This window comes from Dactylosporangium sp. NPDC050588, assembly GCF_040654975.1.
Taxonomy (GTDB): Bacteria; Actinomycetota; Actinomycetes; order Mycobacteriales; family Micromonosporaceae; genus Dactylosporangium; species Dactylosporangium maewongense.
The window spans coordinates 1-46,297 of the sequence record NZ_JBFAJA010000101.1; the positions used below are offsets into that span (position 1 = coordinate 1).

A 46,297-nucleotide genomic window follows, 5' to 3' on the forward strand; every position below is an offset into this window, starting at 1 on the left:
GCCCCTGCCCCGGCGGCGGCGTCGTGTCCAACTGCAGCGGCATCGCCCAGAACAACTGGCAGTTCACCCAGATCACCGCCACGTTCACCGGGTAAGCACACCGCTTCAAGTGAGAGGGCTGGTCCTACAGGGCCAGCCCTCTTCTGTCGGCTTTCCAGGTCATGTCGCTCCACCAGCGTCCGACTTCGGGCGGGGCAGCGAATCGCGGCCGGCACTCCTAGTCTGGCTCCGTGAAGAAGACGGCCGATGATGTTCTTCCCGGCCGACGAACAGGCCGTCGGCCGCATCGACCTCGGCCCCTTCACCCTGGCGCTCAACCGTGCCGACACCATCACCTCCTGGGACGTCGAAGCCTATTCGACGCGGCCGACCCCGTCGCTCGGCCCGAGCCTCTCACCATGGCCGTCCCCTTCTCTGCTGCGCGCCTGAAACTCCACGGGTGATCGCGCAACCGGGCACCCAGACCTGCCCTTCAACGGTCGGACAACAGCTGGGGCAATCCACAGCCGATCGTGCAGCACGTACTGCGGCTCACCGGCGCGCTGCACGTGCTACGGATCGAGCCTGTCGAGGGCGACGCCGGCCAACGGCCGAACACCGGCGGGCAGCCGATACCCTGCTGAGCCGCCTGCCGGTGCCGCCCCCACTGATCAGACCCGGTCGTACAGCAGGCAGAGCGCGCCGCTCGAGGACGGCGTCGAGCCAGCGGGAGAACTCGCGGTCCTTGGGGTCGGCCTCCGGGTTGCCGGCCACCGCCGGCCAGAAGCCGCCGAACCCCTCGTAGTTGACGCGGCCCAGCAGCGCCGTCGTGGCCGGTCCGGTCACGCGCAGCATGTGGGAGCGGGACTCGTCGGTGACGGCGTGCGGCACGATCCAGCCCATGTCGTACGGGCCGCCGCGGCCGGCGATCCGGCCGTCCAGCGAGAGCGTGATGTTGCCGACGACGGTGCGCGAAGTGGTGGTCACGATGCCTCCATCCGGGGCGCCGGCCGATCCGGCGCTGCGCCCAGACTGCCGGTCGCGGCGCCGCGCGCGGCAGAACGGAATGTGGGCAGTCGACGATGACAATTCTCATCGCCGGTAGTGGAGTTTCGTTCCTACCGACGCGCCCGTGCGCACGGCACGCTCGTGCCCGTGACAGCCGTGCTGACCGGCCCGCGCCTGCGGCCGACCGGGTTCCGTGGGCCCCTGAGCAATCGAGTGGGGGACCTGTCGTGGCCGTTCTGTCGCCCTCCGGCGCGATTCCGCGGTACGTCACCTTCTCGCCCATCGTGGCGACGATCGTCCTCGTCGTCGTGCAGTGGGCGTTCACGCTGACCACCCCCGTCGACCTGCTGGTGCCCGTGCTGCTGCTCGCCGGCTTCCTGCCGCTGCACCTGCACCACCTCTGGGCGGCGGCCCACGCCCGGCGGCCGCGGGCGGGCGGATGGACCCTCGCCGCGATGGCGCTCATCCACGCCACCGGCCTCGCCGTGGCCGGCGCCGAGTGGCAGCTCACCGGGGCGCAGCTGCTGGCGTCGGTCCTCATCGTGCTGCGGCCGCCGTGGTCCGCCCTCGCCGCCGCCGCGATCGTGGTCACGGTGGTGTCGTTGCACGTCGCGTTCGTGCCGGACGGCACGCCGGGCTGGTTCTCGGTGGCCCTCATCGACCGCGCGGGCGCGGCGCTCGTGCCCGCGTGGCTCGCCGGGGCGCTGCACCAGCTGCAGGCGGCGCGCGAGGAGGTCGCCGCGCAGGCGGTGCTGGCCGAACGGCTCCGCATCGACGACGAGCTGGCCGGCACCGTCGGCGCGCAGCTGCGGTCCATCGCGGCCGGCGCGGCCGTGCTGCGCGACGCGGCGCCCGGCGCGGCGGAGCCCGACCTCCGCGTCGCCGCGGCCCGGGGCGTACAGCCGGCCGGCTGGCCGGTCACGCTGGCCGCCCAGGCACTCGTTGCCGAGGTGCCCCGGCTCTGGTTGCACGAGGCCTGGAGCGCCCCGATGATGACCGTCGGGGCCGCCGCGATGTCGCTGCTGCCCGGCCGGCGCAGCCGGGCCGCGGGGTTCGTGGTGCCCTACACGATCTGCCTCGCCAATCAGGTCGTGCTCGTCAGGAACCTGCCCACCGGCGACAAGATCTTCGGCCTCGGCTACATGGCGGCCACCGCGGCGGTGTTCATCCTCGCCATGTACGGCACGGTGCAGCTGGTCCGGCTGCTGCGCGAGCTGCACGAGACCCGGACGGAGCTGGCCCAGTCGGCCGTGGAGCGGGAGCGGGTCCGTGTCTCGCGTGACCTGCACGACCTGCTCGGGCAGAGCCTGTCGGCGATCTCGTTGAAGGGCGATCTGGCCGTACGCCTGCTGCCCCTCGACGCGGCCGCCGCGCACGCCGAGATCGCCGGCATCGCGCAGGCGGCCCGCTCGGCGCCGCACGACATGTACGCGATCACCCGCCACGAGCATGCGGTGACGCTGGGCGACGAGGTCACGGCGGCGGCCGCGCTGCTCGCGGCGGCCGGCGTCGACACGGAGGTCGTCGGGGCCGCGACCCCGCACCCGGTGCTGGCGTGGGCCGTGCGCGAGGGCACCACCAACCTGCCGCGGCACAGCGACGCGTCCCGCTGAAGGCCCACGTGCACGGCTTCATCGTCAAGGACGCGCCCGCGGAGGCGCTGGCCGCCGGGGTGCGGCGGGTGCACGCGGGCGAACGGGTGATCGACCCCGATCTGATCGCGGCCGCGCTGGAGACCGACACGTCGCCGCTCACCCCGCGGGAGGCGGACGTGCTGCGGGAGTCGGAGAGCGGCCTGCCGACCGACCAGATCGCCCGGCGCCTCTCGCTGTCCGGTGCCACCGTGCGCAACTACCTGTCGAACGCCATCAGCAAGGTGGGCGCCCACAACCGCATCGACGCCGCCCGCATCGCCCGCAACGCCGGCTGGCTCTGAGCGCCTCTGGCGGGCTTCGGAGCGCCGTCGTGACCCACCGCGGGCCGCCGACCGGCTGGCCCGCGGACCGTCTGGCGCCCTTCCCGTTCGTTCACGACGGGGTCGCCGGCGCGATCAGTCAGGCCAGGGCCGCCGGTGACGGCACCGCCGGCGTCTCGCCCGGACGACGTGCCGGCGCGGCTGTGAGTTGTCTGTGATCTGCCGGCAGCGGGTTTGTCGCCGGTCCGGCGGTGGTATCGGCAGCCTTGGTCCAAATGAGGAGGGGCCATGAAACTCCATCGAATCGGACTCGCACTCAGCACTGCTGTGCTCGCCGGAGTGGGCGCGGTGGGCGTGCCGGCAGTGGCGGGGGCCCAGCCCAGCCCGTCGGCTCCGGCCTGCGGTCCGGAGACCATGGCGCCGGGCATGGGCTCGACGGCCTGCGCGCACGGCTACCGGCACGGGGGCATGCTCAGGAACGTCGAGCACGGCGAGGGTGTCATCCAGACCAAGCAGGGACAGGTGAACGTGGCCATGCAGAACGGCACGCTCACCGCCGTCTCGGCGTCGTCGGTCACCGTCAAGTCGGCCGACGGATGGACCAGGACGTGGACCATGGGCGACAACCTGCGGGTCGTCGAGCATCGGCACACCCTGCAGCCCGGCGCCCTGACCACGGGCACGAAGATCACCATCGCCGGCACGACCAGCGGCACCGGCACCAGCGAGACCTACACCGCCCGGATCATCCGGCTGCACGAGCACACCGGCATGCGGCCGTCGCCGGGCGCGACACCATCGCCGACCGGCATGTAGCGCCGGCGTGAGGCCACCTTCCCGGGTGGCCCGGGCGAAGTAGGTGGAGGCCGATGGACGATCGGGCCTTCGCCGGCATCCTGTCCCGCCGGCAGGAACTGGCGGAGTTGGGCGTGTTCCTGCTGCTGCTCGTGCCGCCGCTGGTGCTGTCGTACTTCGCGGCCGGGCAGACCGCCGTGCCGTTCACTCTGCTGGCCAGTGCGACGATCGCGCGCGACGCGGGTCTCGTCGCGTTGGTCCTGCTGCTGCTCGCCCGTGCCCGGCAACCGGTCGCGGTCATCGGCTGGACCGGCCGCACCGCCTGGCGGGAGGTCGCCTGGGGGGTCGCCCTGACGGTGCCGGTCCTGGTCGGGGCGCAGGTGCTGGACGCCGTCCTGCGGGGCGCGGGCCTGTCCGGGCCGCGGCCGTCCAGCGCGAGCCTGCAGCCCGCACCCGGGGTCGGACAGCTGCTCCTCGCCGTGGCGCTGGTCGCGGTGGTCGCCGTCGCCGAGGAGACGGTCTTCCGCGGGTATCTGATCCTGCGGATCGCCGGTGTCCTCCGCAGCCGTGCGTGGGCGGTGCTGCTGTCCTCGGTGCTCTTCTCCGTCGGGCACGGGTATGAAGGCAGCGCGGGAGTCCTGACCGTGGGTGCGACCGGTCTCGCCTTCGCCGCCGTCTACGTCTGGCGGCACAGTCTGGTGGCGCCGATGGTGATGCACTTCCTGCTGGACTTCCTCGCGATCGTGGTGGCACCCCTGCTGCTCCGCTGAGGCGGCGCGACGATGAGCCGGTGAACGCTTCGTATGCTGGGATGGTGGGGTGTCACCCGGATCTCGCGGTGGAAACCCGGGGCCTGACCCGGCGGTTCGGGGAGCTGCTCGCGGTCGATCATCTGGATCTGTCGGTCCCGCAGGGCATGGTGTTCGGCCTGCTGGGACGCAACGGCGCCGGCAAGACCACGACGATCAAGATGTTGACCACGCTGCTGGCCCCGACCGAGGGCACGGCCAGGATCGCCGGCTTCGACATCGGCACGCAGCCGGCGCGGGTTCGCCGCCTGGTGGGCTACGTGCCGCAGCTGCTCTCCGCGGACGGTGCCCTGACCGCGTTGGAGAACCTGCTGGTCTTCGCCCGCCTGTACCACATCCCCCGGGCGCAGCGGCGGACGCGCATCGATGCGGCGCTGGTGTCGGTGGGGTTGCAGGACGCGGCGCACAAGCTGGTCCGCGACTTCTCCGGCGGGATGATCCGCAGGCTCGAGATCGTCCAGTCGATGCTGCACCGTCCAGCGGTGCTGTTCCTGGACGAACCCACGATCGGGCTCGACCCGGTCGCCCGTCACGGCATCTGGGAGCAATTGCGCAACCTGATCGCGCAGGAAGGCACGACCCTGTTCCTCACCACACACGACATGGAGGAGGCAGACGAACTGTGCGGCCAGGTGGCGATCATGCACCGCGGCACGGTGGTCGTCCACGGGACCCCTGAGGAACTGAAGGCCCGGCTGGGCCCGAACGCGAACCTGGATGACGTCTTCGTCGCGTACAGCGCGGCGACCGAGGAGACGGAGGAAGGAGCGCTCCGCGATGTCCAACGGACCCGGCGCACCGCACGGCGCCTCGGCTGAACGCCAGTTCTCGTACCCGGTACAGGCGGCGCTGCGGCGCCTGGCCGTGCCGCTGCTGTTCGCTCAGGACACCGCCACGATCGTCGACGTCGAGATCCGCAAGCTGCGCCACGACCCGGTCGAGCTGCTGACCCGAGCGGTCCAGCCGGTGCTGTGGCTGCTCGTGTTCGGCAAGGTGATCGCCCACGCCCGGGCGATCCCGACCGGGGACCTGCCGTACCTCGACTTCCTGGCACCGGGGATCCTGGCCCAGAGCACCCTGTTCGTCGCGATCTTCTACGGCATCGCCGTGATCTGGGAACGCGACCTCGGGGTGCTGAACAAGTTCCTGGTCAGCCCCGCCTCCCGGGCATCACTCGTGCTCGGCAAGGCGCTCTCGGCCGGGGTACGCGCCCTCGCCCAGGCCGCCATCGTCTACCTGATCGCGGCCGCGCTGGGCGTGAACCTGGCGTTCGCCCCGGCGCCGCTGGCCGGCGTCGTCGTCGCGCTGGTCCTGGGCGCGGCCGTGTTCGCCACCTTCTCGCTGATCATCGCCTGCCTGGTCAAGACCCGCGAACGGTTCATGGGCATCGGGCAGATCCTCACCATGCCGCTGTTCTTCGCCTCCAACGCCATCTACCCCATCGCCATCATGCCCACCGCGCTGCAGTGGCTGGCCAAGGCCAACCCGCTCACGTACCAGACGGACATCCTGCGCACCCTCATGCTGCAAGGCGGCACCAGCGCCTTCGGGCTGCCGCTGGACTTCGCCGTGCTGACCGGGACGCTCCTGGTCCTCGTCGCGGTGGCGGCACACCTCTACCCCCGGGTCGTGCTCTGACAATGCCGGCTCCTCGCCGCGGTCCTTCCCGAGGTGCCGGTCTGTAAGGTGTGGCGAATGGGGTGGGAGGCGCTCGGGCAGTGGGGTGATGACGTCGCCCGCATCGAGCGGCTCGCCGGCGGCGTCGCCAACGATGTGTGGAGCGTGCGGGTCGACGGACAGCTCGCGGTCGGCCGGCTCGGCCGCCGCAGCGACGCCGACCTCGCGTGGGAGACCGGGCTGCTCCAGCACCTCGACCGTGAAGGTCTGACCGTGCCGGTGCCGATCCCGACCACGGACGGCCGGTTGTTCGCCGATGGTCTGGTCGTGATGACCTACCTGGAGGGCGGACCGCCCGAGACGCAGGCCGACTGGCGTCGCGTGGCCGAAGCGCTCCGTGAGCTGCACCGGTTGACGCGGGGCTGGCCGCAGCGTCCCGGTTGGCGGTCGTCGACCGACCTCCTGCACGCCGAGACCGGGACGAAGGTCGACCTCGGCGCGATGCCCCCGGAGGGCGTGGCCCGGTGCCGGGCGGCGTGGGCGCGGCTCGCCGGACGTCAGACCTGCGTCGTGCACGGCGACCCCAACCCCCGCAACGTCCGCATGACCGCGGATCAGGTCGCGCTGATCGACTGGGACGAGGCGCACGTCGACGTGCCCGACCTCGACCTCGCGCTGCCCGACAACGCCGCCGGCCTCGACGACGATGCGTACGACATCGCCACCCAAGCGTCGGCCGCATGGGAGGCCGCCGTCTGCTGGGACGACGACTACTCGGTCAAGCGGCTCGCCGAAGTCCGAGCGGTCTGACGACGCGACGATCAGGCCTCGACCGTGGCGGGCAACCTGACACCACACCCCGGCAGCGGCAACCCGGCCCCGGTCACGGGGACCTGAGCAGCTCCTGCAGTTGCGGGAGCCGGCCGAACAGGTCGGGAAGGCCGCGCACGCCGTCGCGGGCGGACTCGTGCGACAGCGCGAGCTCGGGGCCGGTGCCCGCCTCGACACCGGCGAGGCAGCGCAGGATGTTCCACCTGATGTGCCCCAGCCAGCCGCCGATCATGAACACGAACCAGCTCGGACCCCACGGCGGCAGCACTCCGCCTCCTGCGACGTAGCCGTCGAGGACCGAGCGGAAGACGGCGGGCTGGATGTCGTCGAAGCCGGGTCCCTTCGCGATGCTCAGCGCGGTGGAGCCGAGCTCGCTGGACAGGTCGAGCATCCCCGAGAGCTCCCAGTCGAGCACCACCGGCCGGCCCTCGTGCGAGAGCAGGTTCCACGGTTGGATGTCCCGGTGGGTCAACACGACGGGGCCCGGTCGCTCGCAGGTGTCGACGAAATGGGCGATCGCGAGGAACGTCTCGACCTGGGAGGCGAGTTCGCCGGCCCAGGGCTGCCGGGTCGCCGTCGCCCGCTCGGCGAGCTCGGGCCAGTCCCGTGCCGTCGGCTCCTCGGTCGAGACACCGGTCCACGCGACGTCGAGCGCGTGGATGCGGGCGAGGGTCTCACCGACCTCGAACGCGTACGCCGCCGGCACTGGCGCTTCGGGCACCTTCTCGCCCTCCGCCCACCGGTGGACGAGCGTGTCGTGACTCGCCGAGACCGGCTCCGGCATCGGGACGCCGGCGGCGAAGGCCGCCCGCTCGAACCTGAACACGTCCTCGACGCGGTATGCCGTGCGGCGGTCGACGAGGTTCAGCTCCTTCACCGCGAACGACCCCTGGTCGGTGTCGAGCCGGTACATCCGGTTGGCGTACCCGCCGTGGACACGGATCATCGGACCGATCGGCGCGCCGAGATGTGAAAGATCCACCCCAAGCACTCCAGGACTGGCAATTCGTCGATGCACCCGCTTTACCGACGGGGCATCAGTGGGAGGTGACCGTGCGGCGCACCCCGGGGGGCGTGGGCTGCGCCGCATGGCCACGTGCTGATTCGCCGAGGGGGGTTGGCGAACCGGTGCAAGCACAATCGAGCTGACTGTACAGCGGCCCTGGATGGTTGACCAGACGGTCGCGCCACCTGGGCGAGCGACCGGCGCCGCACGCCGGGTGGACGGGGGTGATTCAGGGGGTGACCCGCGGCGCCAGGACCGCCACTGGGGCGAACGTCCGGTGCGTGCCCGCCCTACCATCGAATGGTTGCCTCCGCTCGACGGGTTCCGTCCGATCCGTTACACGGGACCGTTGGAGAAGGGGACCGATGATGCAGGCACGCTTGGCGGCGTGGCTGGTACGGCTGGGTCCGCCGCCCCTCGCCGCAGGGATCGCGGTCGGCGTCGGGTTCATCGTCGTGGAGACGCTGCTGGTCTACCCGCTCCGGCACCTCGCCGCCGTGGAGGCCGTGGCCATCGTCTACCTGCCCGGTGTGCTCGTCGTCTCCACCGTGTGGGGCTTGTGGCTGGGTGTGGCGACGTCGATTGTCAGCACACTCGCGTTCGACTTCTTCTACACCCCGCCGTTCTGGCGCTTCGAGACGGAGGACTGGCGGGACTGGCTCGGGCTCTCCGTGTACCTCATGGTGGCCGGGGTCGCCAGCTCGGTGGCGCAGCTGGCCCGCTCGGGGGCGATCGAGACCATCCAGCGGCGCCGGGAGAGCGACGCGGTCGCCGAGCTGACCCGGCTCATCCTCGGCGCCGACGACGTGCGAGCGGTCCTGTCGGAGGCCGCCGCCCGGATCGCGGAGGCCATGCGCCTGCCGTACGCCGCGATCGAGCTCGACGCCGTCCCACCGCACGACGGCCGGGTACAGCTGCCGCTGCAACCGGGCGCGCTCGTCGTGTCCGCGGATCTGCCGGACCGGGTCATGGGGCGCCTGCGCGACGGTGTGGTGCCCGGGCTGGCGACGGTGTTACGGGCCGGCAGGTCGCTGCAGGCGAGCCGGGCGGCGCTGCAGGCACTGCTCACGCAACAGGCGGCGCTGCGGCGGGTGGCGGAGCTCGTGGCCCACGGCGTCGCTCCCGCCAAGCTGGTCGCCGCGGTCGCCGCCGAGGCGGCTGAACTGTTCAACGCGGACGCCGTCCGGGTGCTGCGCCGGGAAGGCACCAGCGAGGTGAGCGTCGTCGCCGAGTGGAGCAGAAGGCCGGGAGTCCAGCTGCTGCTGGGCCAGCGGCTCGACGCCGCCGGCGGCGTCGCGGACCTGGTGCTGCGCGACGCCCGTCCGGCTCGCCTGGATTCCTACCAGGACACCAGCGGCCTGGTCGTCGACATCGCCCGCGCCGAGGGCTTCCGCGCCTCCGTCGGTGCGCCGATCATCGTCGACGGCCAGGTGTGGGGTGTCCTCGTCGGCCACTGGGGCCAGGGCCCACCGCCGTGCGGCACCGAGCACGAGCTCGCCCAGTTCACCGATCTCGTCGCGACCGCGATCGCCAACACCGAGAGCCGCACGGAGCTCACCGCGTCACGGGTCCGGCTCGTCTTCGCCGCGGACGAGGCCCGCCGCGGCATCGAACGCCAGCTCCACGACCACGTGCAGCAGCGGCTCATCTCGCTCGGGCTCGAGTTGCGCATCTCCGAGGCACTGATCCCAGAGGAGCTCGGCGAGCTGCGGTCCCGGCTGTCCGACACCACCGCGGGGCTGAACGGCGCCTTCGAGGCCCTCCAGCAGATCGTCCGCGGCATCCACCCGTCGCTGCTCTCCCAGGGCGGGCTCGTCCCCGCGGTCAAGGCGCTCGCTCGCCGCTGCCCCGTCCCGGTGACGGTCCGCGGCGGGCCGCACCGTCGCCTGCCCGACTTCGTCGAGGTCGCCGCCTACCACGTGGTCTCCGAGGCGCTCGCCGACTCGGCCGAGCACGCCGGCACCTCGGCGATCGAGGTCGAGCTCGACATCACCGAGGATTCGGCGACGGACGCGACCGTGCAGGGCGAGGTCCTCAGCGTGACCATCCGCGACGACGGTGCCGGCAGCCCCGACCCGGGTCCGGGCCTGGCCGACGTGCGCGACCGCGTCGAGGCACTCGGCGGCACGCTGACGCTGACCAGCCCCGCCAGCCGCGGCACGACCGTCAACGCGCGGCTGCCGATGGGCGGCCACGACCGTCAGGATTCGGAGGCCGACTGGTCGTTCGGTGGCACCTGAAGCGACCGGCACCCCGGCACGACCGGCGCGTCACCGATCGGGGTCGCCGTCCGCGCCCGTGAGGGGAATTTCGACGCTGAGACGGGTGCCGGCGCCGCGCGGGCTGTACAGCGTGATGCGGCCGCCGAGCGCCTCGGCGCGGTCTTTGAGGCCGAGCAGGCCGGTGCCGTGGGTGAAGTCGGCGCCGCCGATGCCGTTGTCCTGGACGCTGACACGCAGGGCGGGGTCGGTGGTGACGGTGATGGCGATGCTCGAGGCATGGGCGTGTTTCGCCGCGTTGGTGAGTGATTCGGCGACGATGTAGTAGGCGCTGACCTCGATGGGTTCCGGGAGCCGTCCCACCGTCTGGAGGTTGAGCTCGACGGGGATCGGTGAACGGCGGGCGAGTGACCGCAGCGCCGGACGGAGCCCACCGGCGGTGAGGATCGACGGATGGATGCCGTGCGCGGTCTCGCGGAGCTCGTCGGCGGCGGTCGTGGCCGTGGCGACGGCTTGTTCGAGTTGCTGGGCGACCGTGTCGAGGTCGGGTGGGAGCGTCGCCTGGGTCGCGCGCAGCTGCAGGGCGAGCGCGACGAGGCGTTGCTGGGCGCCGTCGTGCAGGTCGCGTTCGATGCGCCGGCGCGTCTGGTCGGCGGTGGCGACGATGCGGGCGCGGGACGTGGTGAGCTCGGTGCGGCTCTCGGCGTTGGCGATCGCGGTGGCCACGAGCTCGGTGAAGTCTGCCAGGCGGCGTTCGGTGTCCTGGGGCAGCCGGTGGCTCTGGGAACCGACGCCGATGGCGCCCCAGAGCGCGCCCTCGACCGCGATCGGGCTGGCGACCGCGCAGCGGCACGGGATGGGAAGGTCCGCCCAGTTGGGCCGGCCCGCGTCACGGCGGGCCGCCTGGCCGGTGGCCTGCACCGATGCCAGCACCGAGTCGGCTTCGAGCTTGGCACGTGAAGCTGATGGCGGGTCTTCGTGCGGGAAGCCGCCCATGGCGGTCGCCTCGCCGTCCGGCTCGAACCGGACGATCGCCGTGCTGTCGGCGCCGAAGAGGGCCGCGACCTCCTCGGCCACCGCGGTGAAGACGGGGCCGGGGCCGACGCCGTGGGCGACGAGGGTGGCGACGCGTCGCAGGGCGGCCTGCTCGTTGGCGATGCGGCGGTGCTCGGCGTAGAGGTGGGCGTTGTCGAGGGACACGGCGAGTTGACCGGCGATGAGCTCGACGGCGTCGAGCCGTTCGGTGGTGAACGCGCCGCGGATGAGGCGGTTCTCCAGCAGGAGCACGGCGCGCAGCGTGCCGCGGCCGACGATCGGCACGGCGAGCAGGGAGCAGCAGGTGACGTCGGTGAAGTAGGGGTCGCGGGAGAAGCGGTCGTCGCGGGTGGCGTCGTCGACGACGAGCGGGGCAGGTATCCGTTGGGCGTATCGCAGGACGGACAGTGGTGCGAGCTGTTCGTGGCCCGTCCCGGTGACGGGGGTGACGCGGCCGGGCGCGGGCAGGAGCCACTCGCCTTGGTCGTCACTGCTCATGAGGAGACTGACGCCGGTGGCGCCGGCGATCGCGCTGAGGACCTTGACCAGGCGGGTGTGGAGTCCGTCGATACTGGTCTCGGAGCTGAGTGCCTGGGAAGCGGAGAGGATACCGAGCAGGTCGATCGTTCCGGTCGTGACAGTGGCGCGGCGGCGGGACAGGTCGGCCGCCGGACCGACGCTCGGGTCGGGTTGGAACCGCAGCTTCGGGTAGGCCCAGTCCAGTTGCGTGACCTTCGCGGTGGCGCCCCAGTCGAGGTAGTCCTTGCGGGCCTCGACGAGCAGGCCGTAGCCGGCGCGTTCGACGCCGTGGTCGAGGAGAAACCGGGCCGCGCGTTCGGAGATCAGGGCACGGTGCCATGGGCGCTCCTGCTCGATGACGTGGCGCAGCGCGGCGTCGAAGGCGAGGACGGCGGCGCGGAAGTCACCGACGGCCCAGGCCCGCTCGGCCTCGAGCAGCCGCAGCAGGTGCTGGAAGTTGACCGGCACGTCCCTGGCGCGGGCGGCCATCCAGCGCGCCTCCTCGTCCAGCTCCCGCAGCGGGCCGTCCCGCTCTCCCTCGGCGGCGCGGACCTGCTCGGCGAGCGCCAGCCCGTGCAGCAGGTGGACCAGGGCCGCGATGTAGACACCGGGGGACGCCGGCAGCAGCGGTGTCGCCGCCGTGGCGTGCCGGGTCAGGGCGGCCGGATCACCGAAGACGGCGGCGGCGAGCGCGCGGGTCGCATGCGCGTGGAGCTCGGCCAGCGGGTTGTCGGCGTACCTGTCCGCCGGGAGTGCCCAGCCGGCCCTGCTGGACCGGTCGCCGCGCAGCACGCCGGCGAACCACCGGTAGCTGTCGAGCGTCTCGCGGATGTGCGCGCCGCCGGTCTGCTGCGCGAAGGCCAGCCCGGCGTCCACCTCGGCCAGGCAGGTGTCCAGCGGCGCGCAGTCCAGCAGGGCCCCGCTGATCACGAAGTACGTGTGCAGGGCGTTGGCCAGCTCGCCCCCGGCGATCAACCCCTTCCGGGCCCGCCGGGCCTCCTCGACGGTGCGTTCGACCGGCTCGGACCAGCAGCCCACCAGGGAGGACAGGAAACGCACCTGGGAGGTCTCGGGCTCGTAGCCGCGCGCCTCACCCAGTGCCAGGACCCGCCGCATCACCCGCCACCCGGCGGCGTAGTCGCTGAAGGTCGCCATGGCGGTGAAGGCGGTGTGGCTGGCCGGGCCGAGCAGCGGACGGGCGGGGCCATGCTCGATCCAGATCCGCAGCGACTCCAGGCTCAACCAGTCAAACGTGGCCTGGTCGGCGGCGAAGTAGACCGCCCCCAGGATCGCGCTGATCACCCGGGCCACGGCGAGCAGCGTCGGGTCGGTGAGGTCCGGGCGGGCCAGTTCGTCGGCGTCTTCGGTGTGCTCCAGCCACCGGTACAGCAGGGTGATCTGGCGGTCGACCTCCTCGGCGAGCCGATCCGCGGCCGGGACGGCGAGGCCGAGCTCACGCAGCGACTCCAGGCCGAGCGCGACCGCCTCCTGATTGCGGTTACGGTGCATCAGGCTGCGCGCCTGCACCACCGTCGCGTCCACCCGGCCCAGGGCGGTGGGACACAGCCCTTCGATCGTGCGGTACTCCTCGTCCGCCTCCTCCAGGCGGCCCACGCTGTACAGGGCGCGGTGGCGTGCGGTGCTGACCTCGACGAGCGTGGTGACGTCGCCGGGATCGACGAGCGGCACCGCGGCCGCCAGCAGCGCGTTGACCAGGACGTAGTCGCCGATCAGGGCCGCCTGGCCGGCGGCTCGCCGCAGCAGGCCCACCACCCGCCGGCGCTCCGCGGCATCCTCGACGGCGTCGATCACCGGCAGGTACTGCTCGGCCGCCGCCGCGAACAACTCCGGCACGCACGCCAGCCGCCGCGCCAGGTCCAGCTGCAACCCGGCCCGACGCCCGGGCGCCAGCCCGCGCAGGACCCCGTCGCGGATCCGGTCGTGACGAAACCGCACGCCCTGATGCGCACCGGGCTCCACCACCAGAAGACCCTCGGCGAGCGCCGGCGCCAGCCGCCGTTCCAGCACGCCCGCCGGTACGCCGGTGGCGGCCTGCAACAGGCTCAGGTCGCCCCGCCCGCCGAGGCACGCCATCGCCTCCACCACCCGCCGCGTCCGCCCGGGGACCGCCGCGACACCCGCCGGCGGCGACCCGGCAACCTCCGAGCGGACCAGCCGGGCCCGCACGGCCGCCGGATCCCACCGCCACCCGGCAGCGGTCGCGGTCAGCGCACCGTCGCGCCGCAGCGAGTTGAGCAGCTCCACCGTCTCGTACGGATTGCCGGACACGAACGGGTCGATCAGCCGCACCAGCCTGGCCGCCTCGGCCCGCGGCACGTGGAGCATGTCCGCGACGATGGCGACCGTGCCGGGGACAGGCAGGTCGACCAGCCGCAGGTGCCGCACCCCCGCCTGGTCCCGCCACCGCGCCAGCGGCGCCGCCAGCGGATGGGCCGCGTCCACCTCGCCGTCGCGATAGGCGGCGACCAGCAACAGGCCCTCGACCGGCTCCTCGCTCAGCATGAGGTCGACCATGCCCAGCGGCGTGCGCCCCGCCCACTGCAGGTCGTCGGCGAACACCACCATCGGCCGCTTCCGCGAGGCGACCGCCCGCAACGCCTCCACCGACGTGCGCTGCACCCGGGCCTGCGCGGTCAGCGGATCGCCCGGATCGGGCGGCACCCCCAGCAGCGCCGCGAACTCCGGCACCACCGCGGCCAGCTGGCCGGCGTTCGACCCCACCGCACGCAGGATCCGCTCGCGGACCTCGGCCAGCTCCTCCTCCGGCTCGGCCAGCAACAGCTGACCCAGTCCGCGAAACGCCTGATGCAAGGCGTCGAACTCCAGGTCGCGCCGGTACTGGTCGAACTTGCCCGTCACGAACCAGCCGTCGCCGCCGGTCACCACCGGGCGCAGCGCATCGACGAGCGCCGTCTTGCCGACCCCCGGCGCACCGCTGACCAGCACCCCCCGGCACCGGCCGGCCAGCGCCTCCTCGAACGCCACCGTCAGCGTCGCCACCTCCGCGTCGCGTCCCACCAGCCGCGACGGTGGCATCAGCCGCAGCGGCACGTCATGCTCGCCGACCCGCAGCCCCGCCGCAGCCGGGCCGGCGTCGCGCAGCCGCTCCAGGTCGTACACCAGGCCGTCGGCCGTCTGATACCGGTTGCCCGGCTCCTTCTCCAGCAGGTGCATGACGATCTCGGACAACGGCGCCGGCAGCGCCGGGTTCACCTGAGCCGGCGGCACCGGCACCCGCGCGAGATGATCGTGTGTCAGGCGCAGCGGGTCGCCGGAGCCGAACGGCGGCTCACCCGTCGCCAGCTCGTACAGCGTGGCACCCAACGCATACAGGTCGGCCCGCTGGTCCACCGGCCAGCCCGTGCGTCCGGTCTGCTCCGGCGCCAGGTACGCCAGCGTCCCCACGATCTCGCTGTGGTGGGTGAACTCCGGGCGGATCTGCGCCAGCGACGACGCCAGGGCGAAGTCGACCAGGCACGGCGCACCGTCCCGGCAGACCAGGATGTTCGCCGGCGTGATGTCGCGGTGCAGCACACCCCGGCGGTGCATCCCCGCCACCGCGCGGGCCAGCCCCGTCGCCAGCGGGATCAGCTCCGCGACCGCCAGGGGCTTCGCCGGCGCACCCAGACTCGTGCCGCCGACGTCGGCCAGGCTGACCGCGCCCGGGCACCGCGGCACCTCGGCCAGCTGCGCGACGCCCCAGACACCGCGCAGGCGCTCGAGGATCGCCACCTCGTGCTGCACCCGCCGCGCCGCATCCGGCCCCAGCGGCTCCTTGCGGATGACGACGCGCCCATCGACCGACACCCGGCTGACCCGCGTGCGCTCACTCTCGTGGAGTACACGGTCAGGTGGAACCCCGCCCGGCGGCACTTCGCCTGCCCCCATCCGGACACCTCCACGGACGGTCGAATCCCCACCTCTACCGTACTGACGCCCCTTTCCAGGTATGGGCGCCCCCCAAACCACGTTCGGCCCCCAGGGTCGACCGCACGTCGCGGTGATCGCCGACACGCCGCGCGGCGTACCCCAGGGGGTATCCTGAACGGCACAGCGCGGTGAGGAGCAGGCATGCAGATCGACCAGGACGCCCTCGGCGACGTCATCAAGCGGCTGCGGCGCGCCGAGGGCCAGATCCGCGGCGTGATCGCGATGATCGAGGACGGCCGGGACTGCGCGGAGGTGGTCACCCAGCTCGCGGCCGTGTCCCGGGCGCTCGACCGGGCCGGCTTCAAGATCATCGCCACCGGGCTGCGGCAATGTGTCACCGCGGAGGCGGACGACCGGGAGCCGGCGATCGACGTCGCCCAGCTGGAGAAGCTGTTCCTGTCCCTGGCCTGACGACTCCCTGGCCTGACGACTCCCTGGCCTGACGACTCCCTGGCCTGACGACGCGACCTCAGCCGGCGGCCGGGTGGAGCAGGGTCTGGGTCACCACGAACGCGGCGATGACGAAGACGACGTAGGCGAACCAGCGGCGCAGCCGGTCGGCGGGCAGCCGGGTGGCGACGCGGGCGGCGGCCAGCGAGCCGATGATCGCCGCGGCGGTGAAACCAGCCGCGATCCTGTAGTCGACGGTGGTGTCGCCGGCGTGCGCGACGAAGCCGGCCACCGAGTTGATCACGATGATGACCAGGGACGTGCCGACCGCTGCGGTCATCGGCAGGCCGAGCAGCAGGACGAGGGCGGGGATGATGAGGAACCCGCCGCCGACGCCGAACAGGCCGGTGAGGAACCCGACGGCGACGCCGGCACCGACGGACTTGGGCAGGCAGCCGCGCCAGTTCACCCCGCCGCTGGGCAGGGCGCAGTCCCCGCCCTCGCCGCCCGGCCGGCGCAGCATCCGTGTCCCGGCGGCGACCATCATGACCGCGAACCCGATCAGCACGATCCGAGGGTCGAGCAGCCGGTTGACCGCGGCGCCCGCGAACGCCGACACCGCGCCGGCGGCGCCGAACACGGCGGCGATGCGCCAGCGCACCTGTCCGGCACGCAGCCGGGGCAGCACGGCGGCGGCCGAGGAGAGGCCGACCACGAGCAGGGAGGTCGGCACCGCCGCGCGCAGCGGCAGTCCGACGCCGTAGACGAGGGCCGGCACGGCCAGGATCGAGCCGCCGCCGCCGAGCAGGCCGAGCAGGACGCCGATCACGGCGCCCAGGCCGAGTGCCGCGATCATCGTGGGCCCCTCTGCGGGATCGGCAGGTCGCCGGCGGCGCCGCGCGGGGTGTGCCCGCCGCTGTCGCCGGCACGGCCGGCCGCTTTCCTCGTGGCGGTCACGGCCGGTCGGCGGCCAACGACCTGATGACGCTGTCCAGGTCGGTGCGGGGGCCTCGGTTGTAGGGCAGCTTGGCCAGCAGCATCCCCATCACGCAGGTGCCCGACAGCGCGGCGACGGTCAGCCCGGCGCCGACGAGACCGGCGATCCACTTCACCGGCGCCGCCACCACGCTGAGCAGGACCGCGACGAGCACGATCGAGCCGGCGACCAGCCGGACCTGGCGTTCGAGGTCCCAGCGGGCCCGGCCGCGGCGAACCGGCCCGCCGGCGGCCTGCCAGGCGGTCATCCCGCCGTCGAGCACGCGCAGGTTGGGCAGCCCGGCCGCGGCGAGGGCCTGTTCGGCCTGGCCGGCCCGCTGTCCGGAACGGCAGACCAGGACGACCTGTTCGTCGAGGTGGGCGAGCAGTTCGTCGCGGTGCTCGCGGAGCAGGTCGAGAGGGACGTTGTAGGAGCCGGGGATGTGGGCGGTCTCGAACTCGCCCGGGGTGCGCACGTCGATGAGGCGGGGCGGGCCGCCGGATTCCACGAGGTGGCGCAGGTCGTCGACGGGCAGGGTGGAGGTGTTGGCCACGATCAGCTGTCTTCCTTGTCGGTGGTGACGGTGGGCAGGCCTGCCGCAGTGGCCTGCGCGTAGGCGTCGTCGATGTGCACGACGCGGCGGCCGGCGCGGACGAGCAGGCTGGTCGCTGCCGCCGCCCGGTAGCCGGAGCCGCAGTGCACCCAGATCACCCCGTCAGGCACGGCGTCGAGGCGGTGCGGCAGGTCGGGCAGCGGGATGTGCGCCGCGCCGTCGATGTGGCCGGCCCGCCACTCGTTGCTCATACGCACGTCGAGCACGACGTCGGGGGCGGGCAGTCCGTGCGGGGGACGGCCGTCGCGGGCGGCGGCCAGGTCGGCGAAGGTGGCGGTGGTCAGCTCGCCCAACCGCGCGGCGTCGCCGCCGGCCAGCTGCCGCGGGGTGCCGGTGGCCGCGGCGGCGGGGCGGTCGATGCCGATCCGGGCCAGTTCCCGCTGTGCGGCGGCGACCTGCTCCGGTGACTCCCCGAGCAGGGTGATCGGGGCGCCCCACGGGGCCAGCCAGCCCAGCCAGGTGGACATCGGTCCGTCCAGGCCGAAGCTCAGCGTGCCGGTCAGGTGCTGGCGGGCGAACGCCTTGCGCGAGCGCAGGTCCACCACCCACTCCCCCGCGGCGATCCGGGCACGCAGCTCGTCGGCGCCGGCGGGCCGGACGGGGGTCAGGTCGATCGCGTCGGCGCCGTCGGCGTTGCGGGCACCCATGTGGGCGTAGTACGCGGGGTAGGCGTCCAGCCCGGCAAGGGTCGTGGAGACGAAGTCGTCGGCCTCCAGCCGCAGCACCGGGTTGGCGGACCGCTCCCTGCCGATGGTGGACTCCGACGCGTCGGACTGGGTGGCCGAGCAGAAGCTGCCGAACCCGTGCGTAGGCCACACCTGCGCACCGTCGGGCAGCAGGTCGGCCAGCCGGCGGGCGGAGGCGTGCTGATGCCGGGCCAGGGTGTGGGCGTGCTCCTTGCCGAGCAGGTCGGTCCGGCCGGTGGTACCGAACAGCAATGATCCGCCGGTGAACACCCCGACGGGTCCGGTCGGGCCGTGCAGCACGTACGACAGGTGGTGGAACGTGTGTCCCGGCGTCGCCACCACGGCCAGCCGTAACCGCCCGGACACGGTGATCTCGTCGCCGCCGGTCACTGCCACCCGGTGGAAGGCCACCGCGTCGGCCGCCGCCACCAGGTACGCCGCGCCGGTCACCTTCGCCAGGGCCAGCCCTCCGGAGACGTAGTCGTTGTGCAGATGGGTCTCCACCACGTGCGTGATGCGCACGCCGAGCCGGCCGGCCAGCGCCAGGACGCGGTCGATGTCGCGCTGCGGGTCGACCACCACCGCGACCTGGCCGTCGTGGGCCAGGTAGCTGCGGTCACCCAGGGACGAGGTCGCCACGACCTCGACGTCGATCGTCATTGCTGTTGTCACCTTTCGTCGTTGCCGGGTGTCTCCGCCGGCGGCCTGCGCACATCCAGCGGCACGCCCGACCGGGCGCCGCGGTCCCGCAACTGCCCGACGCTGTGCTCGCGAACGGCCAGCAGAACTCCTCAAAGATACCCTCGGGGGTATGTGTGGAACGTACGCCCGCCTTGGCTCCAATATACCCCCGGGGGTATCCGACGGCGTGTGGAGATCGTCACCCTCGGCGGCATCCCCGCACCTGGGCGCGGTGCCGCCGGCGCTGGAGGCCGGCGGAACACGGCCCGGAGCGGCCTGCTACCGGCCCGTGCTCCCGGCGTCGTACCCGTCGGGGGTGACCAGGCCGTTCTGGTAGGCGAAGACCACCAACTGCGCCCGGTCCCGCGCACCGACCTTCGCCATCGCGCGCGCCACGTGGGTCTTCGCGGTGAGCGGGCTGACCACCAGGCGGACCGCGATGTCGTCGTTGCTCAGTCCGGCCGCGACGAGTTGCACCACCTCCCGCTCCCGGGCGGTGAGCAGGGCCAGCTCCGGCGGCTCGGGCCTCCGCCTGGCCGCGGGCCGCCCGGACTGGACCGAGCGTCGGATCACCGCCCGGGTGACGCTCGGCGACAGCAGCGCGTCGCCCCGGGCCACCACGCGCACCGCCTGCACCAGTTCGTCCGGGTCGGTGTCCTTGACCAGGAAGCCGCTGGCGCCGGAGCGCAGGGCGGCGAACACGTCGTCCTCCTCGGCGAACGTGGTCAGCACCAGAACCCGGACCCCGGACAGCTGGGCGTCGCCGGTGATCAGTCGCGTGGCGGTGACACCGTCCACATCGGGCATCCGGATGTCCATCAGCACGACGTCCGGGCGCAGCTGCCGGGCGAGCGCTACCGCCGTGCCTCCGTTGCCGGCCTCGCCCACGATCTCGATGTCGGGCACACCCTCCAGCAGCGCCCGGAAGCCGGCCCGCACCAGGGTTTGGTCGTCGACGAGCAGCACCCGGATCACGACACCCCACCTTCCGGCGCCTGCGGCGCATCCCGAGGCAGTATCGCCCGGACCTGGAAGCCGCCGCCCGGCCGGGGACCGGCCGTCAGCCGTCCACCCAGCATCTCGACGCGTTCCCGCATGCCCTGCAGGCCGCGCCCACTGGGAGGTGTACCGCCCGTCGCGTCCAGCGGTGCGGCACCGGCGTCGTGGCCCGGCCCGTCGTCGCGTACCTCGACGGTCACCGACTCGGGCGTCGCCCGCAGCAGCACCTCGGCGCCGGCCCGCTGCCCGGCGTGCCGCAGCACGTTGGTCAGCGATTCCTGCAGCACCCGGTACGCCACCTGATCCACCGGTCCCGGCAGCCGCTGGTCGGCGAGGTCGCCGTCCACCTCCACGCGGAGCCCGGCGGCCCGTACCGCGGCCAGCAGGTCGGGCAGCCGGTGCAGGCCGGCGTCCCGGTCCGGCAGGGCGGCCGGATCCGCGGCCGGATCATCGGAACGCAGCACGCCAAGGGTGGCCCGCATCTCGGTCAGCGCCGCCCGGCCGGTGCCGCGGATGGCCTCCAGCGCCTCCCGGCTGCGCTCCAGGTCTCGGTCCAGCAGCTGCAGCGCGGCGGCTGACTGCACGGTGATGGTGGCGATCGCGTGCCCCACCGTGTCGTGCAGGTCCCGGGCGATCCGCAGCCGCTCCTCGCTGACCCGCCGGCGCGCCTCCAGCTCACGCTCCCGGTCGGCGCGGGTCAGCCGGAGCCGCACCTCGGCGGCGTACGCGGCCCGGCTGCGCATCAGCGCGCCGAGCAGGATCGCCACCGCGATCGTCGCGGCCTGCGGCAGGAACGCGGAGAGCACGTCCAGCGCCGGCGTCCTCCGGTGCGCGATCAGCGCGATGGCACCGGCGCTCAGGAAGAACACCGGCACCGACACCGCCCACCACAACCGCCCGGCGCGGGTCGCGTCGTACAGGGGCACCGCGAGCACCAGTCCCGGCGGGAAGCCCGGATAGTTGAGGGCGTAGAACAGCAGCAACACCGCCGCGACCACGTACAGCACGACCGTCGGGTAGCACCGGCGCACCAGCAACGGCACCGCCATCGCCACCCCGAGCGCGTACGCGAACCAGTCCCGATCGACCGAACCCACTTCGCGGCCGGTCGCGATCGCGATCTCGTCCGCGACCAGCACTGCGAGCACGATCCCGGCATCGACCATCCAACGCCGCGACAACGGTCCGCCCCTCAACACGCGCCCACGGTAGCCGCCCGGGCCGGTCCGCCGGCGGCCCGCCACAGGAACACCGCCAGCACCAGCATCCACGTGACGAACAGGCCGACACCGAACAGGGAAGAGCCGCCTTCGACGGTCCGGCCGAGCACGCTGAACGTCGATCCCAGGGCGAACACGCCGGCCGCGACGAGCCCGCCGGCGCCGAGCCACCTCGGCAGCAGCCCGGTACGAAGCACGCTGAGGGAGACCACGGCGGTGAGCGCGGCGATGCTCCACACGACCGGCGTGCGTCCTTGCAGCTGGTTCAGTGCCAGCACCGCCGACAGGTCGGCCGCGTCGGCGGCTCCGACGAGCGCGGTCTCGGCGGCCTGGGACACGAACCCGAGCGCGACGAACACCGTGCCGATGATCGTGGTCGCGGTGGCAAGCGTGTCCTGACCAGCCTTACGTATGACCGGGGCCAGGGCCGCGACGAACACGACCGCCGCCAGCAACGCCGCGCCGACGGCGACCTCGCCGGCCACCAGCGCCGACCGGTGCGCCACGTTGAACGCGGCGACAGCGGCGGGGGTGTCCCCGTCCGGACCGAGCCCTTGCAGCAGCCGATGGACCACGTAGAACACGTCGAAGCCGAATGCCCCGAGGGCAGCCGTACGCAGCGCGCGGCGGCCGGTGACACCGGCGGTCATGCCGGACGAGGAAGTGCATGCGATGGACATGCCACGAGACTGTCGCAACCGGCCGCCGCGATCGTCCGCCGGCTGGAGACAGTCGGGGAAGCGGCTACTGCGCCGGCGTACTCCGCTGGGAGTACGCCGGCCCGCGTGGGTGCCCGCACCCGCCTGAACAGCAGCCGTCCGCCTGCGATCACCTCGAAGAGGACCGGGGCCGCGCCGGCCATAGTGGGAGGACGAGGCCGTACCTTGGTCGGATCAAGAGGATCGTGTACGTAGGAGTCCCGCCGACCTGCCGCCCGTCGCAGCACGGTGCAGCTGCAGCCCTTCGGCGTCGCCGGTCGCGGCGTAGGTGTGCAGCGACGCCATCAGGCGCGCGAGGTTGGGTGGGCAGCAGGCGCAGGTGTACCACGGCAGCCGCTGCCCGGGGGCGTCCTCGTCGTCGCCGTCGTGGCCGGTGCGCAGCTGCAGCGGGTTGGAGTAGAAGAACGCGGTGCCGTCCAGGGCGGTGCCGGCGGCGATGCCGTTGTACAGCAGCCGCTCCATCTCCTCGGCGTAGCGGGCCTTGCCGGTCGCCAGCAGCAGCCGCCACGCCCAGTGGAAGCTGCCGATCGCCGCGCACGTCTCGGCGTACGCGCGGTCCGGCGGCAGTTCATACGGGTCGCCGACGCCTCGTCACGGTGCCGGGATCCCTGCCCGCCGGTGATGTAGGTCTTGGTCATGACGGCCGAATCCCAGAGCCGCTCCGCGGCTTCCAGCAGCTTGGCGTCGCCGGTCTCGACGGCGACCCCGTCCACGGCCAGCGTGCCCTGCCCTGCCGCCTCGTCCCCCGCGCCTCCACCGCCGTCGTGGCTCCCCCCGGCGGCGCCGACCGCTGACCGCCCGGATCAGGGGGCGGCGCGGACGACGATGCGGACGGGTTCGCTGTAGGCGATCCGGCCGTAGGCGCTGAGCTTGGGCTGGGCCCAGAACTCCCCGGGTGGCGTCCCGACCGGGACGGTGACCGGGAACTCGACGCTCAGTGTGGACCCGGGCGCGACGGTGAAGCCCTGGATCGGCTCGTCCGTCAGCGGCCAGATGTAGTGCGGGGTGATGAGCTGGGCGTGTCCCCGCAGCGGCGTACGCAGGTCATGGCTCACCCGCACACGGACGTGACCGCGTGCTCCCGGGGCCAGGGTGAGCTCCGTGACGTCGGCGCGCGCGTGCAGCAACGGTCCCGGCGCGGGCCGTCCCACGGGCACGACGAGGGTGTCCTGGAGCTGCTGGCCCTGGTGGGTGATGCTCGCCGCGACCGCATACCAGCCGGGTTCGGCGCCGTCGGGTGCCGTGACGGTGACCGGCACGCTGACGTGGCCATCCGCGGCGACGGTCACGGACCTCGACCGGGGGGTGGCGGTCCACCCCTCCGGCGCCTCGACGAGCAGCTCGCCGTCGTAGCCGGCGTCGGTGTCGTCGCAGACGATCTGCGCGCACAGCCGCACGCCGTCCCCTGACCGGTCGTCCGGCCGGAGGGTGAGCGTGACCGGCAGGTTCCCCATGGGGGCGGGGCCGCAGTTGTGCAGCCAGTAGCGGGTGAACACGGGCTGCACCGGTTCGGTGGCCGCCGCGAGCGCCGTCCCGCCCCGTTCGGCGCGAGCCGGTGACAGGGCCAGCGACGTGATCCGGTACCCCTCGACGTCCAGCCGCAGCTGCCGGCCGTCGTGCTCGACGGACGCGCCGGGGCGGTCGAGCAGGTCGGCGGTCGCGGCCGAGGCGATACCGGCGGCGAGGCGGATCGCGACGCTGCCGGAGCGGCCGTGTGGCTCGTAGCCGCGGACGATCAGGCTGTCGCACGCGTCGGCGGGCACCGTGGAGCCGGTGGCGAGCGGCTCCCCCAGCGGCTTGACCGTGGTGACGACGAAGTCCCCGGCGGGCTCGACGCTCAACAGGGATCCGGTGGCCGGCAGCGCCCCGTCGCCGGCCGGTGCGGCGGTCGCGGCGAGCGGATGGTTGACGGACTCGCCGGCGGCGACGAACCCGGCGGCACGCCATCCGCCGGCACCGCTCACCAGGTGGTACTCGAAGCGCCGGCTGGTGAGGTGCTGGAAGCTGCGCCCGCCCGGCGCGTTGAGGTCCGGGAAGTTGATCGCGGTTCCGGTGGGCCAGCCCGTGCTCGCGCGGGTCAGCGACATGTTCAGCGTGCCGTCGGGCTCGACCGCGAAGCCGGGGGTGCCGCGGTTGAGCAGCGCGACGGCGTAGTCCTCGACGGCTGCCTCGTTGTGGTGCAGGCCGGACGGCTGCGTGACGTCGACGTTCGCGTCGCCGAGGTCGTCGAGGAGCTCGGTGAGGGCCTGCCGCTCGGCGTCCGCGTCGGTGCCGGCGATCAGCAGGACGGGCAGGTCCCGGATCGAGCGCACGTCGGCGCCCGGCTGCCAGACCTCGCGCAGCGGCCGCTCTGCCGGGATCCAGAGGCGGGCCGTGCCGGTGGCCGCGAGCTGCGTGGCCAGTTCGGCGGCGTACGGCGCCGGCGCCCGGTCGAGGAGTTCGGCGACGAACCCGTTGCGCTGCGGGGTGCCGACCGCGACGCGGCAGTCGGGGAGGTTGGAGTCGGTGTCCAGCGCGCCGTACCGGTTGCCCGTCGCGTTCGTGACGGTGGCGGTGACACCGGCCCGGGCCAGCGCGACGGCGAGCCGCCGGGTCGAGGGCCGGCCTTCGTCGCCGTCGGGGACGACGAGCTCGGCGATGGACACCGCACGCGAGCGCTCGGAGCGGCCCTGTGGAGCGTGCAGACGTACAGTCAACGCCGCGCCGAGGCCGAACCACTGGTGCGCGGTGTTGTCCAGGGTCCGGGGGTGCTCCGCCGCGTCGGCGTCGAGCAGGGCGTAGCCGCGGCCGATGACGGCGGCGGCGGTCTCGCTGACGGGCATGCCGCCGGGGACGTCGCAGGGCACGCGCACCCGCAGGAGCCGGTCGGTGGCGGCGAACCCGTCGATGTCGGTGGCGAAGTCGATGCGGTCGATGCCGTGCCACAGGGTGCTCTGCTGCGTGTAGCGGCATCCGTCGACGTCCGCGGTGGCCGTGATGCGCTCGCCGATCGGGCAGCGTTCGACGGTGACGGTCGCCGCGGTGTCCGTGCTGCGCCAGGCGACGGCGTGCGGGAGCAGGTGCCACGGGCCTTCGCCGAACTCGGGGTGGTCGCGGTGCTCGGCGACGCAGACGAGCTCGTTGCCGACCCGGCCCGGCGGGAGGAGGTCCCGGCCGGCGGCGAGGTCGGTGATCTCGGTCAGTGCGCCGCCCCGCGCGGGATCCGCACGGACCCGGTAGCGGTCGTTGGCGATGCCGGTCGCGTCTACGACGTGCCACGTGGACGCCGACGGCCGCGCGCCGCCGGGCAGCAGGCGGTAGGTGCGGTAGCCCATCGACGGCACGTCGCGGGCGACCCACCGCAGCAGCGCACGGCCCGGCCGGCCGTCGGCGGCGGGCGTGAGGGCCTCGGTGAGGTACGGGACCGGGACCCCGCCGTCGTCGGTGAGCGTGACGCCCGCGGCCGGGTCGAGGTCGATCTCCAGGCCGACGGTGTCCGTCCGGGGGTGCGCGAGGGGGTTGAACACGACGACGGCCGCGCCCTCCCCGCGGGTGTCGACGTGCCGGGTCAGGTGCCGGCGGGCGGACCGGTCCACGTCGGCGGCCAGGTCGTGCGCCTCGCGCCAGCCGGCGACCAGGTCGAGGTAGACCTGGTCGGACTGGGTGCCGGTGACCGCGTCGTGGTGCGCGCCGAACAGCAGCAGCCGCCACGCCTTGTCGACGGCCGCGGCGGGGTAGGCGGCGCCGTGCAGCGCGGCGAACGTGGCCCACTTCTCGGCGTCCAGCAGGAGCGTCTCCACCAGGCGGTGGGCCTGCTTGGTGTCGATCGCGGTGACGTCCTTGCCGGTGTAGATCGGGTTCATGTCGCGGGTCTGTGGCGTGGCGTGCACGCCGCTCGCGGCGAGCTCGTCCCGCACGGCGGCGAAGAAGTCGCGCGGCAGGCCGTACCGCAGCCGCACCTGCGGGAATCGCTGCTCCCAGGCGGCGTGCAGGTCGGTGACCCAGCGCATGGGAGGGCTGAAGTCGCTGCCGAGCGGGATCATGACGTTGCGGGTCGCGGCGGCCGGGCTCAGCTGGGTGAACAGCTCGTGCAGCTCCCCCGCCGCGGTCTGCGGGTCCTGGGCGGCGTCGAGGCTGAAGCCGGCCGAGTAGTGCCCGGCCATGTAGTGGGTGAGCAGGCCGTCCCCGCCGGGCGACACCCATTCGAACTCGGTGGGGAACTGGACCGGCGCGAACGGCTTGCGATGCTCGCGGATGTTCCAGCTGGTCAGCATCGGCCCCCACTGGTGGTAGGGGCCGCGGGCGAACGCGATCGAGGTCAGCCCCGCGCCGGCCATCACCTGCGCGAACTGCGGATCGTGGCCGAAGACGTCCAGCTGCCACGCGGTGGCCGGGACTCCCCCGACGACGTGCCGCTGGAACCCGGTGCCGTGCACGGCGTTGCGGATCGTCGTCTCGATGCCGGTGAGGTTGGTGTTGGGTTCGTTGTAGGTGCCGCCGACCAGCTCCAGGCGGCCGGCGGCGATCAGTCGCCGGATGAGCTCCCGGTCCTCGGGATAGGTGTCCCAGTACGGCTTGAGGTAGTCGACCTCGGCGAGGATCACGCTGTACCGCGGATCCTCCTGGATCTTCGCCAGGTGCGCCTTGACGAGGCTGAACGCGCTGTGCCCGGGCCAGGCGTAGCGCGCCTGGCCCTCGTCGTCGGCCTGTTGATCCTGCGGTTCGTCCCACGTCTGGGTGTACGCGGACTGGGTGTTCCACCACACCGGGTCGTAGTGGAAGTGCGGGATGAGCCAGACCGTCCAGGTCACGCCTTCACCGCACCCTGCATGATCCCGCCGATGATCTGCTTGCCGAGGAAGAGGAACACCAGCAGCACGGGCGCCGTGCTGATCAGGGTTCCGGCGAGCACGAGCGAGTAGTCCATGTAGTAGCCACCGGCCAGTGTGGACAGTGCGACCTGGGCGGTCGGGTTGCTCTGGCCCAGGGCCAGCAGCGGCCAGAAGAAGTCGTTCCAGGCGTTCATGAAGGTGAACAGCGCGAGCACCGCGGCGACGGGCCGCGCCGCCGGCAGCACGACGTGCCAGTACAGCCGGTGCGTCGAGCATCCGTCCATCCGGCCGGCCTCCAGCAGCGCGTCGGGCAGCGCGTCGGAGAGGTACTGGCGCATCAGGAAGACGCCGAACGCGGAGGTGGCCGCCGGGACGATGACCGCCTGCAGGTGCCCGGTCCAGCCCAGCCACTGCGACATCATGATGTACAGCGGGATGATGCCCAGCTGGACCGGCACCATCATCGTCACGAGCAGGAACCCGAGCAGGGCGTTGCGGCCGCGGAACTTGAGCTTCGCGAACGCGAAACCGGCCAGCGTGCTGGTGAGCACGACGCAGACCGTGACCACGGTCGCGACGATGATCGAGTTGAGCAACGCGAGGCTGAAGTTCGCCTGGGTGTACGCCCGCTGCAGGTTCTCCCACAGGTGGCTGCCGGGCAGCAGCCGGGGTGGCCAGGCCCCCGCCACGGAGTTGTCGTTGGATGCCGCGACCACCGACCAGTACAGGGGAAACGCCGACACCGCGGCGATGAGCCCCAGCAGCAGGTAGGTCCTCTTTCCGGCGCGGCGCTGGGCCGGCGCCGCGGTCCGCCCGCGGACCCGGCGGCCGCCGGTCATGGCACGGGAAACCGGGATCAGGGTCGTCATGAGGAGCTCCGAATACGTCGGGACAGCAGGTAGTTCACGCCGACCGCCAGCACGATGATCATGAACATGGCCCAGGAGACCGTGGCGGCGTAGGAGTACTTGCCATGGGTCCAGAACTGCTCGTACACGTACATGGCGAGGGTCTGGAACTGGCGGGAGTCGCCGCCGGTCGGGCTCATGCCCGGGTTGAACATCAGTGGTTCGGTGAACAGCTGGATCGTGCCGATGGTCGACATGATCACGCTGAAGATGATGGTCGGGCGCAGCGCCGGGACGGTGATGGTCCGGAACTTCCGGAACTGGCCGGCGCCGTCGAGGTCAGCCGCCTCGTAGAGGTCGTCCGACACGGCCTGCAACGCGGCGAGGTAGATCAGGGCGTTGTAGCCGGTCCAGCGCCAGGTCAGGATGACCGCCAGCGCCACCCACGACTGCCAGGTGCCCGCCTGCCAGTCGACCTTGCCCAGGCCGAACAGGCTGAGCACCCAGTTGATCAGGCCGACGTCCCGCCCGAACAGCTGGGCGAAGATCACGCCCACAGCGGCCACCGAGGTGATGTTGGGCAGCAGCACCCCCATCCGCAGCAGGGTGCGGCCTCGCATCTTGCGTTGCAGCAGGTGGGCGATCCACATCGCGAGCAGCAGCTGCGGCACGGTGCCCAGCAGGCCGATCACGGCGGTGTTGCGCAGCGCGTTCCAGAAGAAGTCGTCATGGATGAGCCGCACGAAGTTGCCCAGCCCGACGAACGTGTCGTCACTGCCGGGGATGTCCCGGTTCCACTGGGTGACGGCCATCCAGCCGGTGTAGAGCAGCGGGAACAGCCCGAACGCCGCGAACACCACGAAGAACGGTGCGATGTAGAGGTACGGGGTGCCGCTCACGTCGAACTTGCGGCGCAGGCTCGGCCACCGCTCGACCTTCTCCGGCGGCGCGGCCTCCGGTCGCTCGGGCAGCACCGGTGGGGGTGCGATCACTGCCATCAGGCTCGTCGTTCCTTTCTACGGCTCGGTGGCATTCGCGACGTCCTTGAGGACCTGGCGCCACGACTGTTCGGGTCGCTGCTTGCCCTTGTCGACCCGGTTGATCCCGAGGCCGATCAGCGGGCCGATGTCGCCGTCCTTGGGGCCCTGGTACTGCGGCCGCAGGGTGCTCGCCGACTCGGTGAAGATCCGGCCGGTGGGCGCGTCGTTGAAGAACGCGTTGGTGTTGCCGAGCACCGCGGGGTCGTCGTACAGCGCGGCCTGGCTGGGCAGGTGGCCCTGGGTGCGGAAGATCCAGCTCGCCTGCTCGGGTGCGGTCAGGAACCTGGCGAGCTCGGCGGCCTCCTTCCGGTGCTTGCTCTGCTTCGGCACGGTCAGGAACGAGCCACCCCAGTTGCCGCTGCCGCCGGGGATCTTGGCGATGTCCCACTTGCCGCTGGTCTGCGGCGCGTTCTGCTTGATGGTGTCGGTCATCCACGCCGGGCAGGCCACGGTGGCGAACGATCCCCGCTGGAACCCGGCGTTCCACTGCTGGCTGAACGTCGCCAGCTTCGCCGACTGGCCCGCCTGCACGGCCTCGACCGCGAGGTCGAACGCCTCCTTGACGGCCGGATTGTCCGACACCACCACCTCGTTGTCGGCGTTGGTGTAGCCGACCGGAGCCTGGTTGATGATGGCGTTGAAGACGTTGGAACCGGAGTCGAACCACGCGACGCCGTCGGGCGCGTTGGCCTTGAACCGTTTGCCGGTCGCGATGTACGACTGCCAGTCCGGCCACAGCGCGGCCACCTCGTCGCGGTCGGTCGGCAGGCCGGCCTGCGCGAACAGGTCCCGGCGGTAGCACATCGCCAGGCCGCCGACGTCCGCCCCCAGCCCCATCAGGCTGCCGTCGGGGCCGGTCGCCTGCTGCGACTTCCACGCCAGCCACTGGCCCGGGTCGGCGCCGTAGTCGCGGAAGTCGACGAACTTGTCGGACATGACCTTGAACTGCGAGATGTAGCCGCCGTCGATGGCCTCGATGTCGCCGGTGCCCGATCCGCCCAGCAGGTGCGCCTGCAGGTTCTTGTGGTGGTCGTCGTACGAGACCACGTGCTCGACGATCTTGACGCCGGGATGGCTCTGCTCGTACTTGGTGTACAGGTCGCGGTAGCCCATGTCGCCGAAGATCTCGACCACGAGCTGCGTCTGGCCCGGCTTGGCGGCACCACACGCGCCGACCGAGGCGACGAGCGCCAAGCAGCCCAGCATCAGCGCGGTCAACGCTGCGGGCCTGCGGGTACGCATCGGATCTCCTTCAGGTGTTCGGACTGCTGGCAGGATCGGACGCGAGGAACGCAGCGCGCGGTAGCGCCACACGACAAGTGCGTCATCGAATCCGGGATCGGCCGAGGGCCGTCGCCGGCCCGGTCGACCCGGGCACGGGCGCGAGGCCGCGGCGGAGGCGCTAGCAGGACGACGGCTTCGTGCAATGCGGTCACAGCGCAGTGCACCCGGCCTTCGCGGCGGCGGTTGACGCCGGCCGCAGCGAACTCCGCGGGAACGGCACCAACTGCCGGAAACCCTAGCCCGCTCGCTTTACGCCTGTAAAGACCGAATTAAGGAAAACTTTAGATTTGTCCGCTTCACAACTATTGCGCATTCAAGTTCGAACACCGTCAAGGAACCGCCCGAACAGCGGACTGCGTGCGGCTACTCGGCCGTCAGGAAGTTCTCGAACGGCCGTCCGGCCGGCCAGGAACGGGGATGTGGGACCAGGGCGGGACCGTCAGGCTCAGCATGAGCTCCCGACACCGACGGTAGGAGTTGTATGGCCGGGGTCCGTCCGCGTCGTTTCCGGTGGGGTGTCGTGGCGCTGACCGCCGGTGTTCTCGCGCTCGGGGCCGGGGCGGCCTGGTTCCTGCTCCGCGACACCACACCCGACCCGGCACACGTCGCGCTCCCGCCGGCCACCGCGTCGGACGGGGCGGTCCGCGCCTACTTCGCCGGCGACGGCAAGCCGCTGCTCGACCTGCTCACGGCGACGGCCGACCTGCCGGACAAGAACACCCGCGCCGCCTGCACGGACATCGCCGCCGGTCTGGACCGGCTCGGCGGGCCCCGCGTCCTCGGCTCGAAAGCCGGCGAGGTGCCGGATCCCGGCATCCGCGACGCCGCCGTCAACCACGTCGCCGCGGTCGGTGACTACCTCGCCGCATGCGGATCCGGTCGCCCGCTGGCGGAACCGGCCGAGTCGGCGCACTTCTCGGCGACCGTGCTCCGGCGCCTCCTCGATCGCGAGAACGTCCGGTGACGCGCCGGCTCCCTCCCCGCCGGCTCGCGGCGGCCGCGGTCGCGGTGCTGGCCGCCGCCGCGGTTGCCGTCGCCACGCCCGCGCGGGCCGCGCCGGCAGGGTTGGGCAACGTGTCGTGGCTTGCCGCCGGTGACTCCTACTCGTCCGGCGAAGGCATCGCCGGCACCGGCGCGGGCACGGACACGTGTGCGCAGTCGACCCTCGCGTACGGACCGAAGAGCGCCGAGATCCTCCGCGGGCAACGCGGCTGGACCGTCACGCCGCTCGCGTTCACCGCCTGCACGGGCGCGACCCTGCACGAGTTCTACGGCGGCGGAGGCGGCTCGAACAACGGGCACGGGCCGCAGTGGGAGCAGGCGCTGCGCAAGCAGCCGGCCGGCAAACGGTTCGACGTCGTCACCATGTCCTTCGGCGGCAACGACATCGACTTCGCGTCGACCCTGCAGGGCTGCCTGGACGCGCCGGTGCTCGCCGACACGTGGACGGACATCGTGCTCAAGGAGCCGGTCGGCGACGCGCCGTGCGACGTCACGTACGACACCGTTCGCAAACGCATCGACGCCCTGCTCGCCGGCGACTCGTTCACCAAGCCCGGCACCGGATTCGGTACCGCTGGAAAGCTCAGCCTGGCCGAGTTCTACGCCCAGGTCGCCAACCAGACCCTCACGAAGCGCGGCACGCTCGTCGTGGTCGGCTACCCGCGCCTGTTCGCCCCGGCCAACGAATGGGGTGCCTGGCGCAACGGTCGCTGCAACCTGATGCAGGCCGCCGACACGCAGATGCTGGGGCGCGCGGCCGAATACCTCGACAACGCCCTCCGCCAGGCCGTGGAACAGGCCCGGGGACGAGTCACCAACGGCACCGTCGACTACGTGTCGCGCTTCGACCTGTTCCACCAGAACGGCGAGTCACACGAGCTGTGCTCGGGCCGCACCGAATACCTCAACGGCATGAGCGTCGGATTCCGGGACGGTTCGCTGCGCGTCATGCACGCCTTCCATCCCAACGAGATCGGCCACCAGGTCACCGCGGAGTACGTCGCCGGTCGGGTGGCGTACACCCTCGACCCGCCGCCGGCCCCATCCGCGCCGGCGAGCAACACCGCCGCGGCGGCGGCCCGCCCGTCCGCCTCACCGATCGGCGACGGCACCAGCCACTGGAACGTGGGCGACGCCTTCCGGTCCCACTGCGTCGTGGCATGGCCGACCGCGCCGGTACGCACCACCCAGTACATCCAGATGCGCATGAGCTGCCAGGGCGTTCCACAACAGTTCCTCTTCGTCGACGTGGTCTACCCCGACCCGAAGCTGAACGTGACCCCGTCCACCGGATCGATGCTCGTCGAGGGCAAGATCGCCGATCTGACCCAGTCGGAGTACGGCTTCCGCACCGTCGTCGTCCAGGCCTCACGCATCGTCCTGCCCTGATTCCACGTGGACCACCCCGGGCGCAAGATCCGGCGGCGATTTGCGACTGGGGTGGCGGTGGCATCAGGCGAGCGCGGTGACCAGCAGGGTGAAGGCGGCGATGATGACGGCGACGCGGAGGTAGTGGTAGCGGTTCCACTTCTGCAGCTGCTGCTTCCAGTCGGCGGGCCGGTTCTCGGGGGTCCAGGTCTTGTTCCGGTTGTTGATCGGGACGAGCAGCAGGATCGACATGACCACGCTGACGATCAGCAGGCCGGCGGCGGTGACGACGAGTCCGGCGCCGTGGTGCTGCCACCGGGCCGCGGCCCAGACGGCACTGAGCAGGACCGAGCCGATGTACCAGAACGGCATCAGGGCGCCGAGCATCCGGCCGCCGTGGGCGTGGCCGAGCTGGCCGGCGTCCCCGGGAAGTGCGTCCAGAATCCGGCTCATGATGAAGGCGACGGAGAACTCCACCCCCACCATCAGCCCGACGATGACGACAGTGGCGACCGCGAGTGCGTTGAGCATGACCGACCCTCCGAAATCTAGCGCTGCTAGCTGACGAAGCAACGCTAGCAATGCCACTGCTCGATTGTCTAGCAGTGCTAGGATCAGGTCATGTCGACGCAGGAACGCAAGCAGCGCGAGCAGGCGGTCCGCGAGCGCCTCATCGTGGCGACCGCCCGCGAGCTCGCCGAGCAGCAGGGCTGGGACGCGGTCACCACCCGCCGGCTCGCCGAGCGCATCGAATACAGCCAGCCCGTGCTGTACAGCCACTTCCGCGGCAAACGGGAGATCATCGGCGCGGTCGCCCTGCAAGGCGCCACCGAGATGGCCGCGGCGATGCGGGCCGCGACCTCCGCCGAGGACGACCCGCGCGCCCGGGTCACCGCCCTGGCCCGCGCCTACCTCGACTTCGCCGCGCACCATCACGCGGTCTACGACGCCCTGTTCCAGCTCGACGGCGGTCTGACGTACGCGCAGGAGGACACCCCCGAGCCGCTGAAGGACGCCTTCGCCGCGCTGATGGAGAGCCTGAGCGAGGTCGCCGGGGACGGCGTCGACCCGGGGCTGTTCACCGAGGTGTTCTGGGCCTCCCTGCACGGCCTGGCGACCCTGACCCGCGCGGGCCGCCTGCTACCCGAGCACGCCGAGGTGAGGGTGCGGCTGCTGGTGGACCGGCTCGCCATCGCCTGACACACCGTCCGCGTCGGCACGCGGCAACAGCCGACGACCGCAAACCGGCGGGTCGCGGCCCGATGATCGTGGCGAACACCACAGCTGGACCTGGTTCACGGCCCGGCGGGCGGGGTACCGACCGCTCCGTGACCTTCATCGTCCCCGCCGGCAGCGTCCTGGCAACGACCGCGGCTGAAGTCCTGGCCCGCCACGAGGCAGCGCCGGGCGGCCTCTGCAACAGCTGCGGCTGGCCGGCGCCGTGCGTTACCGCGGAACACGCCCGCCTTGTCGTGTCCGCCACCGCCAGGACCGCCGGACCCGAACACCGGCTGCCCGCCGCGGCATAGTCGCACGGCGGCCAGGCCCGCTCCGGGGCGATCGCCAGGATCCCCGGCCGGGCACACCGCATTCTCCTCGGTGCGTGGCCTTTGTTCAGCCGATCGCGAGCTGGGTGGGGGTGCCGCGCCGCCAGACCGTGCGCAGGTTCAGCGTGTCACCGATCCGGGTGGTGGGGTCGCCGTCGACGAGGAGCAGGTCCGCGCGCAGGCCGGCGGCGATGCGGCCGCGGTCGTCGAGTCCGAAGCGGCGGGCGGGTGTGGATGTCGCCGCGCGGAGCGCTTCGATCGGCGTGAGGCCGGCCTGGACCAGGTACTGCAGCTCGTGGTGGACGCTGGCGCCGTGCGCCACTCCGGCCATGAAGGGCAGCGGGAACGGGGCGGCGTCGGTGCCGACGAGGATGTCGACGCCGGCGTCGTGCAGCGCCTTGACCGAGTGCAGCACGTCCTCCAGTTTGCCCTGCGGGAACCGGTTGTAGCTGCCGCGGAGCAGGTCCGTCCAGGTCTCGCCGAGGCGGGCGGCGGCGCGGGGATCGCCGGCCAGCGCTGATGCGGTGACGCCCATCATGGACGCGTCCAGCACGACGCACGGGACGACGAACACGCCGGCGACGGCGATCCGTTCGACGATGTCGTCGGTGTGCGGCCGGTCCATGAACAGGTGGGCGAGGCCGTGGATGCCGGCGTCGACCGCCATCCGGGTCGCGTCGACCGTGAGCGTGTGGGCGAGGGTGAGCATGCCGTGCCGGCGCGCCTCGGCCACGCCGGCGTCGAGGGTCGCCTGGTCCAGCATCGGCAGTCCGGGGTGGCCTTCCACGGAGCCGTCGTCGACCATGAACTTGAGGTAGTCCGAGCCGGCCGCGATCAGCTGAGGAATGAAGCGGACCGCTTCCTCCGGCGTGGTGGCGAACGGCATCAGCGGCATCGGTCCGTCGTGTCCACCGTGCTGGTCGTCGCTGCCCGGCCTGGGGTCGAATTCGAAGTCGTCCGGGAACAGTTCGCTGGGGTGACCGCCGGGCGGGGTGATGCCGAAGCCCGCGGAGCGCACGTCCGCGAGAGCGTCGTTGCCGGTGATGTGTGACCGGTTGGGCCGCGTGTTCATGCCCTGCATCTCGAGCTCGGTCGTGACGCCGAACCGCAGCGCCAGCGCGAGAGCGTCGTCGGAGCTGTGGGTGTGCGCGTCGATCAGGCCCGGCAGCAGCGTCGCCCCGGCCGCGTCGATGATCTCCGCCGCGGCCGGCGGTTCCCCGCCGACCGCGGCGATCCGGCTGCCGTCGATGACGACCGTTGCCGATTCGAGCACCTTCTCCCCGTCGAACACCCGTGCGTTCGTGATGGCGGTGACCATGCCGTACCTCGTCTCCTGGACTGTTCCAACGTGCTGCACCGAAGATTAATGCGATCGCGCAACTATGTGCAACAGTGCACGTATGTGCTCACCGGCACTGCCTCGCGTAGGCTATGCCCGTGACCAGGAAGAGCGCGCTCGAACAGCGAGAACAGGACCTGCTGGATGCGGTGGGCGGGGCATTCGCCAGGATGCGGCGACGCACCATGCAGGCCCCGGTCGACCCGCCGAGCGGCCGCAAGGACCTCACCCGCAACCTGGTCCTCAACCTCGTCGAGGAAGCGCAGCTCGCCGGCCGGGAGATGACCGTCGGCGGCCTCGCCGACCACCTCATGGTCGACCCGTCCGTGGCCAGCCGCATGGCCAGCGACTGCATCACCCACGGCTACCTCGTCCGCGCGGCCTCACAACGAGACGGCAGACGCACCATCGTGCAGCTGACCGACGAGGGCAACGCGCTGCTCGACCACTTCCGCCACCAGCACCGGCAGGCGTTCGAGTACATCACCCGAGACTGGCCGAAAGCCGAACAGCTGGAGTTCGCCCGTCTGCTCATCAAGTACGCCGAAGCGACGTCCCGCCTCCCCATCCCGCCCGGCAGCGACGAACCCAGCCACTCCGACGAAGGCGCCCGCACGAAGCGCACGGCGGCGAGGACCGACCCCGCCGACCGATGACGCGGCGAGCCAGAAAGACCGTCCCGGTCACTCCGCGCCGATGGCCACCGCCGCGGCGGCGCCCACGGCCACGACCGCGAAGACCGACGCCCACCCCAGCATCCCCGGCAGCGTCGCCAGCTCCATCCCCATGGGCGGACAGTATTGCGTGCGGTCAACGCGGGCAGGCGGCGAGGCGAAGGGCCGCCTCGGCCACCGACTGCTGAAGCTGGTCGGGCGGTGGCAGCGCCGGCAGGTCGCGGCGCATGCCGATGACGCTCTCCACCATGCCGAAGACCAGGTCGCCGGTCACGTCCACCGTGGAGGTGCCCGCGACGGCGGCGACCAGGCGGCGGTACGCGGCCCTGAGCTGCTCGCGTTCGGCGCGGAACCGGGTGAACGGCTCGGTCGCGATCTCCGGCAGGGCATACAGGATGCCGACGTTCCATCGCGCGCCGAGCAGGATCCCGACGTCGTACCGGACGAGCGCCCGCAGGGCGTCGGCGGGGCTCAGCGCCTGCTGGGCGAGCTGCTCGGCGTAGGTGAGCGACGGGCGGACGGTCGATTCGAGCAGCTCGGCGAGGATCTGTTCCTTGGTGCTGAAGTGGTAGTACAGCGACGCCTGCCGCACCCCGACCATCTCGGCGATCATGCGGGTCGAGGTGGCGGCGTACCCACGTTCGGAGAAGAGCTCGGCCGCGGCGTCGAGGATCTCCTCGCGGGCGGTGCCGGCCGGCAGGCGCCGGGCTCCGGAGCGGGGACGGCCGACGGAAGGTGCGGAGCTCACGCTCGCATCGTCGCACGCAACCGGGGTCCGGGGCGATGTGAGCGGGACGTAACCGCGCCGAGACGTCCGGCAATCGAACGTTTACGACGGAGAAACGCCTGTCGATCTCACGTCGAGAAATCTGTCACTCGACAGGTATTCGGGCGGCGGGACCCCCAGACCCGCTGCCGCCTGCGTCGAGGAGGCGGTCTTGTCCACTACCCCCACCCTGGCGACACCACCGGCGAGCGATCGGGCCGACGCCGCGGATCTCCGTGGTTTCGGCTACCGGCCCGAGCTGCGCCGCAGCATCGGCAGCTACGCGTCGTTCGCCGCCGGGTTCTCGTTCGTCTCGATCCTCACGACGGTCTTCCAGCTCTTCGCCTTCGGGTTCTCCTTCGGCGGGCCGGCCTTCTTCTGGACCTGGCCGCTGGTCTTCGCCGGCCAGTTCATGGTCGCGCTCAACTTCGCCGAGCTCGCCGCCCGCTATCCGCTCTCCGGCTGCATCTACCAGTGGTCGCGGCGGCTGTCGAACGCCACGGTCGGCTGGTTCGCCGGATGGGTCATGATCGTCGCGCAGATCGTGACGGTCGCCGCAGCCGCGATCGCCCTGCAGGTCGTGCTCCCCCAGATCTGGTCCGGATTCCAGCTCGTCGGCGGCGACCCCGCGCTCACCTCGACCAGCGGCGCCACCAACGCCGTCGTCCTCGGCTCGATCCTGATCGCGTTGACCACGCTGGTGAACGTCATCGGCGTGCGGCTCATGGCGATCGTCAACAGCGCCGGCGTGACCCTGGAGATCATCGGCGTGGCCGCCGTCGTGATCCTGCTGCTGTTCAACATCGAGCGCGGGCCGGGCGTGGTCTTCGACACCGGCGGGATGGGCAGCGGCCTGTCCTACGTCGGGCCGTTCCTGGTGTCGGCGCTGATGGCGGCGTACGTGGTGGTCGGCTTCGACAGTGCCGGCGAGCTCAGCGAGGAGACCCGCGACCCGCGGCACATCGCGCCACGCACGATCCTGCGGGCGCTCGCCGCCTCCGGCATCGGCGGTGGCCTGATGCTGCTCGTCGCGCTCATGTCCGCGCCGAGCCTGACCGACGGCCGGCTGGCCACCGAGGGCCTGCCGTACGTGCTGACGAGCCGCCTCGGTGAGACCGGCGGACGGATCCTGCTGATCGACGTGGCGATCGCGGTCGCGGTCTGCACCCTCGCGATCCAGACCGCCGGCAGCCGGATGATCTTCTCGATGGCGCGTGACGGCGTCCTGCCGTTCTCCGGCGCGCTCAGCAAGGTCAACCCGCGCACCGGGACCCCGGCGTGGCCGGCGATCGTCGTCGGTGTCGGCGCGGCCGCGGTCCTGCTGGTCAACATCGGCCAGGCCGCCCTGTTCACCGCCCTGACCAGCGTCTGCATCGTCATGCTGTACATCGCCTACGCCCTGGTGACGATCCCGCTGCTGATCCGGCGCAGCAAGGGCTGGCCGGCCAGCGAGGAGGCCGCCGCCACGGAGCGCGGCGGCAAGCTGTTCTCCCTCGGGAAGTTCGGCATCGTCGTCAACGCCCTCGCCGTCGTGTACGGCATCGGCATGATCCTCAACCTCGGCTGGCCCCGGCAGGAGGTGTACGACCCTGCGGGCGCCCACTGGTACCTGCACTACTTCCCGCTGCTGTTCGTCGGCGCCGCCCTGCTCGCCGGTGCCGCCGCGTTCCTGCGCCATCGCGCCCGGGCCGGCGCCCTGAGCCCGCAGCCGGCGTTCCCCGCGCCGCTCGCCGCGGGAGAGACCGCATGAGCACCGCGACCACTGCCGGCGCGCGGGCCCACGCCCGCGCGCAGGGCGGCACCGTCGTGGAGTGCATGCCCACCGTCCCGGCCGGTGAGGGCCTCAGCTGGGACGAGACCGTCCCGGGTGGTGGCTACGCCAGCAAGCGGCTCGCCCGCGGCACCACGCTGCGGCTGACCGACCTGCACGGCGACGCCTGCGTGTCGGTGCTGCTGTTCAACGCCGACGAGCCGTGGGAGCGCCTCAACGTCGCCGACACGGTCAAGGTCCTGTGGCAGGCGTACGTCGGCGAAGGGCACCTGCTGCTGTCCGACCAGGGGCGGGTCCTGGCCTCGGTGACGGCCGGCGCCCCGGACCGTTCGGACACCTTCTGCGGCACCTCGACGCTCGCGAGCAACACCGGCAGGTACGGCGGCGGCGCGCCGCACACCGCGACACCGGCCGGGCGGGAGCTGTTCGTCCTGGCCGCCGCCAAGCACGGCCTGACCCGCCGGGACCTGCCGCCGAGCATCTCGTTCTTCCAGGGGGTGCGCGTCGGCGACGACGGCGCGTTCACCTGGCTCGGGTCGGCCGGGCCCGGGGCGACGGTCGAGCTGCGGGCGGAGCTGCCGCTGATCGTGCTGCTGGCCAACGTGCCGCACCCGCTCGACCCACGGGAGGCGTACACCTGCACGCCCGTCCGCGTGCAGGCCCGGCCCGGCGCACCCACCGCGCCCACGGACGCGCTGTGGTCGCGGTCGCCGGAGGGCGAGCGCGCGCTGCTCAACACCGCGGACTACCTGACCGCCCGGGGGATCGCATGACCGTCACCGCGGCACCGGCGCCGGCCGCCGGCCGGATCGTGCTGGACGAGACCGTCGCGGCGCGCGCGCCCTGGTCGGCGGTCGTGCGCCGCGGCCAGGTCCTGACCATCGTGGACCTGCACGGCAACCAGGCCGTCGACTGCCTGCTCTACAACGCCGGCGACACGGCCGAACGCTATTCGGCGCCGGACACGATCGCCGCGCAGGGCGGCATCTTCCTGACCACCGGGAGCGTGCTGCGCTCCAACGAGGGCCGGGCGCTGATGACCGTCGTCGGCGACGAGGTCGGCCGGCACGACACCGTCGGCGGCGCCTGCAGCCGGGAGTCGAACACCCTGCGCTACGGGCAGCACACCAAGCACCAGCACGCCTGCGTGGAGAACTTCCTCATCGAGGGCGCCCGGTGGGGGCTCGGCAAGCGGGACCTGGTCAGCAACATCAACTGGTACATGAACGTGCCGGTCGACCCGGACGGCAGTCTCGGCATCGTCGACGGCATCTCCGCGCCCGGCCTGCGGGTCGCGGTGCGCGCCGAGATGGACGTGCTGGTGCTGGTGTCGAACTGCCCGCAGATCAACAACCCGTGCAACGGCTTCGACCCGACGCCGGTCCGCATGATCGTCACCGAGGAGTAGCCGACGTGTTCGACACGCTTCTGGTCGCCAACCGCGGCGAGATCGCCTGCCGCATCATCCGCACCGCCGCCCGGCTCGGCCTCAAGACGGTCGCGGTCTTCTCCGACCCGGACCGCGGCGCTCCACATGTACGGCTGGCCGACCAGGCGGTGCGGCTCGGCCCGGCCCCGGCCCGGCAGAGCTACCTGCTGGTGGACCGCGTGCTCGACGCGGCGCTGTCCAGCGGCGCCGGTGCGGTGCACCCCGGCTACGGGTTCCTCTCCGAGGACGCGGCCTTCGCCACCGCCGTGGAGGCCGCCGGGCTCGCCTTCGTCGGGCCGACACCCGCCCAGCTCACCGCGTTCGGCGCCAAGCACACCGCACGCGAGCTGGCCGGCGCGGCCGGCGTACCGATGATCGAGGGCACCGGCCTGCTGAGCGGTCTCGACGAGGCCCTCGCCGCCGCCGACCGGATCGGCTACCCGGTGATGGTCAAGGCGACCGGCGGCGGTGGCGGCATCGGCATGCAGGCGTGCCACACGCCGGCCGAGCTCACCGCCGCATTCGACCGGGTGGAACGCCTCGCCCTGGCCAGCTTCGGCAGCGGCGGCGTCTTCCTGGAACGCTTCGTGCAGCGCGCCCGCCACGTCGAGGTGCAGGTCTTCGGCGACGGCCGCGGCCGCGTCGTCGCGCTCGGCGACCGCGACTGCAGCCTGCAACGCCGCAACCAGAAGGTGATCGAGGAGGCGCCGGCGCCCGGCCTGTCCGGCGCGGTCCGCGAGCGGCTGCACACCTCGGCGGCGGCGCTGTGCGCGTCGGTGAGCTACCGGTCGGCGGGCACCGTCGAGTTCGTCTACGACGCCGAACGCGAACAGGCGTCCTTCCTCGAGGTCAACGCGCGCCTGCAGGTCGAGCACCCGGTCACCGAGGAGGTCCTCGGCGTCGACCTGGTCGAGTGGATGCTGCGCCTGGCCCAGGGCGACGACGACGTCCTGGACACCCCGCGCCGGGACGGTGCCGGCGCCGCCGTCGAGGCCCGCGTCTACGCCGAGGACCCCACGCGGGAGCACCAGCCCAGCGCCGGCCTCGTCACCGACGTCGCGTTCCCGGCGGGCGTGCGGGTCGACGGCTGGGTCGAGGCCGGCACCGAGGTGAGCACGGCGTACGACCCGATGCTTGCCAAGGTCATCGTGACCGGGGCGACCCGCGACGAGGCGTTCGCCAACCTCCGCGACGCCCTGGCCGCCACCCGCGTCGACGGCATCGAGACGAACCTCGGCCTGCTGCGGGCGGCGGCCGGCAACGGCGACGTGCTCGCCGCCCGGCACTCGACCGCGACCCTCGCCGGCGTGCACGACACGGAGCCGCGCATCGTCGTGGAACGGGCCGGCACGCTGACGGCCGTGCAGGACTGGCCCGGGCGCACCGGGCTGTGGGAGGTCGGCGTGCCACCGTCGGGGCCGATGGACGACCTGTCGTTCCGGCTCGGCAACACGGCACTCGGCAACCCCGAGGGCGCCCCCGGGCTGGAGTGCACCGTCGACGGGCCTGCGCTGCGGTGCACCGCCGACACCACGATCTGCGTCACCGGCGCCGCGATGCCCGTCACCGTCGACGGCGTCCCGGTGCCCCGGTGGGAGCCGGTACGGGTACCCGCCGGCTCGGTCCTCGACGTGGGCCGGGCGACCGAGGGCGGGCTGCGGGCCTACGTGCTGTTCGCCGGCGGGCTCGCCGTCCCGCGGTACCTGGGCAGCGCGGCGACGTTCACGCTCGGGCAGTTCGGCGGGCACGGCGGCCGGACCCTGCGCCTCGGCGACGTCCTGCGCACCGCACCGCCGGTCGGCGGGACCGCGACCGCCGTCCCGGTGGCGCAGCGACCGGTGATCCGCCGCGACTGGCAGATCAAGGTGACCGAAGGGCCGCACGCGGCCCCCGAGTTCTTCACCCGCGAGGACATCGACGCGTTCTACGCCGCGCAGTGGCAGGTGCACTTCAACTCCGCGCGCACCGGCGTCCGGCTGGTCGGCCCGAAGCCGCGGTGGGCGCGCACCGACGGCGGCGAGGCGGGGCTGCACCCGTCGAACATCCACGACACCCCGTACTCGGTCGGCGCCGTCGACTTCACCGGCGACGTGCCGATCCTGCTCGGCCCGGACGGCCCCAGCCTCGGCGGGTTCGTCTGCCCGGCCACCGTCGTCACCGCCGAGCGGTGGAAGCTCGGCCAGCTCGCCCCCGGCGACACCGTGCGGTTCGTGCCCGTGTCCGACCTCGACTTCACACCGCTGGTGCGACCCGTCGACGACGGCATCCTGGCCCGCGACGACGACGTCACCTATCGGCGGTCCGGCGACGACAACCTGCTCATCGAGTACGGCCCGATGACCCTCGACCTCGGCCTGCGGCTACGCGCCCACGCCCTGATGGACCGGCTGCGCGCCGAGGGTCTCGACGGCGTCGTCGACCTCACCTCCGGCATCCGCTCGCTGCAGGTCCACGCCGACCCCGCCCGGCTGCCGGTGCGCAGGCTCCTCGGCCTGGTCCGCGCGCTGCAGGCCGACCTGCCCGCCACCCGCGACCTGGCCGTGCCCAGCCGGACCGTGCACCTGCCGCTGTCCTGGGACGACCCGGCCACCCGCGAGGCCATCGCCCGCTACATCAACGGTGTCCGCGACGACGCCCCGTGGTGCCCGTGGAACATCGAGTTCATCCGCCGGGTCAACGGCCTGGCGTCCGTCGACGACGTCCACCGCACCGTCTACGACGCCAGCTACCTCGTCCTCGGCCTCGGCGACGTGTACCTCGGCGCACCGGTCGCGACCCCGCTCGACCCGCGGCACCGGCTCGTCACCACGAAGTACAACCCGGCCCGGACCTGGACCCCGGAGAACGCCGTCGGCATCGGCGGCGCCTACCTGTGCATCTACGGCATGGAAGGCCCGGGCGGCTACCAGTTCGTCGGCCGTACCGTGCAGGTCTGGTCCCGCTGGCGACGGGAGGCCGGCGACCCTTGGCTGCTGCGCCACTTCGACCGCATCCAGTGGTACCCGGTCGGCGCCGAGGAACTGCTCGACCTGCGCGCCGACGTCGCCGCCGGGCGGCACCGGCTGCGCATCGACGACGGCACCTTCCGTCTCGCCGAGCACGAGGCGTTCCTGGCCGACAACGCCGCCTCGATCGCCGCCTTCCGGGCGACGCAGGCCGCCGCGTTCAGTGCCGAACGCGACGCGTGGGCGGCGGCGGGCGAGTTCGACCCCCGCCCCGAACCGCCGGCGCCGCCCGCCGCCGGCGCGGTGTCCGTGCCCGACGGCGGCGCGCTCGTGGAAGCGCCGTTCGTCGCCAGCGTGTGGCGCGTCGACGTGCGCCCCGGCGACCGGGTCACCGCCGGGCAGTCGCTGCTCGCCCTGGAAGCGATGAAACTGGAGAGCGTCGTCACCGCGCCGCGGGACGGCACCGTCACCGACATCCTCGTCACCCCCGGAGCCCAGGTCGCTCCGGGCAGCCCACTGGTGGTGCTCGCATGAACCCGACCGACCGCGTCCGCGCCGCCTACGCCCGCCTCGCCCTCGGCGAACGCCCCGAAGCGTGGATCACGCTGCGCCCCGAACGCGACGTGCTCGCCGACGCCGCTGTCGTGGAAGCCCGGCTCGCCGCCGGCGAGCACCTGCCGCTGGCCGGGCGCCTCGTCGCGGTCAAGGACAACGTCGACGTCGCGGGCCTGCCGACCACGGCGGGCTGCCCGGCCTACGCCTACCAGCCCGAATGCAGCGCCCCTGCCGTGCAGCGCCTCGTCGACGCCGGTGCGCTGATCCTCGGCAAGACCAACCTCGACCAGTTCGCCACCGGCCTGGTCGGCACCCGCAGCCCGTACGGCGCGGTCCGCGACGTCCGCGACCCGGCCCGCGTCTCCGGCGGGTCGAGCTCCGGCTCCGCCGTGGCCGTCGCGCTCGGCATCGCCGACCTGGCCGTCGGCACCGACACCGCCGGCTCCGGCCGCGTGCCCGCCGCGTTCCAGGGCATCGTCGGCGTCAAGCCGACACCGGGACTCGTCCCCACCGACGGGGTCGTGCCGGCCTGCCGCAGCTTCGACTGCGTCACCGTCTTCGCCCGTACCGTCGCCGAGGGAACGCACGCCATCGCCCTCATGAGCGACCCGGTCCTCCCCGCGGACGCACCGCTCGCGGCGCCGCCGCACCCGATCGTCGCCGTGCCGGACCGCGACGACCTGACCGGCCTGTCACCGGAGTGGCTCGACGCGTTCGAACAGGCCACCAAAACCCTGGAGACCCACGGCGCCCGGCTGCGGCCGATCCGGCTCGCGCCGTTCCTCGCCGCTGCGAAACTGCTCTACAACGGCGGGTTCGTCGCCGAACGGTACGCCGCCGTCGGCGCCTTCATCGACGGGCACCCCGACGACATCGACCCGACCGTCCGGGCCATCATCGGCGCCGCCCGCGACATCCCCGCCCACGTCCTCGTCGCCGACACCGAACGGCTCGCACACCTGCGCCGCGAGGCGATGACCGTTTGGGGCGACGCGGACGCGCTCCTGCTGCCGACCAGCCCTATCCACCCGACGATCGCCGAGGTCACCGCCGACCCGATCGGAGTCAACGCCACCGTCGGCACCTACACCAACTTCTGCAACCTGTTCGGCCTCAGCGCCGTCGCCGTGCCCGCCGGCGAGGCCGGCGGCACCAACTTCGGCGTCCAGGTCGTCGCCCGCGGCTTCGCCGACGCCGTCGCCGCTGACATCGCCGCGCTGCTGGCCGGCGAGGCTCCGACGGGCGCGCACCGACGGGGGCTGCCGATGATGGTGGTCGGCGCGCACCTGACCGGGCAGCCGCTCAACCACCAGCTCACCGAGGCGGGTGGCCGCCTGCTCCGCCAGGTCCGCACCGCACCGCGGTACCGGCTGCACTGCCTGACCACCGAACCGCCGAAACCGGGCCTGGTCCGCGTCCCCGACGGCGGCGCCGCCGTCGAAGGCGAACTCTGGGAACTGCCGCCCGCCGCGGTCGGCCCGTTCCTGGCCGCGCTGCCCTCCCCCATGGCGCTGGGGAAGGTACACCTCGACGACGGCTCGACCGTCACCGGTTTCCTGTGCGAAGCCGTCGCCGTCGCCGACGCCCCCGACATCACCGCCCACGGCGGCTGGCGCGCCTACCGGGCGTCCCTACGATGAACACGCCTCACCGGTCTGTTGGAAACGTGTCGCGTGTCGTGGTGCGGGTGCGGATACTGCGTCGGTGACCGGCTCCGCATCACCTCAGCCGCTCCGGCCTCGCGCGCTGAAAGCCGGCGACCTCGTCGTCATCGCTTCGCTGTCCGGGCCGCTGCCCGCGGCGTACGAGCGCAACGTCGCGCAGGCGGAGGTCGTGCTCGAGCGGATGGGGTTCCGCGTGCGCCGGGCCCCGCTGCTGGAAGCAGGGCGGCACCGGTGGTGGAGCGCGGCGCCGCCGGCGGAGATCGCCGCGGAGCTCAACGGCCTTCTCCGTGATCCTGAGGTGCGTGCGATCATCGCGAGTGACGGCGGCCAGACGGCGTTCGGCTACCTCGACCTGATCGACATCGAGGCGATCGGGGCCGATCCGAAGCCGATCCTCGGCTACAGCGACATCTCGTTGCTGCATCTGGTGCTGTACGCGCGCACGGGCCTGGTCGGGTTCCATGCCGACATGGCCGTGCCCGGCTTGGGCGGCAACTGGCAGACGGCGCCGGCGACGCGCCGGGCGGAGCTCGAGCAGCTGTACTCGAGGTTGCTGACCGACACCGCGGCGATCGGTCCGCTGCCTGCGAGTTCGTCGTGGGAGTGCTGGCGCGCCGGGCGTGTCGAAGGCCCGCTGATCGGTGGGGTGATCAACCGCATCGCGCTGGCACAGGCGACGCGCTTCGCGGTGCCGCTCGACCGGTTCGACGGTGCCGTGCTGTTCTGGGAGGAGATGGGCGGCCAGGCGTCGTACGTGTGGAGCTACCTGCAGGTGATGCGGCACGGCGGCATCCTCGATCGGATCTCCGGCATGGTCGTGGGCGTTCCGCGCGAGATCGCCGGACTCGACTCGCCCGACGCGTCCCCGACACTGTCCGAGATCGTCCTCGACGTGCTCGGCGACCGTGACATCCCGGTGCTCGGCAACGTCGAGTTCGGACACGCCGGCCCGAACCTGCCGATGCCGGTCGGCATCCGCGTCGCTCTCGATGCGCGGCAGCGGACACTGTCGCTGCTCGAGCCGGCGGTACGCGGCTGAGCGCACGGCCCGGTCCCCAGAGCCAGGCCCAGATCGACTCGGAGGTGTCCCGCACCCAGCAGGCCATCGCCGGCGCCGGCGGCGGCACCCCGAAGCTCTTCCGGCCGCCGTACGGCGAGACCAACGCCACCGTGCAGTCGGTCCTGTCGCGCTACGGCCTGACCCAGATCATCTGGGACGTCGACTCGCAGGACTGGAACAACGCCAGCGTCGACGCGATCGTCCAGGCCGCCGGGCGGCTCACCAA

Annotated in this window: 38 protein-coding genes and 1 pseudogene; 21 read left to right on the forward strand and 18 right to left on the reverse strand. The window is 72.5% G+C overall.

Annotated features, from left to right (window positions below):
* The first annotated feature begins 246 nt into the window (after positions 1 to 246).
* The gene (locus tag AB0I21_RS48165) at positions 247 to 429 is read left to right on the forward strand and encodes a hypothetical protein (protein ID WP_360571316.1); all 183 of its coding nucleotides are present in this window, start codon (positions 247 to 249) and stop codon (positions 427 to 429) included.
* A gap of 102 nt (positions 430 to 531) precedes the next feature.
* On the opposite strand, the gene AB0I21_RS48170 is transcribed toward AB0I21_RS48165, so the two are convergent.
* Positions 532 to 966: a hypothetical protein gene (locus AB0I21_RS48170; protein WP_360571318.1), complete on the reverse strand. Its 435-nt coding sequence runs from the start codon at positions 964 to 966 to the stop codon at positions 532 to 534.
* Between the two features lie 248 nt (positions 967 to 1,214).
* On the opposite strand from AB0I21_RS48170, the gene AB0I21_RS48175 reads away from it, so the two are divergent.
* The 7 genes from AB0I21_RS48175 to AB0I21_RS48205 all read left to right on the forward strand — a co-directional run bounded on the left by AB0I21_RS48175 (position 1,215) and on the right by AB0I21_RS48205 (position 6,933).
* Positions 1,215 to 2,600 (forward strand): histidine kinase, encoded by a 1,386-nt coding sequence (locus tag AB0I21_RS48175; protein WP_360571320.1) that lies wholly within the window; start codon positions 1,215 to 1,217, stop codon positions 2,598 to 2,600.
* Positions 2,601 to 2,608: 8 nt separating this feature from the next.
* On the forward strand, positions 2,609 to 2,923 hold the full coding sequence (locus AB0I21_RS48180; protein WP_360571322.1) for a response regulator transcription factor: 315 nt from the start codon (positions 2,609 to 2,611) through the stop codon (positions 2,921 to 2,923).
* Between the two features lie 267 nt (positions 2,924 to 3,190).
* A complete protein-coding gene (locus tag AB0I21_RS48185) occupies positions 3,191 to 3,718 on the forward strand; it encodes a hypothetical protein (RefSeq protein ID WP_360571324.1) in 528 nt (175 codons plus the stop codon).
* A 53-nt stretch (positions 3,719 to 3,771) separates the two neighbouring features.
* Positions 3,772 to 4,467, forward strand: a complete 696-nt coding sequence (locus tag AB0I21_RS48190) for a CPBP family intramembrane glutamic endopeptidase (protein ID WP_360571326.1) — start codon at positions 3,772 to 3,774, stop codon at positions 4,465 to 4,467.
* 68 nt (positions 4,468 to 4,535) lie between these two features.
* Complete coding sequence (locus tag AB0I21_RS48195; protein ID WP_360571328.1) at positions 4,536 to 5,324, forward strand: ATP-binding cassette domain-containing protein; 789 nt, start codon at positions 4,536 to 4,538, stop codon at positions 5,322 to 5,324.
* A complete protein-coding gene (locus AB0I21_RS48200) occupies positions 5,284 to 6,144 on the forward strand; it encodes an ABC transporter permease (RefSeq protein WP_360571330.1) in 861 nt (286 codons plus the stop codon). The genes AB0I21_RS48195 and AB0I21_RS48200 overlap by 41 nt, the downstream gene beginning before the upstream one ends.
* Before the next feature lie 57 nt (positions 6,145 to 6,201).
* Positions 6,202 to 6,933: a phosphotransferase gene (locus AB0I21_RS48205; RefSeq protein ID WP_360571332.1), complete on the forward strand. Its 732-nt coding sequence runs from the start codon at positions 6,202 to 6,204 to the stop codon at positions 6,931 to 6,933.
* Between the two features lie 73 nt (positions 6,934 to 7,006).
* Here the strand turns inward: AB0I21_RS48205 and AB0I21_RS48210 are convergent, their stop codons facing one another.
* A complete protein-coding gene (locus tag AB0I21_RS48210; RefSeq protein ID WP_360571334.1) occupies positions 7,007 to 7,900 on the reverse strand; it encodes an aminoglycoside phosphotransferase family protein in 894 nt (297 codons plus the stop codon).
* 425 nt (positions 7,901 to 8,325) lie between these two features.
* On the opposite strand from AB0I21_RS48210, the gene AB0I21_RS48215 reads away from it, so the two are divergent.
* Positions 8,326 to 10,200, forward strand: coding sequence for a DUF4118 domain-containing protein (locus tag AB0I21_RS48215; RefSeq protein ID WP_360571336.1), 1,875 nt, complete (start codon positions 8,326 to 8,328; stop codon positions 10,198 to 10,200).
* 30 nt (positions 10,201 to 10,230) lie between these two features.
* Here the strand turns inward: AB0I21_RS48215 and AB0I21_RS48220 are convergent, their stop codons facing one another.
* Positions 10,231 to 15,561, reverse strand: a complete 5,331-nt coding sequence (locus AB0I21_RS48220; RefSeq protein ID WP_360571338.1) for an AAA family ATPase — start codon at positions 15,559 to 15,561, stop codon at positions 10,231 to 10,233.
* A 264-nt stretch (positions 15,562 to 15,825) separates the two neighbouring features.
* Here AB0I21_RS48220 and AB0I21_RS48225 point away from each other — a divergent pair, with 264 nt between their 5' ends.
* Positions 15,826 to 16,095 (forward strand): metal-sensitive transcriptional regulator, encoded by a 270-nt coding sequence (locus AB0I21_RS48225; protein WP_344513859.1) that lies wholly within the window; start codon positions 15,826 to 15,828, stop codon positions 16,093 to 16,095.
* A gap of 58 nt (positions 16,096 to 16,153) precedes the next feature.
* Here the strand turns inward: AB0I21_RS48225 and AB0I21_RS48230 are convergent, their stop codons facing one another.
* The 12 genes and pseudogenes from AB0I21_RS48230 to AB0I21_RS48285 all read right to left on the reverse strand — a co-directional run bounded on the left by AB0I21_RS48230 (position 16,154) and on the right by AB0I21_RS48285 (position 29,909).
* Positions 16,154 to 16,930, reverse strand: coding sequence for a sulfite exporter TauE/SafE family protein (locus AB0I21_RS48230; RefSeq protein ID WP_360571340.1), 777 nt, complete (start codon positions 16,928 to 16,930; stop codon positions 16,154 to 16,156).
* A 97-nt stretch (positions 16,931 to 17,027) separates the two neighbouring features.
* Positions 17,028 to 17,603 (reverse strand): rhodanese-like domain-containing protein, encoded by a 576-nt coding sequence (locus AB0I21_RS48235; protein WP_360571342.1) that lies wholly within the window; start codon positions 17,601 to 17,603, stop codon positions 17,028 to 17,030.
* Between the two features lie 2 nt (positions 17,604 to 17,605).
* Positions 17,606 to 19,009: an MBL fold metallo-hydrolase gene (locus AB0I21_RS48240; RefSeq protein WP_360571344.1), complete on the reverse strand. Its 1,404-nt coding sequence runs from the start codon at positions 19,007 to 19,009 to the stop codon at positions 17,606 to 17,608.
* Positions 19,010 to 19,309: 300 nt separating this feature from the next.
* The gene (locus tag AB0I21_RS48245; protein ID WP_360571346.1) at positions 19,310 to 20,005 is read right to left on the reverse strand and encodes a response regulator transcription factor; all 696 of its coding nucleotides are present in this window, start codon (positions 20,003 to 20,005) and stop codon (positions 19,310 to 19,312) included.
* Positions 20,002 to 21,177: a sensor histidine kinase gene (locus AB0I21_RS48250; protein ID WP_360571348.1), complete on the reverse strand. Its 1,176-nt coding sequence runs from the start codon at positions 21,175 to 21,177 to the stop codon at positions 20,002 to 20,004. The genes AB0I21_RS48245 and AB0I21_RS48250 overlap by 4 nt, the downstream gene beginning before the upstream one ends.
* Positions 21,178 to 21,221: 44 nt before the next feature.
* Positions 21,222 to 21,929 (reverse strand): DUF4386 family protein, encoded by a 708-nt coding sequence (locus AB0I21_RS48255; protein WP_360571350.1) that lies wholly within the window; start codon positions 21,927 to 21,929, stop codon positions 21,222 to 21,224.
* Positions 21,930 to 22,142: 213 nt separating this feature from the next.
* Positions 22,143 to 22,535 (reverse strand): beta-L-arabinofuranosidase domain-containing protein, encoded by a 393-nt coding sequence (locus tag AB0I21_RS48260; protein ID WP_360571385.1) that lies wholly within the window; start codon positions 22,533 to 22,535, stop codon positions 22,143 to 22,145.
* Positions 22,536 to 22,609: 74 nt separating this feature from the next.
* A pseudogene (locus AB0I21_RS48265) lies at positions 22,610 to 22,681 on the reverse strand (hypothetical protein); the annotation flags it as partial.
* 90 nt (positions 22,682 to 22,771) lie between these two features.
* Positions 22,772 to 26,758, reverse strand: a complete 3,987-nt coding sequence (locus tag AB0I21_RS48270; protein ID WP_360571352.1) for an NEW3 domain-containing protein — start codon at positions 26,756 to 26,758, stop codon at positions 22,772 to 22,774.
* On the reverse strand, positions 26,755 to 27,648 hold the full coding sequence (locus tag AB0I21_RS48275; RefSeq protein ID WP_360571354.1) for a carbohydrate ABC transporter permease: 894 nt from the start codon (positions 27,646 to 27,648) through the stop codon (positions 26,755 to 26,757). Before AB0I21_RS48275 ends, AB0I21_RS48270 begins: the two co-directional genes overlap by 4 nt.
* Positions 27,645 to 28,625: a sugar ABC transporter permease gene (locus AB0I21_RS48280; protein WP_360571356.1), complete on the reverse strand. Its 981-nt coding sequence runs from the start codon at positions 28,623 to 28,625 to the stop codon at positions 27,645 to 27,647. The genes AB0I21_RS48275 and AB0I21_RS48280 overlap by 4 nt, the downstream gene beginning before the upstream one ends.
* An 18-nt stretch (positions 28,626 to 28,643) precedes the next feature.
* Positions 28,644 to 29,909, reverse strand: coding sequence for an extracellular solute-binding protein (locus AB0I21_RS48285; RefSeq protein WP_360571358.1), 1,266 nt, complete (start codon positions 29,907 to 29,909; stop codon positions 28,644 to 28,646).
* A 523-nt stretch (positions 29,910 to 30,432) separates the two neighbouring features.
* On the opposite strand from AB0I21_RS48285, the gene AB0I21_RS48290 reads away from it, so the two are divergent.
* Positions 30,433 to 30,915 carry a hypothetical protein gene (locus AB0I21_RS48290; protein WP_360571359.1) on the forward strand — a complete coding sequence of 161 codons (483 nt, stop codon included), beginning with the start codon at positions 30,433 to 30,435 and terminating at the stop codon, positions 30,913 to 30,915.
* Positions 30,912 to 32,342, forward strand: coding sequence for an SGNH/GDSL hydrolase family protein (locus tag AB0I21_RS48295; RefSeq protein ID WP_360571361.1), 1,431 nt, complete (start codon positions 30,912 to 30,914; stop codon positions 32,340 to 32,342). The genes AB0I21_RS48290 and AB0I21_RS48295 overlap by 4 nt, the downstream gene beginning before the upstream one ends.
* A 63-nt stretch (positions 32,343 to 32,405) precedes the next feature.
* Here the strand turns inward: AB0I21_RS48295 and AB0I21_RS48300 are convergent, their stop codons facing one another.
* Positions 32,406 to 32,852, reverse strand: a complete 447-nt coding sequence (locus tag AB0I21_RS48300; protein ID WP_360571363.1) for a DUF1772 domain-containing protein — start codon at positions 32,850 to 32,852, stop codon at positions 32,406 to 32,408.
* Positions 32,853 to 32,942: 90 nt separating this feature from the next.
* Between AB0I21_RS48300 and AB0I21_RS48305 the strand changes: the two genes are divergently transcribed.
* The gene (locus AB0I21_RS48305) at positions 32,943 to 33,521 is read left to right on the forward strand and encodes a TetR/AcrR family transcriptional regulator (protein ID WP_360571365.1); all 579 of its coding nucleotides are present in this window, start codon (positions 32,943 to 32,945) and stop codon (positions 33,519 to 33,521) included.
* A 414-nt stretch (positions 33,522 to 33,935) separates the two neighbouring features.
* Here AB0I21_RS48305 and AB0I21_RS48310 read toward each other — a convergent pair whose 3' ends face one another.
* A complete protein-coding gene (locus AB0I21_RS48310; RefSeq protein ID WP_360571367.1) occupies positions 33,936 to 35,186 on the reverse strand; it encodes an amidohydrolase family protein in 1,251 nt (416 codons plus the stop codon).
* 119 nt (positions 35,187 to 35,305) lie between these two features.
* Between AB0I21_RS48310 and AB0I21_RS48315 the strand changes: the two genes are divergently transcribed.
* Positions 35,306 to 35,863: a MarR family winged helix-turn-helix transcriptional regulator gene (locus AB0I21_RS48315; RefSeq protein ID WP_360571369.1), complete on the forward strand. Its 558-nt coding sequence runs from the start codon at positions 35,306 to 35,308 to the stop codon at positions 35,861 to 35,863.
* A 154-nt stretch (positions 35,864 to 36,017) separates the two neighbouring features.
* On the opposite strand, the gene AB0I21_RS48320 is transcribed toward AB0I21_RS48315, so the two are convergent.
* The gene (locus tag AB0I21_RS48320) at positions 36,018 to 36,629 is read right to left on the reverse strand and encodes a helix-turn-helix domain-containing protein (RefSeq protein WP_360571371.1); all 612 of its coding nucleotides are present in this window, start codon (positions 36,627 to 36,629) and stop codon (positions 36,018 to 36,020) included.
* A 190-nt stretch (positions 36,630 to 36,819) separates the two neighbouring features.
* Between AB0I21_RS48320 and AB0I21_RS48325 the strand changes: the two genes are divergently transcribed.
* From AB0I21_RS48325 to AB0I21_RS48355, 7 genes are all read left to right on the forward strand, one after another.
* Complete coding sequence (locus tag AB0I21_RS48325) at positions 36,820 to 38,397, forward strand: amino acid permease (RefSeq protein WP_360571373.1); 1,578 nt, start codon at positions 36,820 to 36,822, stop codon at positions 38,395 to 38,397.
* Positions 38,394 to 39,191, forward strand: coding sequence for an urea amidolyase associated protein UAAP1 (locus AB0I21_RS48330; RefSeq protein WP_360571375.1), 798 nt, complete (start codon positions 38,394 to 38,396; stop codon positions 39,189 to 39,191). Before AB0I21_RS48325 ends, AB0I21_RS48330 begins: the two co-directional genes overlap by 4 nt.
* Complete coding sequence (locus AB0I21_RS48335) at positions 39,188 to 39,826, forward strand: urea amidolyase associated protein UAAP2 (protein WP_344513820.1); 639 nt, start codon at positions 39,188 to 39,190, stop codon at positions 39,824 to 39,826. Before AB0I21_RS48330 ends, AB0I21_RS48335 begins: the two co-directional genes overlap by 4 nt.
* Before the next feature lie 5 nt (positions 39,827 to 39,831).
* Positions 39,832 to 43,326 (forward strand): 5-oxoprolinase/urea amidolyase family protein, encoded by a 3,495-nt coding sequence (locus tag AB0I21_RS48340; protein ID WP_360571377.1) that lies wholly within the window; start codon positions 39,832 to 39,834, stop codon positions 43,324 to 43,326.
* Complete coding sequence (gene atzF, locus AB0I21_RS48345; protein WP_360571379.1) at positions 43,323 to 44,987, forward strand: allophanate hydrolase; 1,665 nt, start codon at positions 43,323 to 43,325, stop codon at positions 44,985 to 44,987. Before AB0I21_RS48340 ends, atzF begins: the two co-directional genes overlap by 4 nt.
* A gap of 64 nt (positions 44,988 to 45,051) precedes the next feature.
* Positions 45,052 to 46,050: an LD-carboxypeptidase gene (locus AB0I21_RS48350; protein ID WP_360571381.1), complete on the forward strand. Its 999-nt coding sequence runs from the start codon at positions 45,052 to 45,054 to the stop codon at positions 46,048 to 46,050.
* 44 nt (positions 46,051 to 46,094) lie between these two features.
* Positions 46,095 to 46,297: polysaccharide deacetylase family protein (locus tag AB0I21_RS48355; protein WP_360571383.1), on the forward strand; the 203-nt coding region annotated here is incomplete at its 3' end.

Excerpts from the sequence above, each read along its gene's own strand:
- AB0I21_RS48165 (WP_360571316.1), top strand. The coding sequence starts at position 247 with ATGATGTTCTTCCCGGCCGACGAACAGGCCGTCGGCCGCATCGACCTC.
- AB0I21_RS48185 (WP_360571324.1), top strand. The coding sequence starts at position 3,191 with ATGAAACTCCATCGAATCGGACTCGCACTCAGCACTGCTGTGCTCGCC.
- AB0I21_RS48190 (WP_360571326.1), top strand. The coding sequence starts at position 3,772 with ATGGACGATCGGGCCTTCGCCGGCATCCTGTCCCGCCGGCAGGAACTG.
- AB0I21_RS48200 (WP_360571330.1), top strand. The coding sequence starts at position 5,284 with ATGTCCAACGGACCCGGCGCACCGCACGGCGCCTCGGCTGAACGCCAG.
- AB0I21_RS48205 (WP_360571332.1), top strand. The coding sequence starts at position 6,202 with ATGGGGTGGGAGGCGCTCGGGCAGTGGGGTGATGACGTCGCCCGCATC.
- AB0I21_RS48210 (WP_360571334.1), bottom strand. The coding sequence starts at position 7,900 with ATGATCCGTGTCCACGGCGGGTACGCCAACCGGATGTACCGGCTCGAC.
- AB0I21_RS48215 (WP_360571336.1), top strand. The coding sequence starts at position 8,326 with ATGATGCAGGCACGCTTGGCGGCGTGGCTGGTACGGCTGGGTCCGCCG.
- AB0I21_RS48225 (WP_344513859.1), top strand. The coding sequence starts at position 15,826 with ATGCAGATCGACCAGGACGCCCTCGGCGACGTCATCAAGCGGCTGCGG.
- AB0I21_RS48230 (WP_360571340.1), bottom strand. The coding sequence starts at position 16,930 with ATGATCGCGGCACTCGGCCTGGGCGCCGTGATCGGCGTCCTGCTCGGC.
- AB0I21_RS48240 (WP_360571344.1), bottom strand. The coding sequence starts at position 19,009 with ATGACGATCGACGTCGAGGTCGTGGCGACCTCGTCCCTGGGTGACCGC.
- AB0I21_RS48255 (WP_360571350.1), bottom strand. The coding sequence starts at position 21,929 with ATGTCCATCGCATGCACTTCCTCGTCCGGCATGACCGCCGGTGTCACC.
- AB0I21_RS48275 (WP_360571354.1), bottom strand. The coding sequence starts at position 27,648 with ATGACGACCCTGATCCCGGTTTCCCGTGCCATGACCGGCGGCCGCCGG.
- AB0I21_RS48280 (WP_360571356.1), bottom strand. The coding sequence starts at position 28,625 with ATGGCAGTGATCGCACCCCCACCGGTGCTGCCCGAGCGACCGGAGGCC.
- AB0I21_RS48285 (WP_360571358.1), bottom strand. The coding sequence starts at position 29,909 with ATGCGTACCCGCAGGCCCGCAGCGTTGACCGCGCTGATGCTGGGCTGC.
- AB0I21_RS48290 (WP_360571359.1), top strand. The coding sequence starts at position 30,433 with ATGGCCGGGGTCCGTCCGCGTCGTTTCCGGTGGGGTGTCGTGGCGCTG.
- AB0I21_RS48300 (WP_360571363.1), bottom strand. The coding sequence starts at position 32,852 with ATGCTCAACGCACTCGCGGTCGCCACTGTCGTCATCGTCGGGCTGATG.
- AB0I21_RS48305 (WP_360571365.1), top strand. The coding sequence starts at position 32,943 with ATGTCGACGCAGGAACGCAAGCAGCGCGAGCAGGCGGTCCGCGAGCGC.
- AB0I21_RS48310 (WP_360571367.1), bottom strand. The coding sequence starts at position 35,186 with ATGGTCACCGCCATCACGAACGCACGGGTGTTCGACGGGGAGAAGGTG.
- AB0I21_RS48330 (WP_360571375.1), top strand. The coding sequence starts at position 38,394 with ATGAGCACCGCGACCACTGCCGGCGCGCGGGCCCACGCCCGCGCGCAG.
- AB0I21_RS48335 (WP_344513820.1), top strand. The coding sequence starts at position 39,188 with ATGACCGTCACCGCGGCACCGGCGCCGGCCGCCGGCCGGATCGTGCTG.
- atzF (WP_360571379.1), top strand. The coding sequence starts at position 43,323 with ATGAACCCGACCGACCGCGTCCGCGCCGCCTACGCCCGCCTCGCCCTC.